The sequence below is a fragment of the Pantoea sp. GM_Pan_3 genome (genome assembly GCF_026541045.1).
GTDB classification, from domain to species: Bacteria; Pseudomonadota; Gammaproteobacteria; order Enterobacterales; family Enterobacteriaceae; genus Pantoea; species Pantoea anthophila.
Genome location: NZ_JALNVA010000009.1, coordinates 57672 through 115342, shown reverse-complemented (window position 1 = coordinate 115342; position 57671 = coordinate 57672). Strand labels below are relative to the sequence as shown.

Below are 57671 nucleotides of genomic sequence, written 5' to 3'. Positions count from 1 at the left end.
CATCCACTTTCAGCGCGATCGCTTTACCGCCCTGCTGAGTAATCTTCTCCGTCACCTGACGGGCGGTGTCCTGATTAAAGTCCGCCACCGCGACCGCCAGTCCATCTTTCGCCAGACGCAGGGCAATCGCTTCACCAATGCCCTGGCCTGCGCCGGTTACAAATGCCACTCTGTTTTTCATCGTGATTTCCTTTTTGCATGAAATTAAAGAAGCTGGCTCAGATGCAGCTGGCCCATCAGCAGCGGGTTATCGGCGTAATCCACCGGGACAGCCACCACCGCAGGTCCCTGAACATCCATCGCTTTACGCAGCGTCGGCTCCAGTTCTGCCGCGCTGGTCACCGCAAAGCCTGCTGCGCCAAACGCTTCGGCATAGGCTTTGAAATCGACCGGGCCAAAGTTAACGCCCGAGACGCGCTGATATTTTTTCTCTTCCTGCATCGCCACCATGTTGTAGGCGTTGTCGACCCAAATGATGTGCAGAATGTTGGCTTTCAGCCGGACGGCGGTCTCCAGCTCCATGCTGGACTGCAGGAAGCCACCATCGCCCGAGACCGAAACGACTTTGCGCTGCGGGTCGACCAGCCAGGCTCCGATTGCCCACGGCAGGGCGACGCCCATGGTCTGCTGACCGTTGGAGATCATGATCTGGCGGGCGCGGAAGCTGTAGAGATAGCGGGCGATCCAGATGTGGAAGCTGCCCATGTCGACCGTGAGGCTGACGTCGCTGTTAATGATGTCCTGCATGGCACGCACGATGCGCAGCGGATGCAGGGCAAACTGATTGAGGCTGGCACCCTGCATCGCCAGCAGTTTCCGCTGCTGCTGACGGTCATCGAGGATGGTGGCGGCTTCCGGCGTCAGCTGCAGCGGCGCGGTGATGCGCGCCGCCAGTTTACGCAGCGTGGCGGCGATATCGCCCACCAGCTCGGCGTCCGGCAGGTAGCGGTTGTCGGTCTCTGCGGGGATCACGTCGATGTGAATTAGGGTGGCGTTGCCGCTGTTCCACATGGCCGGTTCATACTCCACCGGGCTGTAACCGATGGTAATGATCAGATCAGCCTGTTGCAGCAGCCGGTCGCCCGCCTGGTTGTTAAATAACCCGACGCGTCCGGCAAAGCGTGAAAAGTGCTCCTGGCGGATGGCACCGGCGGCCTGATAGGTACTGGTGACCGGGATGTGACTGCGGCTCAGCAGATCGTGGATCGCCTCGCTGTTCTCGTGCTGGCTCGCCATCAGTCCCAGCAGGATGACCGGATTTTTAGCCCTGGCGATAGCCTGGCTCACGGCATCGATCATCGCGTCCGGTGCTGCGCCCAGGACGGGACGGGCTTTGCTGCTCAGTGCTTTGCCGGTAACAGGCTGGTCGACAATATCCTGCGGCAGGCTGACAAACGCGCCGCCGCCCCGGCCATGTTCGGCATGACGAAACGCATTCGACAGGCACTCGGAGAGCGCGGAGGGATCGGTGACCTCAACTGCATATTTGGTGATCGGGCGGAACATCGAGACGGTATCCATGCTCTGGTGCACCTGTTTGGCGCTGTCGGAGCGTTTTACCTGGCCGCCGAGGGCGACCACCGGGTCCCCTTCGCTGGTGGCGGTAGCCATGCCGGTGATCAGGTTAGAACAGCCCGGTCCGGAGGTGACCAGCGCCACTCCCGCATTGCCGGTAAGGCGGCCTACGGCTGCTGCCATGAACGCTGCGTTCGCCTCGTGGCGAACCGGAATCGTCTGGATGGAGGAGTCCAGCAGGGAGTCAAAAACCTTATCAATCTTGGCGCCGGGAATACCAAAGACGTGGCGGACGCCCTGCGCCTCAAGCTGCGCGACCACCAGGTCAGCGCCACAGGTCCAGAGCGTGGTATCGGTTGGAGTTTTCATCGTCATTCCTCTGATTAGCTTTCGACCGCACGGATGGCAGCGTCAAGATTGGCGGGGTTCAGGTCGGCATTGAGAAAGTCACTGTCCTGCGGCAAATCCACGACCAGTTTGCTGATGGCACCGAAGGTCAGGGTTCCCTGTTCCAGCGCATAATCCAGAATGTGGCCACCGCCTTCGCGATCGTCGGTAATAAAATGTTCGTGATAGCCTGCGACGTTAATCCCCTGCATGTACTGGGGTGTGCGGAAGCCGATCAGTTCCCCCGTACGCTGGCGGAACGCAAAGGTCGGCTGATCGCCCAGCACTTCCGGCATGGAGCGATAGGGGCGACACTGGCAGGGCACGGTGCGGGTCTCGACCCGGCTGAAACGGCCACTGATCCGCAGCGCGCAGAACTGGTTGTCGGAGGTGATTTCGCTGTCGATTACCTGATGGATGGCCTCACGCGACATCGGCCGGTCAAACTCAAACAGATATTGCGGTTTGAAAAAGGTCATGACAGCAAACGGGGTTTTCTGCGCCGGATCGGCCGGATGGGCGCTGCCATCGGCGTGCAGCTGGTAAACCTGACTGTCAAAGGCGATCAGCTCGCCATCCAGCCGGTTAAAGGTGCCCAGGCCAAAATCGCCTTTGCGCAGAAGATCGGCAATCCGCGTGTTCCCGTCGTAAACGCCGCTCAGTAGCGCACTCATTAAAGAGGTCTGATAGATAACACTTTCTGGTGCATCCTGGGAAAGCGTTAAGACAGTTCGTTTTAGTTGATCCTCACAGGAACAATCAGTTACACAATTGCTCATTTGATGCCTCGTAAGTTAACCGTTAAGCCGTGTTAACCTAAGGTTGAACCGATTCAGTCGTAAGATCCAATAGCGAAACCTGTTAACTTTGAGACGTTTTTGATATGGAACTGCGCCACCTGCGTTATTTTGTTGCCGTTGCCGAGACGCTTCACTTCACCCGCGCCGCCGAAATGCTGGGGATATCGCAGCCGCCGCTGAGTCAGCAGATATTGCGGCTGGAGCAGGAGATTGGCACGCCCCTGCTGAAGCGGCTGACGCGTGGGGTGGAACTCACCGAGGCCGGCGAGGCTTTTCTGGCGGATGCCGTGCAGATTGTGCAACTTGCCGACCAGGCGCTGGAGAATGCGCGCGGGATCGCCCGTGGGATCAGCGGCCAGCTGTCTCTGGGATTCGCCAGCTCGGTTGCCTTTAATCCTCATATCTTTACCCTGATCCGCCGCTTTACCGGGCGTTATCCGGCGATGGAGCTGCTGACGCGCGAAGAGAACATGTCCCTGCTGATGCAGGATTTGCAGGAGGGATTGCTGGATGCCGCCTTTATCCGGCTGCCCTGCGAAAGCAGCAAGGCGTTTAATCTGCGCGTCATCTCCACCGAAAAGATGCTGATTGCGCTGCCGCGCAGCCACCCTCTCAGCGGCACACCCGTCCTGCCCTTATCGGCCCTGGCCAGTGAAACCCTGGTGATTTTCCCGCGTGACGTTTCGCCCAGCCTGTATGAGCTGATTGTCACCGCCTGTCTGCGGGCGGGGTTTTCGCGCCACACTTTCCAGCAGGCGCCGCAGATCACCACGTCACTCGGTATGGTGGCGGCAGGGTGCGGGATTGCGCTGGTGCCGGAGTCGATGCGCTGCGTTGATAACCCGGACGTCAGCTTCAGCGATATCGAAAACAACACGCTGTTCACCGACGTGGCGTTTGCCTGGCGGCGGCATCACCCCTCGAAAGCGGTGCTGCACCTGCTGTCGCTGCTGGCGGAACAGTCGGCTTCAGGCGAAGCGGGTTGATAAGTGCCAGCTATTGAACTGAAAACAATAACCAGCTGGCGGGCGGTGGGCGGGATATTAATAATCGGGGCATGACTACATACCGCGTAAGAGTCGGGTTTCATAACCCGTCAGCCCTGACATTCAGGCAACTGGATGAAATTCTGGAGCCGCAGCGATTCTGGAGAACAGATTCGGCGGGTGGCCAGTTCCGCTATTTCATGGAGTATGAGTACCAGTCTGACGTGCGCGACCTCTGTTCGGTCTGTTCGCTGGCCTATACCCAGGCCTGTAAAGTCAGAAAGTGCCCGCTGATTCTGGTGGAGGTGATGAACTGAGCATGTCAGGCGATCCCGCGCGATCGCCTGACACCGTTTCAGCGCGACCGGCGCTGCATCAACAGGCTTAACGCGGCGGGCAGCACGGTGAGCGTCACCAGCGTTCCGCTGACCAGCCCCCCGATAATCGCCAGCGCCATCGGTCCCCAGAAAACCTGATGGGCGATGGGGATCATGCCGAGGATCGCGGCGCAGGCGGTCAGCAGGATAGGCCGCGCGCGGTGATGCGCCGCCTGGCGGATGGCCTCAACCGCGGCCAGCCCGGCGCGGGCATTCGCATCCACTTCACTGATCATGATCACCGCATTGCGGATGATGATACCTGCCAGTGCAATAATCCCCAGCAGCGCCACAAATCCCAGCGGGGTGCCGGTCGGCAGCATGGCGGAAACGATGCCGGGCAGGCCGAAGGGGGCCATGCTCAGCGCGAGCAGCATGCCGGAAAAGCGTTGCAGCTGAATCATCAGCAGGACCAGCATGGCGCAGAGCGTCATCGGCAGCAGGGCAAAGACCGAACTGTTGCCCTTGTCCGACTCCGCTACCGTGCCCGCTTCCTCAATCGTGTACCCGGCAGGCAGGGAAGCACGCAGGGCGGCGATAGCCGGTGCCAGCTGTTGAGAGACCGCTTCCGCCCGCTGGCCGGGAGCGATATCCGTCTGCACCGTGATGTAGGGCAGCCGCTGACGTCGCCAGATCACCGGGTCATCCACGCCCCACTTCAGGGTCGCCACCTGGCGCAGCGGGATCTTCTGACCGCTGGCATTAGTGATCATCAAACCCGCCAGCGTCGCCGTATCCTGCCGCTCGGCGTCATTGCCGCGTAACACCACATCAATCAGCCGGTTGCGGTCGCGCAGTGTCGTCACCACGCTGCCGGACATCAGCGTATTCAGGGCACGGGCTATCGTCCCGGAGGAGAGTCCGGCCGCGCGGGCTTCAGTCTGATTGACGGCCAGCGTCATGACGCGCTCCGGTTCTCCGGCAGTCAGATTGACCTCGCGGGTCAGCGGTGAGCGGGCAATCAGCGCCGCCAGCCGGGACGCCGCCAGCCGGACATGACCATAATCCGGTCCGGTAAGGCGATATTTCAGCGGCCAGCCAACCGGTGGTCCCAGCTCCAGCGGCGAGACCCGTGTGGTGATATCACTGAAGTTCTCACCGAGCCTGCTCTCCAGCCTGCGCTGCAGCCGGTCGCGCACCGACAGGTTTCTGGCGACCACCACCAGCTGCGCGATGTTTTCATTCTCCAGCAGCACATCCATCGGCAGATAGAAACGGATGGCGCCCGACCCTGCGTAGCTGCTGAAGCTGGCGACATCGCGGTCATGGCGCAGCACCTCTTCCAGCTGTGCGGTCCGGCGCGTGGTTTCAGCCTGCGTCGCACTGGCGGGAAGCGTGAGGCTGACCAGCAGTTCGGGGCGGTCGGACGCCGGGAAAAATTCACCCTGCATAAACGTGGTGGCGTACAGGCTGACCAGCAGCACCCCCAGCGCCGCGCTGACCGTCACGCCCCGATGACGCAGAATCACTTCCAGCAGCCAGTGATAGCCGCGCATCAGCACGCCCGGTCGCGGGTCGGCATGATTCAGTTTTGCCGACAGCAGCCAGCAGCCGGTAAGCGGAGAGAAGATCACCGCGACGACCCACGAGCAGAGCAGCGCCAGCGCGATCACCACAAACAGCGAGTAGCAGTACTCGCCGGCGCTGGAGGCGGCGAACCCAACCGGAATGAACCCGGCGATCATGACCAGCGTGCCGGTCAGCATCGGAAAGGCGGTGGTTTTAAACGCCCAGGTGGCGGCCTGCCACTTACTGTCACCCGCTTCCAGCCGGGCCACCATCGCCTCGACGGTGATCATGGCGTCATCCACCAGCAGCCCCAGTGCGATAATCAGCGCACCCAGCGAGATGCGCTGCAGCCCGATACCGGCCAGCAACATACCGGTAAAGGTCATCGCCAGCACCAGCGGGATCGCCGCCGCCACCACCAGTCCGGCGCGCAGCCCCAGCGAGATAAACGACACGGCTAACACAATCACCACGGCTTCGCCCAGGATTCGCACAAAACCGCTGACCGCCGTTTTTACCACCGCAGACTGATCGGCAACGCGGGTCATGGTGATGCCGTGTGGTAACTGACCAGCCAGCGTCTGCATGCGCTGATTCAGCTGCTGACCAAAGTCGAGCAGGTTGCCGCTGGCGGCCATGGAGACGGCCAGCCCGATAGCGGGCACGCCATTGACCCGGAACGTCGGGGCGGGCGGTTCGGCGGGTTGCAGGCTGATCGTCGCGAGATCGGTCAGCGGGATAAAGCGATCGCCGATATGCAGTGTCATCGCCTGCAGGCTGTCGACGGAGGTCAGGGTGCCGCTGACCCGCAGCGCAATATTCTCGCGGTCGGTGCGCAGGCTGCCCGCCGGAACGACCTCGTTCTGCGCGTTGATGGCGTCGCTGACCTGCTGCAAATCGAGACCCATGCCATTGAGCTTTTGCGGAGAAAAGGCGATAACCACCTGTTGCTCCTGCACCCCCAGCAGCCGGGTTTTGCCGATGTCGGGCAGGGTCGCCAGAGCGCGCCGCAGGTTATCGACGCGGTCGCGCAGCTCACGGGCACTAAAGCCCTCCGCCGTGAAGCCATAAATCGTGCCGAAGGTGTCATCAAACTCGTCGTTCACCGCCGGACCCTGCACGCCCTGCGGCAGAGAGGTGCTCACATCCTGCATCTTTTTGCGCAGCTGATACCAGATGCCCGCGACCTGAGACGGCGGCGTATCGTCACGCAGATTGACATAAATGACCGTCTGCCCGGCGCGGGTCTCACTCTCCACCGTATCGAGAGAGGGAAGTTCCTGCACCTTCTGCTCCAGCACGTCTGTCACCAGCTGCACCATGGTATTAACGTCGGCGCCCGGCCACTGGGCAGAGACCACCGCGGTTTTGATGGTAAACGCCGGATCTTCATTGCGTGACAGATGTTCATAGCTCATCACGCCCGCGGCCATCACCAGCAGCATGAAAAAGACCACCAGCTGCTGATGCGCCAGCGCCCAGCCAGAGAGGTTAAAGCCAGCCGGTTTTTTCATGGTTCCTCCTGCGCAGGCAACACTTTTTCGCCGGGCTGCAGGGTGGCGACGCCGGCGGTAACGATGCGCTCGCCCGGCTGAATACCGGATGCGACGAAGATCTGCTGAGCGTCAAAGCGGGCCAGCACCACCGGACGAAGCTGCAGACGGGAAGCCGCATCCACAACCAGCAGCGCCGGCTGGTCGGCTAAGCGCGTCAGGGCGCTGGCGGGCAGGGCGATGACCGGCGGTTGCGAGTCGGGCAGGGTAACCATCACGGTGGCACCGGGCGCCATCGCCTCGGGCGGCTGATTCAGCGTGACACGCAGCCGCCAGGTGCGGGTCTGCGGGTCAGCCTGCGGACTGATGTCACGGACCGTGCCGCTGGCCTCGGTGCCGGGGTCGGCAAGCAGCGTCACCTTCAGCGGTGTGCGATCAGCGATCTGCAGCCGCTCGGTGGTGGTCAGATCAAACACCGCATCGCGAGCATCCCCTGCGGCCAGCGTCATTACGCTTTGTCCGGCGCTGACCACCTGACCCGGCTGAACCGTGATAGCGGTGATCCGGCCCGCAGCAGGAGCCGTCAGTTGGGTCCAGCTGAGGCTATCCTGAGCATTTTTCAGCGCCGCTTCGCTACTGAGACGGCGGGACTGCGCGCTCTGCCAGTCCGCCTGGGCACTGTCCAGCTGGCTGCGGGCGATAGCACCGCCGGGCATCAGCAACCGCATCCGATGCAGATTCAGCGCGGCGACCCGCTCCGCAGCCCGGGCGCTGTCGAGATCGGCCCGGGCGCTGCTCAGCTGGTTACGCGTCTGATCGTTTTCCAGCGCCGCCAGCGGTTGCCCGGCACTGACCCGATCGCCCAGTTCAGCCGTGCGGCTGACGACCCGCCCGTCGAGCCGGAAGGCCAGGGTGACTTCGTCATGCGCCCGGATTTCACCGGTCAGCCGCAGAGAGGCCGCACCGCCGGGCGGCGGCGCGGTCACGGCTTTTACCGGGCGGGGCGGAGCTGGCGGCGGGGCCGCACTGTTATCGCGGCAGCCGGTCATAATCAGCACCCCGGACAGCACAAAGACGAACGGCACCACGAGGTGAACAGAGAAGAGGTGACGCCAGATCTGGCGGGCAGCATCAGATAAGAAGTCTGTCATAGCCGGGTTCCTGTAATGAGTTGTGCTCATTGAACCCGGCCCGTGTCCAGAAACGTTCCATGAACCATCAAGAAATGGTCAAGTCAGAACAATTTATCGATCCGGGAGTGTTATCCGAATCAGCAGGCCGCCGTCGGCGGGTAGCGAGGCGGTGATCGTCCCGCCGTGCGCGTCGACAATGGCTTTGGCAATGGACAATCCCAGTCCGCTGCCGCCGGAGTGGCGGGCGCGTGAGGAGTCGGCGCGGGTAAAGCGGTCAAACAGCTGTGGCAGGAAGTCCGGATCCACGCCCTGACCGTAATCACGAAAGGTCAGTATCGTGGCCTGGGCGTCCCGGCTGGCGGAAATGAGCAGCACACCGCCGTCCGCCGCGTAGCGCAGCGCATTTTCGCAGAGGATGGTCACCACCTGCCCCAGCCGGAACGCATCGGCGCAGAGCAGCAGGTTGTCAGGGGCTTTCACGCGGAGGGTCAGGCCTGCCTGCTCTGCCTGCGGCAGCAGCCAGCCAGTGCGCTCACGCAGCAGCTCGGCGGGGTTAAAGCACTCCGGGTTCAGCGTAAGCTGCCCCGCATCCGCCAGTGACAGCAGATGCAGTTCGTCAGTCAGCCGGCTCAGTTGTGTCAGCTGCTTCATGATCATCGCCAGCTGCTGAGGGTCGGCCGGAAAAACGCCATCCAGAATGCCCTGCAGACGGCCCATCGCCGCCGTCAATGGAGAGCGCAGTTCGTGCGCCATCGCGACGTGAGAGGCGCGCAGCTCGCGCTCGTAACGCGCCAGCTGCTGTGTCATCTGATTAAAGTCTTCGGTAAAGCGCACCAGCTCCTGCGGAGCCGCGTCAACGACCGCCGCCGGGCGGCCAAACTCCCCCTGCGACACCGCACGCGCCGCCGTTGCCAGCTGGCTGAACTGTGCGGAGAGCGGACGCGCAAAGCGCAGCGCGATCAGTACCATAAGCGGAATGGTGACCACGACCAGAAGGATGACGGTCAGCCAGTCAGAGGAGGCCAGCGACGGATCGGAAAAATTGATGCCCCAGTATTGATCGACAATCTGATGGAAGCGCGCCGGATCGCTGGCGGGATGCTGGCGCAGCCGGGTGAACTCCTCCACCAGCGCGGGGGGCATCCGGTGGTAGACCCAGACCGCCTGCACCGCAAATCGCAGCCACATACAGAGGGCGATCAGTACTACGCTGCCTATCGCCAGCAACAGAACCCGGATGCAGATCCAGCGCCACAGTGAGGTGTGGGTTGCGTTCTTCATGGCTGTCTGAACCGATAGCCGACGCTGCGCACCGCTGGCAGCACATCAGAGATGCCAGCGGCTTCGAGTTTACGGCGCAGGTTGTAGACATGGGTATCGACTACCCGCTCCAGCGCATCACTTTCCGGCAGGCAGTGCTCCAGCAGAAACAGGCGGGTAAAGGGACGCGTCGGGGCGCGCATCAGCGTGACCAGCAGGGAAAATTCGGTGGGCGTCAGATCGAGCCGGTGTGGGGCGGCGCTGTCACCCTCCACGATCGCGGTGAGCGCCTCGGGATCGACCGTTAAACCAGCCCAGCGCAGGACCCCGGCCGCGGCCGCGGGCGGCTGGCTGCGGCGCAGAACGGCCTGCACGCGCGCCACCACTTCACCGGGATGATAGGGTTTTACCACATAGTCATCGGCCCCATAGCGCAGCGCACCGATGCGATCGGGCGCGTCACCCATCGCCGTGACCATGATCACCGGGGTATCGTCACGCCGCCGCAGCGCCGCCAGCACCTCGGTGCCGTTCATGCCGGGCAGCATGATATCGAGCAGGATCAGATCCGGCTGCCAGCGTCTGGCCGCCTCCAGCCCGCCCGGTCCGTCACCGGCTATCGTAACCGCATAGTTTTCACGTTTCAGGTAAGCCTCAAGGACGCCCGCTGCATCCGCGTCATCTTCAATAATCAGTACACGTTTTTCCTGCATTTCCGGACCACCTTGACTGTTTCTTCATAAATCCCTGGCCGTTCATTGATACGCGCCTCGCATACTCACCTCCGGTGACGCGGTACTGACTCCCCAGCTCCGCACCAAATGTGATAATGAGGAAACGTGATGATAACCGGAAAAATAACGCTTCACATGGTCTGTTTTTCGCTGGGTTTCAGTGCCGCCGCCGCGATGGCCGAAGAGAGTACAACGCCGCCACCCAGCATGACGCTGGGCATTGCGGGCATCAACGCACCGCGCTACAGCGGCGCAAAGAGGAATCACTGGCAGGTGATGCCGGTGATTCAGGCGCGCGACGGGGCGTTTTTTCTCGATTCGCAAAAAGGTATCGGCTATGACCTGCAGGCGGATAACGGACTTTACCTTGAGCATACGCTGGGCTACGGGCTGGGCCGCTCAGACCGGAACTCCTCCTGGCGTGACGGGGATGACCGGCTGCGGGGAATGGGAAATATCGACGCGACGGTCAATACCGCGCTGGCGCTGGGCTGGTCTGTAACGCCGTGGCTGGTGCTGGAGGGGAAAGCGACGCTGCCATTGAGTGACAGTCAGGGCGTGCAGTACCGGACGTCCGTCACCCTGATCCCCTGGCAGACCGCGGATGATACCGTGGCGCTGCAGGTGGCCGGTCTGTTCGGTGATGGACGCTACATGAACACCTGGTACGGCGTGAACAGCCAGCAGAGCGCGCGCAGCGGGTTTGCACGGTATAACGCTTCAGGGGGATTCTACGGGACGGACGCCAGCCTGACCTGGAGTCATCAGCTGACCCCTGCCTGGGCAGCCAGCGTCACGGGTGACTACAGCTGGCTCGATAAATCTGCCTCCGACAGTCCCCTTGTCGCACGGCACGACGGTGCCGGGGTCACGCTGGCCCTCAGCTACACCTTCTGAGCCACATGGGAATAAGCGGGATGCGCAGTCACCGTGCTCTGCTTGTCGCGCTCATTCTGTTATATCTGCTGGTCTTTACCCTGACCGGTGCTGCACTGAGCCTGTTTGATGCGCCGGAGCCGGGCCGGCGCGACAGGGAGGCGACAGAGAGGGTTGGGCGTCTCCTTTATCCTGACGCTGTCTGTGACCGGTCAGCTAATTTTTCTGTGGCTGGCGCTGGAGGAAATTCCATGTTGCACCCAGCATGCCGGAGTCGTTGCCGTAGGTGGCCGCATCAATGCGAATATCAATCTGATACTTTTCCAGCTGCTCAGCGAGTTCTTCAAGGAAAGGTTCCCGCGCCGTAATGCCGCCGCCGATAAATATCATCTGCGGATCAAAGACGCTGAAGAGGTTATATAAACAGGCCGCGAGATCCTGGTAGAATTTTTCCACCACCTGCTGCGCCATTTTTTCCTGGCGGTCGCAGGCGTCAAACACATCTTTGCCACTGACGTCGTCGACAGGCCGATCGGTGAGCTGACTGTAATTCTCCCGCAGCGCGGTCATGGTACAGCTCTGGCTCATGGTGTGGCGTTCAATGTCGCTGCTGGTGGGACGTGAGGTCAGCAGACAGCCAAACTCACCGGCCCGGTTCCGGCCACCGCGAATCAGCGCACCGTTGCAGAAAGCGGCTCCGCCCAGCCCGGTTCCGATGGTCAGCATCAGGAAGTCGTTCAGTTTTTTCGCTTTGCCCAGCCAGTATTCCGCCAGCAGGGCACAGTGCGCGTCGTTTTCCACCGTGGCAGGCAGGGATGTTTTCTCCGTCAGCCACTGGCTCAGATGAAACTGGTCAAAATCACGGATGGTGCCGCCCATCTCAATAAAGCCTTTATCGGGGTCGATATAGCCTGGCGTACTCACGGCGATACCTTCACAGCCGGGATTCTTCTCCAGCCAGCCCACTATTTCTTCCAGAATTTTGTCCCGCGCGTTGTGGGAAATGTCGGCGCTCTCCTGCGTCAGAATGTTTCCCCGATCGTCCACCACGCCCATTTTTAAAGAGGTACCGCCAATATCAAAAGCTGCAATATTCATCAACGTTCTCTGAAATGATGTTGGTGCGATTAATTGTAGTGTTGAAATAAAATCGCAGGCGGCCGGGCAGCCGCAATTTTGTCAGGAAAGGTACAGATTTATAAAGCTGCCGGAACAGGGCGCCATGAGCGAAGCGTTAATAATGGAAGGTGCTGCTATTAAGTAAGCGGTGCGGAGAATAGTGAACATTCCGGCGGCGATGTTTCTGTTAAGCGAATGTTTTCGGTATTGATTTACCGGATTAACCCTGCCTGGTGCTTCTTCAATCCAGCTGAATTATACTGTCGGCAATGAGCGCAAATTCAGTGATTTCTTAATGATTTACATTATCGATGACCAGATTACGTATAATTCAGATGACTGTACGCTGAGCCATATACCTACTCAGGAGTCGCTGAGCCTGAGTATCTCTTCCGGCCGGTTGTTTGAGCAGCTGCTGAATTCTGGCGGAGAAATCCTGTCGCGTGACACCTTACTGACAGAGGTGTGGGACCGGTATGGCCTGCGCGGATCTAACAGTAATCTGAATCAGTATCTGAGTATTCTGCGCAGGGCGCTTGCGGCCTATGGTTGCCAGAATCTGATAATGACCCTGCCGAAGATTGGCATCCGACTGAATCCGGAGATCAGGATTGTCCGGCAAACGGCTCAGCCGGTGGCGGTGTCTGATATCGCGCCGGAGCCGGTAGCGGGCACAGACTCCGAGGTGCCGCCGGATAACGTCACCGCGCCGGAACCCTCTCTGGCTCCGGTAGCAAAGCCGATGCGCAGGACCCGACAACTGAGTGTGGCCCTGATTCTTCTGGCGATATTCATCGTTGCCTTCAGCTTTTACATCTTCATCCATCCTGCGCAGAAGAATAGCGGGCTGACCACTGTGCCACTGGCGGGCGGCTGTGAAGCGGTACTGCTGAAAGGCCTGGATGTGGTAGAGCGCGAGTCTATTGATCAACAGATTCTGCAGATGCTCCGGGAAAATAATCAATCCTGCAGCGCCGGACGACGGATCTATTTCGATAAAAACACGGCGTTCACCACCACGAACTACGGCAGAACGATGCTGTCAGCCTGTAATCTTGATGAGCGTGGGCACATCATTTCCTGTGACAACGTTTATTATCTCGACTGGAGAATGAATTGAAACGCAGCGCCACTCTTACGCTGACGGCAACGCTGGCCATATTGCTGCTGGTTACCTTTGCAGCCATCAATTTTTATCGTCATCAGGAAACTGATTTACCGTTCCGATGCTCGGCGTTCAGCCGCTACGATCTCAGTCGTCAGGAAGGGAAGAAAGTCGAGTTTGCGGTGTCGCAGGATTTGCGTTTTATTGATGCGCACTCCGGTTATCTGTTACTCAACGGGCAGGTCACGCTGGGAGATAAGGTCACCACGCTCAATCGCCGTATTGCACTGAGCGAGGGGGGAAAAATAGAGAGCGATACTTATCGCTATAAAATTAAATCGATTATCACCTCGACCAACGATACCACCCCGGATGCGGTATTCAATCTGCTGCTGGCGGAGATCACGCTGGATCCGACCTACCTGCAGGTGGATGTGCGCCAGGTGGATCAGCAGGCCTACCTGATTAGCGGGCCGCTCTCCTATCTGTTTACCTGCAAGCGTTACTGAATGACGGCAGGCCTCTGCAGGGGCCTGTTAAGCGTTGAAACCGGACGTTAGGCTTTATGCCATTTTGAGTGTATCCGCTCTTCCCTGCATCGGACTAAGAGGCTGTTAACCTGATATCGAATTGCAGATATAGGTCGGGATAAAATTGACCATAAAAAGAAAGTTTTTGTTCTTCTGCCTGATGATTCGCATATAAACTTCCTTCTCAGAGGCGATGAAAAACCGCGAGAGATACTGGCTGATCTCGTCATCACTGAGATTGTCATCCGGTAGCCTGATATTTTTTTCAGTGGTCATATAATAGATATCGCCATTGCGCTGCAGGCTGAAGGAGACTTTACGATTAAACACCTTTCCAGGGTTCATTTCTGAATAGCCGGTGATATGAGCTAACGCAAAGTTATCGCGAATCATATAGTTGAGTGACAGATGATAAATGTCGTCACTGTAATGTTCTACTAAGTTTGCAACACAGTTAAAACTTTCTGTGGGACGGCGCTGCAGATAGGGGTAGGCCAGAAAAGCCGCCTCCATTAAAATTACGATACCCGTTAGTACGATAAGCGTTTTTTTAATCACCCGGATTCAATCCTCTGAAATGATATTCTGAAATGCACTGATTTTTCTGGCTCATCGGTTTATTGCAGCGAATGACTGAGGTTCTGGGCAGGAGCGCATAATGCGTCACATAGACCCAGGGATAATGACTGCAGCTGCTTTTCAATTTTTCAACCAGAGAAAGCGTTTTCTTTTTCTCCTCTGAACGGGCATCTTTGTCGGCAATATAAACCCGGCATCCATTGATATCTGCCAGAAAAGGGTACTCATCAAAATGGACGCGGGGCGCATCTGATGCGTTGTTAGTTTTCAGAATTACCATCAGCAAAATCAGTGCGACCAGGCTCATGGTCCAGAGTAAAACCGCTGGCAGGAAAGATTTCAGCGGTGCTCCCGATTCCTGCCGGGCAGCGTGCGCCACCAGCGGCTCGCCCTGTTCAGTATCCGCTGAGGATGGCAGGCTCATTTCATCATAAGGTTCTTCCGCAAAAGTATCTTCATCTCTGGAGTGCGTGTTTTCCTGACTGCCATCAACGTGCGTTTCACTACTGCGTTTCTTTATATCTGTTCCACTGGCCAGTGTCAGACCGACGCGTGGGATTGTTACGACAGGATCTTCCGCAAGCCCGACCTTTTTTAAACCCTTCCGCAGAATAGAAATATTCTGATAAAAGGTATTGGGAGAAACCAGCATCCCATTTCTCTCCCACACAATCTCCATAAACTCCTGCTGCGTAATAATCGTGTCATTTCGTGTGATTAATAATAAGAGGCAGCGGCCTGCCGGAGAATTGAGGACTACACATTTTTCTGGATCGTTCAGATTACGCAATGTACTGGCCGCAGGATGAAACTCAATAAATCCATTAATGATGTAGTGATTATGCATCAGGCTAAACTCAGCAGAAAAATCTGAGTCTAGCTTTTTTACCCCCTTATTGTTACCTCCAATCTGTGCGACATTTTAAGATTCCATTTTCATTTGGGAATTTTTATAGGGTCAGCGTCACAACGCAGCCCGCTTTTACCGGACATAAAAAAAGGTGCAGAATGTTCTGCACCTTGTCAACGCCAGTCATATAAGCATCAGATCAAGCGGCTTGCCGCATTATCCTGGAAGGTGCCGTTGAAAGCGTTAGTGATAAACTGATTGACCAGTGCATATACTGACTCTGAATCATTCCAGCCCATAATTGCACCGGCGACAGCACCCGCCGCGGCACCGATCATGCCTGCACCCAACATACCCACCAGCTGGCCAATGGCACCAATGCCGAGGATACCGCCACCGTCGCCACCGTGCATGCCGCCGATGGTGGCACCCGCAGCGTAGCCTGCCGCTGCCAGCAGAACGCTGCTGGTGAGTGATTCCCATAAGCCCGCACCCGATACGGCATCAATTTCCATCATGCTTAAATCGCGCATTATTATTTCCTCAGATTAATTTTAAAGTTAAGCCATGTCTTATCTTCTCATTTGAGAAGTTAAAATATGACTTTTCATAGGCTGTTTCAAAATGACGGCAGTGACATGCTGTCTTGTTTCAAAACAGGTAAAGCAGGCATTTTTTATTACAGCATGCCTTTCTGAATTATTATCCTGTGCTACATGGATAACCTATCAGGATTACACATTCAATATTCTGACGATAAAGTGAATGGCTTGGCGCTTCTCTTTTTATCTCTTGTCCGATTAATTTTGCTGCGGCGTTATGCCGTTATGCTTCAGTCAGGAAATGAGCTGGCACGGGTTCGTCAGCGACTTTACGCCCGTTGAGTGATTCCCGATGATGACGACGACCGCAACATCCCTTGCAGATATCAGCAGAACGCGGTTGAAGCATTCCTCCTGAATATTCAGCGGTGCAAACGTCAGCTTCCGTGATACTGAAATCACGCACGGTCACTTCCTGACCCTGTCACTGATGGCAGGTGGTGTTATTAATGTTAATTTTCGGCGTTAATTATGCATTTAACCTGAAGCCTCTTAAATAGAATTACTTCTATTTTTAATTTCTTTCAGCTTTTGTGTTTGTATCTGGTATGGCCATTTTAAAATCCGTGTTAATACCTCAGGTGTTGTTAAGCGTAAATGACTTTACGCAATGTACCAGCCTGTGCATCTCATTCTTCATGGATACTTCATCAGGGTAAATTGACGTGAAGTTGATCGTAACATTATCAGCCAGCAGACAGGCATAGGTTACCTGCCAGACTCGCTGACTGCCGCCCTGGCCGGTTATAAAGCTGTAAATCACCTGGAAAGTCTTCGTAAATGCATGGCCATCATTGACCTCTTCCATTTTTACCAGGTTGAACTGATTAAATATTTTTTCGGCATTACTGACCTGTAAGGCAATATTCTCGCCAAGGGTTTGTCCTTCAGCAAGCCGGTCGCGGTTGATGGTGATCTGCTGGCCGGTTCTGAATGCCACAACATTAATTGTCTGAGTTCTGACTTCTTCGTCAAATTTAAGCGTGCCTTCCAGGCAGATTAGACTGTTTTTCATATTCACTCCTTGGTTTCAGGGCTGGGCAGCACTTAACAGTGCCCTCTGTTAATTTATTTCCAGCGTCACCTGTGAGGCGTTCACTAAAGCTGCAAACTCTGCTTTGGTGATTTCGGTCACGCCATGGCGGTTGATTTGGATAATGCGGTCTGCGCTCATGATCGTTTCTGGCCGGTGTGCGATGATGACGCGGGTGATGCTCATGTGCTTTATCGCATCATTGATGGCACTCTCTCTGGCCACATCCAGATGACTGGTGGCCTCATCAAGGATAAGCAGGCGCGGCTGGCGGTAAAGTGCGCGGGCGAGGATGACCCGCTGCACCTGCCCTCCGGAGAGAGACGAACCCATATCGCCCACCATGCTGTTGTAGCCCATAGGCATTGCCATAATGTCGCCATGTATCTGGGCGATACGTGCTGCCCACTCGACCCTGGCTTTATCCAGGCTGGCATCAAAGAAACTGATGTTGTCCATGATGGAGCCGGCAAACATCATATCGTTTTGCATCACGCTTCCGATTAGATCGCGGTAATGCGTCATTCCCAGTTTTGTATGGTCGATACCGTTAATGCTGATCATACCGGCGTTCGGTTTGAGCAGTCCGAGCAGCAATTTTGCCAGCGTCGTTTTACCCTGGCCGGAGGGGCCGATGATGGCGACAGATTCACCGGCCGCAATGCTCAGGCTGAAGTCAGAGAAGATTTCTTCGTCAGTGGCTGAATAACGGAAGGTCATGTCGCTGATATCCAGACGTACCGGCCCTGTTTCTTCCGCCAGCGCGATGTGGCTTTCCATATTCTGCTCTTTCTCCGTCAGGACAATATCGGAGAGACGTTCACCGTGTAAGCGAAGCATTTTGAATTCGATCAGCGCGTTGATCAGGCCCGCAGAGCGAGAGATAAACTGATCGGAGAACGAGATGAACGCCACCAGCATCCCGCTGGTAAAGTTACCGTCCAGCACCTGGGCCGCAGCCAGCCAGATCAGAACAATTTTGCCAACGCCGGAAATTGTCCCCTGCAGCGTGTTGAATCCAATCGAGAGTTTCTGCGTCGTAATTCCTTTGTTTGTCGACTCCACGGTTTCATTGGTATAGGTCGAAACGCGCAGATCCTGCTTATTGTTGAGCTTGATCGCCTGCACGCCACGGATCGATTCAAGCAGCTGTGACTGCACTACGGCGGAGGCCATCAGCTGATTCTCATTCGCCTGGCGAAAGGGTTCGAATGAGATCCAGCGAATCAGTGCATAAAGCAGGAACAGGCCAACGACCACACAGGTCAGGGTGGCGTTATAGGTGAAAATTACGCCGAGGGTAACCAGCGCCATTACCCCGTCGAAAACAGACGAGATAAAGCGGCCGGTTAGCGTGCTCTGAATATTGCCGATGGATCCGAAGCGCGAAAGAATGTCGCCGACATGACGTTCTTCAAAGTAACTGAGCGGTAATCCCAGCAGATGGGCGCACAGATTAGAAGACCACTGAACGCTCAGCATGCTGGAGAACCAGGTCGTAACCCAGCTTCGCAGTGCTGAAATCAGGTTCTGAAACAGGGTGATGCAGATAAAGGCGACACCGAGCAGCGTCAGCAAATCACGGTCCGCAGAGACCAGCACCTGATCCATCACCCACTGCATGTAAAATGGCGTGATGATGCCAAAAAATTCCAGTGCCAGTGACAGTAAGGCCACCTGCACGAACGCAGAGCCAATTCCGGACACGTTACGGATCAGGCTCAGCATGGAAATCGATTTTTTCTCGTTCTTCTTCTCAAAGGTGGCGCCGGGATAAAGCTCCAGCGCGACGCCAGTGAATGAGGCGGAGACTTCATCCATCGGCACTTTGCGTATGCCACGCGCCGGGTCATGAATAATGAGCCTGTTTTTAGCGATGCCTTTCAGCACGACAAAGTGGTTCATCTCCCAGTGCAGAACGCAGGGCAGATTCAGTTTGTCCAGTTCATCCAGTTCGAGGCGAACCGCACGACAGCCCATGCCCATGCTCTGTGCGAATGACATCACATTCGCCAGCGTGCTGCCTTTAAGGGAGGTCGGGAAGCGCTGGCGCAGCGAGACCATATCGGTGTGATGACCATAGTAGCCGGCAATCATGCCAATACAGGTCAGGCCACATTCAGCCGCCTGGGTCTGACGTAAAACGGGCAGTTTCTGGCGAAATGACAAATTCAGTTTGTGAAATAAATCCATAGGTAACCTGATAAGATAATGAAATTATAAGGACGTCATTTTGCCCAATGCGTTTAATGGCTCCAGAACCCACTCGTAGAGGCGTCGTTTATCGACGATAAAGTCTGCCTCCAGCGCACTGCCCGCGTGCAGGCTGCTCTGCCTGCCGTAGGCCTGCACCGTCTGCTTATCCAGCGCCACTTTCACCTGATACATCGACTCTTTCACCTGACCATCGCCGGTCAGGCTGGCGACTTCCTGCGGTGACAGGGCCGACTTTGAAATTTCCAGCACGGTGCCGTATTGCTGGCCGAACTTCTGCCATGGGAAAGGTTGATAGCGCAGCACGACACGCTGGCCTGGCCGGATAAAGCCGATGGCGCGGCTGCTGAGCATAATCCTTGCCTGCAAACGCGCGTTATCCGGCAGCATCATCGCCACGGTCTGACCCGACGTGACGATCTGTCCCGGTTTGACCAGCACGGCACTGACGGTGCCGTTTTCCGGCGCATGCAGCTCAATCGAACGACGGGATTCGTTTTCCATGATCGACTGCGTGATCCCGGAAAGCTTTTGCTGTAACTCGTTTTTCTGCTGGTTATAAGAGAGGGGTTGCTCACGCAGCTGCTGCCGCGCCTGAGCCAGTTGCTGGCGGATATCAATACGCTGACGTGCGACATCCTGTAAACGCACGCTGGCATCAAGCAACTCATTCTGCTGCTGTTCTACCTGCGTATTGGAGGCGTAGCCCTCTTTGCGCATGGCGCTCATTTTATTGAGTTGTGTTCTGGACAGCTGAATCTGCTGGGTGCGCTGGCGAAAAATGGTCTCCAGTTCAGCCGATTGCTGGCCGAGTAAACTGACCTTTTCCTCAAGAGATTTCAGCGTTTCGGTGTGCAGTTGCTCAAGATTGGTCAGCTGATTTTTCAGCCCTGCTTGCTGAAACTCCAGCTGGGCCGCAATCGCCTCGCGTGTCTGGCCATAGCGTGTTGAAATTTCCGATGAGACGGTGGCGATCAGGCTGCCCTTTTGCAGGCTCTCACCTTCACGGGCGGGCAGAGCGATAACCGTGCCGGTGCTCATCGCGGTAATCGTCATCATGCCGTTTTCCGGTACCAGTACACCCTGCGCACTTTCACGTTTGGTATAAGTGCCAAAGATGCAAAAGGCGATCATGACGGCAACCAGCAGTCCGATCAGCGTGATGACAACCCAGCGGAAAGGGGGGCAATACAACGCAACAGAGCCCAGGACTTTAGTTTTCTTAGCATCCAGCGCTTCCTGGCGAAATAAGTCGTTATTCATCTATTCGATTCCCGTTATGCCGCGCCACAGCTGAAACTTTTCATCGCGGCGTAGTCGAGCGAGCCAGTGGCCGCTTTTAATTTGACGATTGACTGGATGAGCGCGTTCTGCGCCTGTGCCAAATCCTGCACGGCCTGGAAATAATCCTTTTCTGCATTGAATTCATCGATCAGGGTGCGCTGACCGATTTCCCGGCCATAACGGGTGGCACTCAGGCGTTTGTCTGCTGAGGCGATTGCGCGTTGACAGGCTTTAATCCGGGACTGGCTGTTATGCACACCGGACGCCGCCTGAATGGCCTGCTGTTCCGCTTTGCGTCTGGCATCGGTGATCAGCTCTTTGCTCTGTTCGAAGCGGTGCGCCGCTTCCAGACTTTGTGAGACAGGGCCACCCCCGCCAAACAGGGGGATCGAAACATTAACGCTAATCTGGGTGTTATCAGTTTTAGAGGTGGTGCCAAAAAGCGTGTCAAGATAGTTGCCGTTTTCTGCCCGACTCCAGTTCTTGCCGTACCCAGCCTGCAGGGTGACGACCGGCATATGACTGGAGGTGGCGGACAGAATGTCTGTCTCACTGGCTTTGTGCGTCTGAATAGCGGCAAGTACGTCGAGGTTGTTAGCAGCGGCCTCGCGTTTCAGTTGTTCAGGAACGAGCCTGTCGGGAAAGCGCACACAGCGCATGCTGCTGTCTGGGATGCTCCGGGGATCCCTGCCAGTAAGCTGACGGAAAGCAAGACTGGCATCGTTCAGATCGTTTTCTGCCACCAGTTCGTCTGCCACGGCTTTATCATAGTTGGCCTGTGCTTCAGCTAAATCGAGCCGGGTGCCGTCGCCTATTTCCAGCGCTTTTTGTGTCTGTTTAAGCCGCGCACTGAAGGCAGCAAGAATGCGATGACTGGTTTCCAGCACGCTGCGTTGATAAAGCACGTCGTAATAAGCCGTGGTGACACTGGCGATCATTTTCTGCTGTGCAATAAGCAGATTGACATCGGCCAGATTGCTAATCACCACGCTTCTGCGCCAGGTGGCATACTTTGCCATATCAAAAACGGGCTGTGTCAGATTGACGCTATAATTGTGGCGGGTGACACCGGCAGAATAGGCCGCATCCGGCTGATCCGTTTTAACCCAGGTACCGTCAATGGAGATTGCCGGCAGTAATCCCGCAAAGCCCTGATATTTTTTCTGCCCGTCGGCATCATGTTCACTGCGGGCAGCGTTCATTTCTGCATTATAACTGTTTGCAGCCATCAGCGACTCCTGAAGTGACAGCGCACCGGCCTGACCGGACAGCAATAATCCTCCCGCCAGCGGGAATAAAATTTTTTTCAGCATGAGATTCCGAAATTAATACGAATTAAAAAAATGCGTTCTGGTGCAGAAAGCGCAATAGCTCTGTTTCATTTCTCAGATGTAGCTTATTCATGGCGTTTCTTTTTTGTGTTGAAATAGTACTCATTGCGCGACATTTTTTAGACGCTATTTCTGACAGCGAATAACCCTCCTGAATCAGATTGATGACCTCCCACTCCTTGGGTGTTAAATCCGTGCACTCCTCCTGAAAATGTTCATGCACAGAGCGGGAAATATAGGTTTCTGCAGACGATGCAGGCATCATGCTTCTGAGTGCGTTAACCAGCTCCTGCGGGGTATCCTGCAGACTGAGCATGATGTTTACACCCGCATCAAGCATCTTTTTCAGCAGCACAGACCGCATGTTCTGAGTAAAACAAACAGTAATGATTTTTTCATTGCCATACAGTACGCTGAGCACCTTTTTGATTTCTGTCTCCCGGAACGATCCATCAAACAGACAGGCGGAATTGATAATAATCACGTCGATGCGATTTTCTTCTGCGGCCTTCAGTAAACTTTTTACATCAGGAAAATGGTGCAGATTAAATTGCGTGTTATTCATTTCCTGCCGGAGGAACGAGGTAATTAAATCGTATGACATATGATACTTATGAAAATAGGTCATATTTATTGTTTTGTGTGTAGTGTCTTTCACTGGCTGCTCAACTCTCTTTTATAAGGTATATGCTTGCCGTAATCATCGATTACTGTCCAGTTCAGGGTGTGATCGGCACTTATCTCTTTTACCGCAAGGGTGAGAGACGAAAAGGGTGCAATCATCTCTGCTTTCAGTGGTGTTCTCCCGAGCGTGATACTCCCTAATGTCATGTAATAGGGTGTTGGATTTTTCACGGTCAGTTGTGCATGTTTAGTTTGTGTCTGGCCGAGGATAAACCGTAATTTTTCACCGACATCTTCTTCCGGCTCCTTTAAACCGGTCGGGCGGATAAATACTTTTAAACGGATGCGTAGCGGCAAAATTACTTTCTTCTCCAGCACCGACTTCTGGGCAGTATTTGGTGGAATCTGATAAATGTTCAGCCAGTACAGACGCTCGCGGTCTGCAGGCATCCCTTTGCGGGAAATGAGCATGACACGCAGGTTGCGCGATTCACCGGGGGCCAGTTTAAATAGTGGCGGCACGACGACAAGGGGTGTACTGATGCGATCGGGCGGACTGAGAGGATCGTCATCATCGCTCCAGACCTGTACCAGTGCCGGGGATCTGACAGAATTCACCACGGTAAGTGACTCCGCCACGCTCTTTTCATTGAACACCAGCCGGCTCTGGGTGCTGTTAACTACCGCGCCGGCCGGGCCAGCACTAAGAGTCAGCGCGCTGGCTAATAGCAGGCTACTGCAGACTGACAAGAATCTGTGCCTGCGCATTGACCGATCCTCCCTGTGCGGTTTGTCCCGGAAGTTGCTCAAGGGACGCCGTGAAAACACCGGCATAGGATTTATCGCCTTTAAGCGATAACCCGGTTTTACTCAGCAGTTCCGTAAATCCGTACCAGCCCGCTTCTGAACCTGTGCCCGTTATTGCATTACTGGACAACAGGTTTAACGCCCTGCTTCCAGCATAGATGCGGATGCCAACACCCTCTGCAACGCCTTTTGTGCCGTAGTTATTGTCGAGTAAATGGCTGATGCCCTTGGCACTCGTTTCCAGCCCGAGGGCTTCCGCTTGGTTCCGTGCCGTCGGTTGTGTCACCAGAAAACCCATCGCGACTGGCGGTTTTGAATCGCTGGATTCAGTACCTGAAACGGCCCCTTTTTCGCAATTAATCTCCACGCTGAAGGTATTGCTACTGGTCATGCCATTACGCAAGTCATTGGCGCTGATGGTCGGCAGGGTTACAACCTGGTCAAAATCCCCAACGAGACAATTCTTTCCCTGTATGACGGTGGTGTTACCGCCGCGCATACTCCAGACTGCTGAGACATACCCAGAGCTGGGCGGATAGGCAACTTCACCTGTTTTAATGTTGTTGTTTATCGTGGGTGTTCTGATCGCTATATATCCCTGCGGAACGGTTATTTGCTTGAAAATATTTCGCGAAGGGAGGCCGAAATCGTCGTCACTTTTGATCAGTTCGAAAGTCGCGCTACTAAACGATGATGCCGGGATATAAATATGTGAACCTACAGTAATGTAATCATCAGCGGTCAGTTTTCGCTCCTGCCATTCACTCTTGTAATAGAGTCCGGTTTTCAGGTTAGTTATGCGATAGGCGATATGCTGTGCCGGTGTCCGGTATCCCCCCTCAACATCACTCACGGCTGTACCACCATACTCTGCCCCATATGAGGCAGCCAGGGCATAAATTTCATACAAGCTGTCCGCGTCGGACAGTGCACATTTATAGACAATCTGATTGGCTTCATAGGGGACATTCAATCCTTTCGTCAGAAATGGCATGTCAGCAGAGGCCAGCACGGTTCCGGCTGGCGCAAGTGAGTCCGCGCCAGTTCCGATACTGATTGCCCCAAAGTCAAGCTTCGCACTTATGGCATCCCCTGTGCCCGTACCCCATGACTTTGCGCTATAGCCCCGATTCACCACTTCCTGCGGCAGTTCGTTAAACCGATCACCTACCTCAAGTATCTTGTAACAAAACGCCTGTGCCGCGGGCGTACACACTATGAAAGCGGATGCGAGCAGCCAGATTTTGAGGCGGCTATGTGCTGTTTTCATCTTCTTCCTCACTGAATACAGGTGCCGTTTAAATGAACAAAGCTGGCATCCTCAATTTTTTTAGAGGGCAGCTGATAGTTGATCCGGCAGGTGTTACTGCTCCCCCAACTGACAAACAACGTGCCAGAGGCGTTGGGAAGACGGGCGTAAATCTGCCCGTTCTGGCCTGCCATCCCAAGGCTGTTGCCCTGGCTGTCTTTAACTTCTGCACCCATCGGAACAGGTGTGCCGTCAGCCTGCGAGGCGAGAATCAGTGCCGGCGTACCCGTCAGGGTCTTAAAAGCTATTTTGGGTACGCCACCATGCACCGGCACCACGCGCACGTTACCGCCTTCGAGTTCAACATCCTGAGAGATTGAGCTGCCGTCGAGGCTGATGGTGTTATAACGGTAGGGAGCCAGCGATGGCATGATGGCGTAGCCAAAGGTATCGATCCTGGCACCCTGACCGTTGTTGATGCGCGCGCCGCTGGCACCTTTGGCTTCAATCAGTGCAAAGGTGTCGCTGGTGTAAGGACCATAGGTGATACCGCCCCCGTGGATGGCCAGCGTGCCCGATGTGCCCAGCCCAAGCTGGTGATAATCATCACTGCGGGCATAAGAGGCGCGAACGGCACCCAGGCGCGTCCGTTCCTGTACGTTCGTTCCCCAGCGCATCGCATGGCTTTTTCCCTGAGATACATCACGGTATTTGTCGTAACTGGAATAGAGGGCGTAAGTAAAATCGCTCTCCTGGCCCGCGGAACCCGACAGGGTGGTCATTGCCGATGAAGTCGTTTTATCTCTGGTCATATCCAGAGAGACGGTGGAACGGCTATCACGCCAGTCCAGCGGAAGGGAAAAACCCAATGAGATGACGTTTTCTGTGTATTTCTGATAGCGGTTAGCATCGTAATCGCTGTCGTAAACGCTATAGACGTCTTTGCTGTTCCAGCTGGAGCGTTGCCGGCTGAGGTTAAGGTTGTAACTTACTTTCTTCCACATATTGTTGTATGAAAGCTGCATCTCTGAGATACGTGAGCGATTGTGATAGTAGTCAGTGCTGCTGCCGCTCAAAGACAGGGTACCGTAGTCACCCATGTACTGACTTACCGTCGCAGAGAAGCGATTCCGCTGTCTGAGCGTATCGGAGTAGTAGTCTGCCCCACCATTCTGCTGACGACGAACGCCCAGTACATCTTCCAGATCGCGATAACCGGAAGTCGAGTAACGGTAGGCTGCCAGCACCAGGTTCGTTCTGGTGGGGAAACTCTTGCTGTACGATGCCTCTGCACGCCAGCCGCTTCTGGTAATGTCGTTTTCTACCCTCGCATGTGACCAGGTGGTGTTGAGTGACAGCGCGCCAACTGGAGAGGCGTAGACGCCACCGGCCAGTAAAGCCTGATATCCATTTGCGAAGCGCGCCCCGGTATTGGTGGTAAGACTGTTACTGAGACCATACTGTAAAACGGCCTCAGTAAAGGTGTTCTGGACGGAGTAAAAGTTCCTCACCTTCCCGGCGGCAAACTGATAACTCAGATTACCCGGCCGCATTGAGCTCGGCACCGCAGCATAAGGCACAGTGAAAAAGGATGATTTGCCGTCAGCCTCGACGATCTGTACTTTCAGGTCGCCCTGACTCTTGGTGTTATATAAGTCGTCAATAATAAATGGGCCTGGCAGTACCTGAGTTTCATAGATTACGTTACCGGCCTGGCTTATCAGCACACGGGCGTTGCTGGTAGCGACGCCCCGGACTTCCGGCGCATATCCGCGACGTGCCTGAGGCCACATACGCTGGTCGGTCGCGATCTTCACGCCGTTGAAGGACATTGAACCAAACATCGTGCTGTCAGTGTAGGCATCACCGACCACCAGTTCGCTGGAAAGAGAGGGCAGGGGACGCTGTACCCAGGTGCGTACAGCATTCCATTTGTACTGATCGGTACTGACGCTGCTGTTCATATAGCGGAGGTTGGCCTGATGACGTAACTGCCACATGCCCAGGTTACCCCCTGCGTTGATCATGCTCCAGAGATAGCTGGAGTGCGTGTCGCGCAAAATATTGCGGGTAAAGCTGGAGCTATGACGCAAAAAAAGCAATGGAGCTCCCGCATTCCATTCAGAGGTCGGGATGTAATCGCGTGGCTGGCGGTTCAGCAGAATCTGTGGGATCAGAAAATCAAGTGTCAGCGTGGACTGGCGGATATTCCAGTTACCCTGACTGCTGATCTCTGACAGAAACAGACACTGCGATTCAGCCGCTTCTTTCAGGCCGGTCTTGAGCTGCAACAGTTTGACCATGTCGGCATCAATACAGGGTTGCGCACTTTTATCGGCGGCATCCTTCCTGCGAAAATTCACCGCCACCTGACTTTTTATTATTATGCCATTCAGGCTGATATCCAGAAGCTGTTGACCTTCAGGAATAGTGATCTGTTTTTCGTTAAATTGCTTAAGGTCTACGCCTTCCTCAAAACCGGATCCTGCCAGCAAACGACTATCAAAATGGTATTCTTCGGCATGAGCAGTCTGTGTCAATAAAGCCGCTTTTACAACGCAACTGATTATAGCCAGACGAGGATCTGTTTTTTTATTTTTGAATTGGAAACTCATATGTCACCGTTGCCCCATAATCATTCACTAAGCCTATTTCTATTCCCTGGGCGCTTTTTGTTAATTTCTGTTCTGTTAATGGCACATCAACAGACGAAAACGGCGCGATCATCGGTGCAGTCTCTTTTGCGACTCTGTTTCTGACAACGACTTTGGTTAATGAAACGTAATAGGGTGAACTATTGGTGATGCGTACGCTGGGCGACGATACGTTACTGAATGTTAAATGTTCAGAAATGTGATGAGCGCTGATTTTAAGGCCTTTTGGGCGGTAAAACAGTTTCAGTCTGTTCTTTAATAACAACATCATCTGATTACCTGTGTCACCAGAAACATTGCCTGGTGGGACCTGAAGAAAATTAAAATAAAAAACGGATTCACGATCCTGGGGTAATGAATTTGCACCCGTGAAGAAAATGCGCAGCACCTGACCATCTTTAGCGGCAATTCTGAATGTCGGTGGGGTGACGATGAACGGCGCTTTGCCGGTGGCTGGCGTAGATTCTTCGTCACCATTGTCCAACCATGCCTGGATTACGTACGGGAAAGCATCATTATTTTTCAGTTTTACATCGACCGATTTTTCGTCAGAGGGATAAATAATGCGAGATCCCGTCATAACAACGCTGGCGAATGCTGGCGGGTAAATAACAAGAGACAGAAGGAGTAATAGAATGGTACGCAATGATGAGTGAGTGATAAGCAATCGAGGCATAATAACCATCCGTTGAAATTTTACTACCAGACCCTGGATAAAGTAAGTCAGGCCATCCATGGCCTGATTAAATCCACTTATAGATTAAAAATATTTCGCATCCATGCTGATTTTTTATTTGTAGATGATGGCGTATTGCATTGTGGCTTCCACCGCACCGGCAACTGCGTCCTTTTCAACGGCGACATATTGCGCAGTATAGGTTGCAGAGGCATTTTTTACTCCGGCAGCAAGAGTCAGATGACCCTGACCGGTAAAAGTACCCTCACCAAATGGAATAATTTTATTATCGTCTTTATTACTCACAATCTGAATTTCTACATTTTCCGCAGCACCTTCGGTTGCCAGGTTACCCAGATTACCCGCCTTAGTGACATTATTACCGCTAAGCTGGGTAGAGATTGTAGTGGCATCAGTATCACTTCCTGTACAGCCAGTAACACCAATTTCAAAAGTTGTCTTACCCGCGACATTACCATTTGATAACGCAGAGGTGCTGACAGTTGGCAGGAGCACCAGAGGTTTAGCGGTGTTACCATTGACTGTCACGGTACAGGTTTCTCCTGTGACCAATCCCTGGAACGTAATAGTATTGTTGGAGACCGCAAATGCCTGAGAAGCTAACAGTGCAGATACTACAGATGCGGTTAAAAAGGCGATTTTTTTCATGTTCAAATTCCCTATTGAAAGTTGGACTGCGTTGACGTGCTACAGACAGGACAAATAATCTTGTCCGACCACTTAAAGGTTAAGCCCGGAGGCAATCTGTTGCTTCTGAAGTAATCTTAATAAAGCTTAATTTAACTTCAGCGTGGCTGTATCATTCCCAAATGAGAAGGATGCTGACATTCAGGGTTAATATTTTTGCCTTTTGTTATTAGGTGAAGATAATGTTAATTTGTATACATTTATACAGAGACGGCCTATTAAGCCATGTTTTCTGTGACCAGGGTGCGATAAAAATCTTCTGTAACAACATTTACCCTCTCAGGTACGTTAGCGCATCGGGACTTTCAGCCCGATGGGATGCTTTAACGCCTTTCCACACTATTTTTTAATCTGTCACGCTGTAGGTTTTATTTTTTACAGAGTTAACTATCAGTCACCTTCCCGGTCCTTCTGAATTCGTTGCAGAGGCCAGTTAATGGAGAATCTTCATTATTCGGCAGCACGTTGCGTACTGCATGCTGAATCAATCTGCTCATCGCCTTTTCGTATAATAAAGCGGTGGTATCAGATGTGAAGTGAGAAAATTAAGGCGAGTAATGTTAAACGTCATCTCATAAGAGCACTGCTCAGAAGTCACAAGAGATTAACTTTTAACGCGAAACAGTGATGCCGATAGGCAGTCTATTGTGTCAGGGATTCACTTTCTTTCCCTGCAGGGACGCCTGTTAATATCCCGTTCAGGGCAATGAGACTAGCGGCACCAGCTCTGCTTTAAAGGTGCTGGCTTCTGAGATCGCTGCTGGAATCAGGCCCCTGGAATCAGCCAAAACATTATCATTTGTGCTGAGAAGTGAAACGCACCGAAAAGAGGTTCTGAGTGCATTGGATTTTAAAACTGAAAATCAAATATAAATCAGAACATAAATCTAAATGCATGGCGTTTTTTAATTTAAATCTCCTGATTGACATCGTTATGGTTTAATCATTTCCAGGGAGTGATGTTGAGTATTTTTAATTTTCCAGGAGAATTAACAATGATGCCAATGTGATTCTGACCTTTTCATTTATCGGCTTTCTTTATTGAAGTGCATACATTCATGTTAATACTGTATCTGTTTCATAACATGAAACTTCAAATGAATATGTTGGGTTCTCTTTTATAGAAAAAAGTTATAACAGTTTCAGTAAGTCACGGCATGATGGGTTAATATGCTAATTGAGTGACTTTAAAGCGGTGTAATGTATGGTTGCTGCGCCACTGTTTGGCGATGTACTCTCCCTTTTCGCATGTTTATGGTGTTGAGTTTCACAGTTCCTGTTTTACTATAGTCAAGCCAATTACGTATTTTATCCGATATCAGAAGTGTGAACTGGAAGATTGTCGTACACCAGGCGAAAAAGAAGATTATAAAAACCAGCTTTACTAATTTTGCTACTAATCACTAACCTGTGTTAGTTAGATTGAGTTGATTATTATGTATAGAGTGACTGAAAATCATGAACGAATCATTGATGCACTAGCAGGATATACGCAGGTGGCTAATCCGGATGAGATCTCGCGCGGAAAACGCCGTTACCACCTGACGAAAGATAATGTGCGTCGGGTTATGTTTATTCTTGATGGCGATTTTTTGCTCAAGCTCAAAAGTGAAAATAAAGTGCTTAACATTGTCTCTGCTCCTTTTGTTGTTGGTGTCACACCGGCACTGGATGAGCCACCGGTTTATCTGGAGAGAATAGATTACGGCAAAGTCAGTTTCATTGATTATGATGTGTTCTGGCGGCTGATTTTTGAGAAAGATCTTTTCAACGATGCCATGTCCGTTCTTTCAGGACAGTATTCAGATCTGATGGACTACATTCAGCTGCCTAAGAGCAACTCTTACGATGAGGTTATTTCTTTAATCGGACGCTGGGAAAAACTACCGGCTCATCTTAAGAAACGTTTCTCTGCCCTGTATCTGATTGAAAATAGTTCGCACCTTTCCAAAAGTTCAATTTGCAGAGTACTTAAAGAGCTTAAAGAGAAAGGCGAGCTTGTGCTGGTTAACGGGAAGTTTACCTGAATTTATGGAGGTTTTTGAGATGCCTGAGGAGAAAAATGGATCTTAAAGTCATTTGTACAGAAGAGAATTATTTCTTCAGGATAGGCATCTCAAAAGTGATTGAGGGCGCATTGTTAACTGAAGCTAATGTGGAGTTTTTGTCGGGTTTTGACAGCCACAATCTCAGGCAGGCTGATTTTATCCTGATCAATGTTTCGCAATGGCGTTTATATATGTGTCAACCTGCGTACCGGGATCGGAAGCCCGGTAGCATTATCATGGTTTTTGTTAATCAGACTGACGATATTATGACAGAGCAGCTTCCGGTCTGTTATCGCTCTCTGGTTGTTATTTCACGACTTGATTCTGTTCGTACGATATCTCAGAAAGTCATCTGTTCCTGGCTGGCCTTTCAGGACAGGGTGCACGCTTTTTTGCCAGCGGATTGTCTGCATTGTGAGTTCGCTCGCATAACAGTGGTGCAGTTACAGGTGCTCAGCCTTTTAAAAAAAGGTTACAGCGTCAGACAGACGGCGAAACGTCTGGATCTGTCAGAAAAAACCATCTATGCGCACAAATATAATGTGATGCGAAAATTCGCCTTGCGGGGTGATATGGAATTTAACGCGTTTATTAACGATCTCTCTCTACTGGAGCTTTATAGAGGAGTCATAAACTCTGTTGAGGTTTAATTGTTCCGGATCGATTGACGGGTAGCAGGGCAGACGATTCTCTGCTGCCGCAGGGTCACAGTAAACGACTGACGACAGGGCAGCTGTCGATCAGAGTGGTACCCTTTCAATCCCTATTTTGAATACGTTATTCCCGAGGCTTTCATTATGCGTATAAAACAGATGTCCGGCATTTCAGTGATGCTGCTGGCTTTGCAACTTACAGCCTGTACTCCACACGCTCAGCAACCGCAGCGTATGATAATGCGTAATCCTGCCAGCGTCTGGTGCCTTCAGCGTGGCGGCCAGGAAGTAAAGGGAATATCTCCGGCAGACAGTACCCTTTACTGTCTGCTGCCGTCTGGCGAGCGTATTGAGCAATGGGCACTGTATCACCGCGACCACCCGCAGTAATTTCAGACCTCGCCTGAATAGAGTTAACTTTTCGATTCAGGCGAAGGCTTCCCGAGCTAATATTTTATGTTTCCCCCCACTGTCACAAAAAGGTATTTCTTTTTACCTTACATAAAACAGGTCTGTCTTCAGACAGCATCTGGTTTTTTTTCTTATCCATATGTGTCTGTTTGCTTTTATTTTTAGTCAGCTATTCAATCTAAAGCCTTTCAGGTCTATGTTGATTTAATATTAAATTAATAACCATTCCATTCTGGTATTTATTTTATTGTTATTCTGTTCAATAGCTTATCGATGTCCTGCTGGTGTATAGCCTGTTTTTTTTGATGCTGGTCAATATCAGTACCTGTTGTGGATTCAGGGAAGGATTTGTCAGGTGATACTATTTGTCAGAATAAAACCTTCTCGCAAATAATAATGGCCGCATGAGGATATTCTATTGAGATATTTCGGGCGCGCGGCGCTATGCTGCACCTTTTTTAACTGCACTGCTTCGTATGCTGGTATTATGCTTAATGATATCGACGTGCAGACCTATCGGGACTTTGCCGAAAACCTGGGTAACTATAATGCCGGTGCAATGAATGTTCCGGTTTATAAAAAAGAGGGATCACTTTCTGACTATCTTCGTTTTCCTGTTCCCGATTTTGGCGGAGTCTCTTCGTCAGGTTATGCGACGCTCGTCTCGCCTTCCTATGTGCTGAGTGTTAAGCACAATACCGGTTATAAAACGGTGGAGTTTGGCAACGGGGCCGGATACGCCACCGCTTACCGTCTTATCAATCGCAATGATCTCAGCACGCAGGATTTCCATGCGCCACGCCTTGATAAGGTCGTCACTGAAGCCGCCCCCTATTCTTATGTCTCCAAAGCGGACTTTCTGTCTGACTATAAATCACGTTATGCCTGGTATACGCGGGCAGGAACAGGAACACAGGAGCAAATTAATGATGAGCAGACGAAGCGGGTACGCCTGACGGGTGCTTACAACTGGAAATCGGGTGGCACTATCAGTGCGGCGAATGTGCGCGACATTTCCAATAATAGCTATCTGCGCTACTACAACCTTGGGCCTGACGATGCAGATACCACACCCCTGTCAATCGGAGCTAATGCCGGAGACAGCGGCAGTCCGGTTTTTGCCTGGGACGACATCGGGCAGCAATGGAAACTGGTTGCGGTGCACGTCGGCTATGACGCTGACAGCGGTCTCTACCGCAAGCGCGCCGTCGCAGGTTACATCCCCGGTGATTTTGTCGCTTCAGTACAGGCAGCCAATACCTCGCCGGACGTTGTTGATCGCGCCGGAAATGGCACGGTTTTATGGAACGACGATGCAATAAAACAGGATGGCGTTTCATGGTCCTGGTCGGGGCTGACCTCAGCCGATGCGTCCGTCGCCCCTGCTAAAGCCTCCACATCTGAACTGGATGCCACGAAAGATCTTCGTTTTAACGGAGATGGTGGGCTGATCACATTAAGCACACCGATCAACATGGGCGCGGGAAAACTCCAGTTTTCCAGTGATTACACCCTGACTTCAGCCAGCGGCGTGAACGCAACCTGGGCAGGGGGCGGGGTTGAGATAGACGCCGGCAAAAAAGTTGTCTGGCAGGTTAACGGGTTAGCCAGCGATGCGCTGCATAAAATTGGCGCGGGCACGCTCCACGTGAAGGCTGAAGGCGTGAATGCGGGCTCACTGAATGTGGGCGACGGCAGCGTTATATTGGATCAGCAGGCTGATACTTCAGGTAACAAACAGGCCTTTTCCGCCGTGACGTTAGTCAGTGGCCGGCCAACTGTCGTGTTAAACGATGAGTATCAGGTCGCGACTGACCAGATTTTCTTTGGCTATCGCGGTGGTCGTTTAGATTTAAATGGCAATGCGTTGACCTTCAAAAAAATTAATCATACGGATGGTGGGGCTAAACTGGTCAACCACAGTGGTACCACGGCGACGCTCAACATTACGGGCAGTACCGCCGCCGACGTCCCTTTCTACACCTTCAGCAGCAGGACTCCTGAAGGAACGCCAGGTAACATTTATGTTTATAACAATCCCTATACGAAGGAGACCGAATATTTTCAGTTAAATACTGCCTCATACTGGTACTTCCCTACCGATAAATCGTCGACGAAAACCTGGACTTATCTTGGTACCGACGCAAATGAAGCTATCAATCACCGTCTGACGCAACTTAACGTTCAGGCTTTTCGCGGTTTTCTTGGTGAGACACGGGAAAATATCCTGAATGGCGCGATGAACGTTAACATCCAGCCGCGCAACGCGACGGCCATTACTGCCCTGACCGGTGGAATGAATCTGAATGGCGATCTGAATGTGGATAATGGCACGCTGATTCTGTCGGGACAGCCCGTGGCGCATGCTGGAGGAGTGGTGATTGATGACGACTGGCGCACCTCACTTTTCAGCGCCAGGCAGATTAATGTGGGTGCCGGGGCTTTTTTCCAGGCGGGAGAGTACGCTGGCGTCAAAGCGAATTTTGTTGCTGCTGAGTCAGCCACGCTCTCATTTGGCTACAATGACAGCCCGCTGACAGGGGAGAAGAGCTGGCGTTGTTATGCTCCCATTTACGCCGATGAGACTCGCTGCAGTCAGCCTGTACGAAGCGCAGAGACGCTGGCGCGGCTGCCTGCCAGTGAGGTTGAAGGTGATGTCCGGCTGGCAGACCATGCGTCGCTCTATCTGGGTAAAGTAGATTATCAGGGTGCGGTGACATCATCCGGCAGCAGCCAGATGACCCTGGCGTCAGACGCAAACTGGAGTATGACCAGCCACAGTAACGTCACATCGCTCCGGGCACAGCGTGGCGCTTCGCTTTCGATGGTGCCAGCGGGTAGCTGGCTTCCCAAAACGCTAAGCGTTGATACCCTGGACGCAACCGGGCTGAAGCTGCTGCTGGGCGCTAAACCCTCAACAAGTGAAAACGATCGGCTGATGGTTAAAAACGCTGTCAGCGGAGGCGATAATCTGCTGGACGTGAGCCTGTTACTGGGCAACGAAGGGCAGGCCACCTTATCTCAGGATCTGGTGATGGTGGATGCCCCTGCAGGCACCTCACACAGCTACTTCTCGTTTGCTGACAGTTACAGCGGATTCAGTGTTTACACGCCGAATTATGAGGTGAAAGACAATAACAATCGCGTGCTATGGGTGCTTGAAAGCCGTAAAACGGCAGAACCAGAACCAGAACCCGATGCCACGCCGGAGCCGCCCCCTGTACCGGATATCGCGCCAGAGCCCGCGCCGGTGACAGATGTCACGCCGGCACCAGAGCCGACGCCTCTGCCGGATGCCACCCCGGTTCCGGAACCCGCACCTGTATCAGACGTCGTCCCTGTTGCAGACGTAACGCCAGAGCCCACCCCGGTAACGGATGTGACGTCTGAGCCCAAGGCTCCAGCAGAGCAGCCAGCCGCTGCTGAAAAAGAGAAAGCAAAGCCTGAAGCGCAAGCAGAGGCGCAGGCTACAGCAGAAGCCGAAAAGGACACCCAAAAAACCGCGTTCAATCCGGATGAGTGGTTCACGGTTTATGACAACCAGCCACTGATTCAGCAAACCCGCGCTTTGATGGCCGCGCGGCAATATATTGTCAGTGAGGCTGTCAGCCAGCTGCACAACCGGACAGAGAGTCTGCGGACTTCACCCGATCGTAGCGGAACCTGGGCCGCAATTGAGCAATCACAAGGGCATTTTCTGGGCCTGACGAGTGACCAGCAGACGCTGAATGTCGGCTGGGACAGGCGCGGCGGTGCGCACACGGCAGGCGTCAGTGCCAGCTATACCCTGGGTGAGGTGAAAGGAGGGGGACAGGAGAAACACCGTCTGGCCACATTAGGTGCCTATTATGCCTGGCAGCGTGATGGCGGATGGTTCGCGGATGCCGCCAGCCGCTATATGTTTCTGACTCAGGAAATAAGCCTCGATCCTGCATTACGCATCCCGGGGGTGAAAAAGAAGAGTCACATAGTGGCGGGGAGTCTGCGCACCGGCTATCAGTTTCGTCTGGCCGACGACACGATCTCTGTTGCGCCTTTTGTTGGCGTCAGCGCCGGTATCCTGTCCGGCTATAGCCTTAAGGGGGAAGATGCGACAGTCTCATTAAGTTCAGCCACGCCCTGCTTCACCACCAGTGGGGTGATGGTGCAGAAACGCGGCCTGGGGACTTTACTGCCAAAGGTTAATCTTAATGCCAGCCTCTCTTATCACGCTTCACCGGGCAGGAGAGGATCCACGACCACGCTCTCCGATCGCCAGTCTGACCGGCGCTACAGCGCCTGGTCTGATGACCGCTATCGCAGCAGTATCGGGCTGGAGGGCGAAATTCTCCCTGACCTTTCTGTGAATGCAAAAGTCGATAGCAGTTTTGGGGGCGTCTTTAATACGGATTACAGCGGGCTGATCGGGTTGTCATACCATTTCTGATCGCGCACTGTTTCCTGCTCGCCGGGCATCACGTCATTACCGGATGACGTGATGCCCGGTCTGCAGATTATCTGACCTGATCAGCAGACCAGTCGCCAGACATCTGCAGGTACTTCAGTGAAGGTCTCATTCATTATCAGCTCGGCTTTGCGATGATCGTAGGCACCTTCAAAGGAAGAGAGATCGTCATAAGGCAGTTTTTTACGCATATAGCTTGTCACGATATCCAGGATATCCCTGGAGGGGCAGTTTCTTAACTTTTCCAGATAATAGACTTTATTCATAATGTTTTTGCAATTCTCTTCCATAATCCCATAGCAGATTGAACAGACAGGTATAAACCAGAAAGAACAGCACCAGACCGCATTCAAGCTTCAACGCTGAAAGCAGCGAGATATCCAGCCACCATGCGGCAAAGGGGATTAATACCACTAACAACCCCGCTTCAAATAACAGGGCGTGAAGGCATCTTATCCGCCAGCTTTTTTTCATGCCTTTTCGCAACAGGAACTGGTCAAACAACAGGTTAAACAGATAGTTCCATCCCATCGCCAGTGCTGATGAAGCTACCGTCAACAGTGCCGACTGCGCAGGCGCCGCGGAGGCGCAGATCATCAGAATGATGAACACCAGACAATTGGCGACCACCTCAAAGACGATGGCATGCAGCACTCTTTCTGTTGTCGTGCGCATCGGGGATAAAGCGTGTTCCAAACCAGATTCTCATAATGTCGTCAGTACGCAGATCTGCCCTGGCGTGCCGTAATATCCGTCGGGCCCGCCCCGTTGCGATCTTTCTGCCTGCCTGTTAATTGACTGATGCAGGCTGTCCGGTTCTCACTGAACACGCAGTTCATAAACGTTAAGCCGCACCAGAAGCAATATTAACGCCACCCCGAAGTCATAAAAGATTAAAGCTGCGAAAACCGCATATATAGTTTTTTATTTTAGTATTCAGGCTGGCTATAGTTTTTTAGCCTGACCTGAGCGTTTATCTTGCGAGTCAGGTTAAGGGACAACCCTTATCGGGACGAGGTTAACGGTGAGGACAGCGGCCGCTTCACTTCCGCCGCAATGGTCAGTGCAACGTTGACGCGATCATCCACCACGCCGACCAGCCGATCCACCCGGAATGCCGTGCGGGAAATCGCGGTCGAGGCATGCAGGGCCAGCGAATCTGAGGCGGGGTCAAAGGCCTGTCCGCTGTCGAGCGTGGCCAGCATCACCACTGGCCGGCTGACATCTTTGACCGTTAACAACCCGAAAATCCGGTAATCAGCGCCCCCCATCGAGGCAACGCGGCTGCTGACGAAGTGAATCTGCGGATAATGCTCTGCATCGAAAAACAGATCGCTTTTCAGTTGCCAGGTTAACAGCCTGTTTGAGGCCACCAGCGTCGCGACCGGAATGGTGACGTCAATATGGTCATCACGCTCTTCATCGCGATTAAGCGTCACCGTGCCGGTCACGCCCTGCAGTGTGGCCTGAGAAAAGTCATGACCAAAGGCACGCCATGAAAGGCCGATCGACGTTTTCTCAGGCGCGATGGTATAGGTGACGGGGGCGGCGTAAAGCGCCGGACTGAACAAGGCGAGCAGAGCGTATAAGCAGGCGACACGGTTCATCACTATTTTCTCATTCTGAGCGGGCTCAAACGCTGACGCCTGAAACCGCGATTTTATTGACTTTGTAACACTGTTTTACCTTTCTGTCGTGACGTATGTGACAAATATTAACGTGCTGTCATCTGAGGTTCACGAAACGTTAACGGTGGCCGCCGTCTCAGCGCAAAAATAACGGGAAATATTAAGAATACATTAAGGCGGGAATATGGAATCTGACGTTTACCGGGATTGTAAGAGGGCGGTGATTAATCATCTGCGTTCTTCAGTAAGTTATTTTTATCTGAGAGGCTCCCTGACCGGACATAATGGAAAGCCGATCATTCAGCGGCAGATTTCGTTGTTTTATAAACAAATCATCAATCAATCAAAAAGAAGTCTGCCCGGAGGCGATATTAATGCATATCAGTGAACTTTTTCAGAAATGACCAAATGAACCCTGCATTAATTTATTGTTATTCATTCCCTTCATTTAATGTTCAGTTAACTTTCGTGCGCTAGTTTGTATTACCCGTCCGGCAACCCCTATTCCAGAAATGGACGCCAGGGGTAAATAACATCCCTGCCGGCGGATGATAAATCGCTATTTAAGTTCTGTTTCCGGCGTTGTGCCTGATTAATTTCGCGCGATCGCTTATGAGTTTGATCTGCAGGAGTTTTAGCATGGATTTTTTGCCTTTTTCCCGTCCCTCATTGGGTGATGAAGAGCTGTCAGCCGTGAAAGCGGTCTTTGACTCGGGCTGGATCACAACCGGCGCTCAGTGCGCCGGTCTGGAGCAGGCCTTTGTCCGGCTGACCGGCAACCTGCACGCGATTGCCGTCAGCTCTGCCACCGCCGGAATGCACGTCACGCTGATGGCAATGGGAATTGGGCCCGGTGATGAGGTGATTACGCCCTCCATGACCTGGGTTTCCACGCTGAATCTGATCACGCTGCTGGGCGCCACGCCGGTCATGATCGATGTCGACCCTGATACCCTGATGGTGACGCCGGAACTGATTGCACAGGCGATTACGCCCCGGACCCGCGCCATTATTCCGGTCCATTACGCTGGCGCACCGGTCGATCTTAACCCGATCTACCAGCTGGCTGAGCAGCATAGCATTGCCATCATTGAAGATGCGGCACATGCGGCAGGCACGACCTATCACGGAAAGCCGATCGGGCACCGCGGCACGGCAATTTTTTCGTTTCACGCCATTAAAAATATCACCTGTGCGGAAGGTGGCCTGGTGGTGACCGATGACGCCGCGCTGGCCGATCGCATACGCAGCCTGAAGTTTCATGGTCTGGCCGTTGATGCTTTTGATCGCCAGACGCAGGGCCGTCTGCCGCAGGCAGAAGTGATGATGCCCGGCTTTAAATACAACCTGCCCGACATCAGCGCAGCCATTGCGCTGGTGCAGTTACAGAAACTGTCCGGTTTCATTGCACGCCGCCGCGAGATTGCCGAACGCTATCTTGCCGCGCTGCGCGCACTGCCGTTCACGCCGCTGTCACTGCCCGCCTGGCCTCATCAGCATGCGTGGCATCTGTTTATTATCCGTATTGATGAACGCCGGTGTGGTTTTTCGCGTGATGCGTTTATGCAGGCGCTGAAGGCGCGCAATATCGGCAGCGGCCTGCATTTCCGGGCCGCCCACACCCACAGATATTATCGCGAGCGCTATCCCGATTTACGTCTGCCCGCCAGTGAACGCAACAGCCAGCAGATGTGTTCGATTCCCCTGTTTCCCTCAATGACGGACCAGGATGTCGAGCGCGTCATTCAGGCGCTGCATGATATTGCCGGAGTCTGATATGGGCGAGAATAAACCGATCAACAGACTCTCCGTGGTTATCCCGGTCTACAACGAGCAGGAGAGCCTGCCGGAGCTGCTTCAGCGCACCGCTGCCGCCTGCGACACACTGCAGATGGACTATGAAATCCTGCTGGTCGATGACGGCAGCAGTGACCAATCCGCCGGGCTGATTGAACAGGCGGCTTCCGCACCCGGCAGCCGGGTCATCGGTGTGCTGCTTAACCGCAATTACGGCCAGCACTCCGCCATCATGGCCGGTTTCAGTAAGGTGCGTGGCGATCTGATTATCACGCTCGATGCCGATCTGCAGAACCCGCCGGAGGAGATCCCGCGGCTGGTTGAGGCGGCGCGTCAGGGCTATGACGTGGTCGGCACGGTCCGGCAGCAGCGCCAGGACACCTGGTTCCGGCGTAAAGCCTCGCGCACGCTCAACCGGCTGATCCAGCGGGTGACCGGCAAAGCGATGGGGGATTACGGCTGCATGCTGCGCGCCTATCGTCGCCACATCGTTGAGGCGATGCTCAACTGCCACGAGCGCAGCACCTTTATTCCGATTCTGGCGAACACCTTTGCCCGTCACACCATCGAACTGCCGGTGATCCACGCTGAGCGGGCATTTGGCGACTCGAAATACAGCTTTATGCGCCTGATCAACCTGATGTACGACCTGGTGACCTGCCTGACCACCACCCCCCTGCGACTGCTCAGCGTTATCGGCAGCTTGATTGCACTCGCTGGCTTCGCTTTCTCGCTGGTGCTGATTGTTCTGCGCCTCTTCTTTGGTGCGGCCTGGGCGGGGGATGGCGTTTTTGTTCTGTTTGCCGTGCTGTTCATGTTTACGGGTGCCCAGTTTGTGGGCATGGGACTGCTCGGGGAGTACATCGGGCGCATTTATAACGACGTTCGGGCGCGTCCGCGCTATTTCGTTCAACGCATTGTTCAGGCTCCAGAAGAGCCATCAGTACAGGATACTCAATCATGAAGACCCTCGTTTTCGCCTATCACGATATGGGCTGTGTCGGCATCAATGCGCTGCTGAAGGCAGGCTATGAGATCACCGCCATTTTCACCCACAACGACGTGGCGACCGAAAATCCTTTTTTCGGCTCGGTTGCGCGTCTGGCGGCAGAGCATGGCATCCCGGTCTATGCGCCCGACGAGGCGAATCACCCGATCTGGCTGGATCGTATCCGCAGCATGGCGCCAGAGATGATTTTCTCCTTCTATTATCGCCATCTGCTCAGCGATGAGATCCTGCAATGCGCGCAAAAAGGGGCCTTTAACCTGCATGGCTCGCTGCTGCCAAAATACCGGGGGCGGGCACCCCTCAACTGGGCGCTGGTGAATGGTGAACGCGAAACGGGTGTCACACTGCATCGCATGGTAAAGCGTGCTGATGCCGGTCATATTCTGGCGCAGCAGGCGGTGGCTATCGAGGACCAGGACAATGCGCTGACCCTGCACCGTAAACTCATCAGTGTCGCAGAGCAGCTGCTGGGCGACGTTTTACCTCGTCTGCGTCAGGGTGAGGTCAGTGAGTGGCCCCAGGATGAGAGTCAGGCGACCCGTGTCGGCCGTCGCACCGCCGAAGATGGACGGATTGACTGGAACCAGCCTGCTCAGACGATTCACAATCTGGTCAGAGCGGTCACCGATCCCTGGCCTGGCGCCTTTGCCTTCGCCGGGTCGGTCCGCTTCATTGTCTGGAAGAGCCGGGTTCATCACGAGCCGCATCAGGCCAGACCGGGCACGGTAATCTCTAAGCAGCCGTTCCTGATTGCCTGTGGTGAAGGGGCGCTTGAAATCCAGACCGGGCAGTCCGAGCATGGTGTCTATATGAACGGCAGTCAGCTGGCGCAGAGTCTGGGCATGGTGCCAGGCGCGCTGCTCTATTCGCAGCCGCAGTCGGCGCTCCAGCGCCGCACCCGGGTGCTGATCCTCGGCGTTAACGGCTTTATCGGTAACCATCTTACCGAACGGCTGCTGGAGGATGCGCATTTCGAGGTGTATGGCCTGGATATCAGTTCCGATGCCATCAGCCGCTTCCTCGACCATCCGCGTTTCCACTTCGTCGAAGGGGACATCGCTATCCACTCCGAATGGATTGAGTATCACATCAAGAAATGTGACGTCATCCTGCCGCTGGTGGCGATCGCCACGCCGATTGAGTACACCCGCAATCCGCTGCGCGTGTTTGAGCTCGATTTTGAAGAAAACCTGAAAATCATTCGCGACTGTGTGAAGTATCAGAAGCGCATCATTTTCCCGTCCACCTCTGAGGTGTACGGCATGTGTACCGATGACAGTTTCGATGAAGATTGTTCCAATCTGGTGGTCGGGCCGATCAACAAACAGCGCTGGATCTATTCGGTCTCCAAACAGCTGCTGGATCGGGTGATCTGGGCCTATGGCGAAAAAGAGGGACTGCGCTTTACCCTGTTCCGGCCGTTCAACTGGATGGGGCCGCGTCTGGACAACCTCAATGCCGCGCGTATCGGCAGCTCCCGCGCCATTACCCAGCTGATCCTCAACCTGGTGGAAGGTTCGCCCATCAAGCTGATTGACGGCGGCAAACAGAAGCGCTGCTTTACCGATATCAAAGATGGCGTGGAGGCGCTGTTCCGCATCATCGAGAACAAACAGCAGAATTGTGATGGGCAGATCATCAATATCGGTAACCCGGACAACGAAGCCAGTATCAAAGAGCTGGCCGAGCAGCTGCTGGAGAGCTTTGAGCGTCATCCACTGCGCAGCCAGTTCCCGCCGTTTGCCGGTTTCCGCGAAGTGGAGAGCAGCAGCTACTACGGAAAAGGGTATCAGGATGTGGAGCACCGTAAACCTGCTATCCGCAATGCGCGCCGCTTACTCGGCTGGACCCCAACCGTGACGATGGATGTCACCATCGACAACACGCTCGACTTCTTCCTGCGCACCATTGAGCAACAGGCTGATAAGTGATGAAGAAGATCGGTCTGCGGATTGACGTAGATACCTGGCGCGGCACGCAGCAGGGCGTGCCGGCGCTGCTGACGCTGTTCCGGCGTCATGCTGTACGGGCCAGCTTTTTCTTCAGTGTGGGGCCGGACAACATGGGCCGCCATCTCTGGCGACTGGTGAAGCCGGCCTTTCTCCTGAAAATGGTGCGTTCCCGGGCCGCGTCGCTCTATGGCTGGGATATCCTGCTGGCCGGAACGGCGTGGCCAGGCAAGCAGATGGGGCGCCGTCTGCGGCACATTATTCAGGACGCCACCCGTCAGCATGAGGTGGGACTGCACGCCTGGGACCACTTTGCGTGGCAGACCTGGGCGGGCGTCTGGCCGCAGGAAAAGCTGGCAGAGCAGATAGCGCGCGGCACCGACCTGCTGAGTGAGATCCTCGGCCATCCGGTCAGCTGCTCGGCCGTGGCCGGATGGCGCGCGGATGGCCGGGTGGTCGCCGCTAAACAGCCGTTCGGATTCACTTACAACAGCGACTGTCGCGGCAGCGGCCCGTTCCGGCCGGTGCTGCCAGACGGGCAGATCGGGACGGTGCAGATCCCGGTAACGCTGCCGACCTGGGATGAGGTGGTGGGGCGCGAGGTCAGCGCAGAGGGGTACAACGACTTCATTCTGACCCGAATGCTCGCTGCGGAAGAGGGGGCGGTTTACACCGTTCATTCCGAAGTGGAGGGGATCATCGGCTACCCGGACTTTGATCGCCTCCTGACCCTGGCCGCCGATAACGGCATTCAGTTCTGTCCGCTCAGTGAACTGCTGCCCGCTGATCTGACGACGCTGCCATTAGGCCGGGTGGTCAGAGGCGAAATTGCCGGACGGGAAGGGTGGCTGGGCTGCCAGAAACGGATGGAAGAGGCGAACTAGTGCGGATACGTAACCAGACAATATGGCTGCTGTTTTTCAGCTTTTTTATCCTCTATTACCTTGTCCCGCCGGTGTTCCGCGATCTCTGGCAGCCGGATGAAACCCGCTATGCGGAGATCAGCCGGGAGATGCTGGCAACCGGCAACGGGATCACGCCGCACTTTTTCGGCCTGCGCTATTTTGAAAAACCGATTGCGGGTTACTGGATTAACTCGCTGGGTCAGTGGCTGTTTGGCCACAATAATTTTGGCGTGCGGGCCGGCTCGATATTCTCCACTGCCCTGACCGCTGCCCTGATTTTCTGGCTCGGCAGGCGGATGTTTGCCTCCTCGCGAACCGCGATCGCCGGCGCGATCATTTTCCTCAGCTCGCTGCTGGTCTATGGGGTCGGCACCTATGCGGTGCTCGATCCGATGCTGATGCTCTGGCTGGCGGCCGCCATGTGCAGCTTCTGGCTGGCGACAGAGGCCAGTGGACGCGCCGGGCGCGTGGGCGGCTATCTGCTGCTGGGGCTCGCCTGCGGCATGGGATTCATGACCAAAGGCTTTCTGGCACTGGCGCTGCCGGTACTGACGATCCTGCCGTGGGCGATCTGGCGCAGGAGAGTGCCGGAGTTGCTCTGCTTCGGGCCACTGGCGCTGCTCTCTGCTGCGGCAATCAGCGCGCCATGGGTGCTGGCCATTTATCATCAGGCTCCCGATTTCTGGCACTACTTTTTCTGGGTCGAGCATATCCAGCGCTTCGCAGAAGCGAATGCGCAGCACAAAGCCCCATTCTGGTATTACCTGCCGATTCTGTTGCTGGGCACGCTGCCGTGGCTGGCACTGTTGCCGGGGGCTCTGCTTACGGGCTGGCGTGAGCGTCATCAGCACCCCGGTGCGCTCTATCTGCTGAGCTGGACGGTGATGCCGCTGCTGTTTTTCAGTCTGGCCAAGGGCAAACTCCCGACCTATATCCTGCCCTGTTTTGTTCCGCTGTCACTGCTGATGGCCCATTATGGCCTGAACGCTGCGCAGCGGGTAGGGCGCGCCCTGACGCTGAATGGCTGGCTGAACCTGATATTCGGTATCCTGACGCTGACCGCAGTACTGCTGGTGCTGGCCCCCTGGAGTCTGACGCATCATCCGCTGTTCGCCACGCATGAGATGCTGAAGCTGGTGCTGGCGGCAGTGGCATTCCTCTGCTGGGGGCTGGTGGGGGCGTACAGCTGCCGTTCTTCCTCGCGTCGCTGGCTGGCGGCAGCACTTTGCCCGCTGGGCCTTGCGCTGGTTATCGGTGCGGCCATCCCCGATAAGATCCGCGATGCCAAACAGCCGCAGCGCTTTGTGGCGGTTATCAGTAAGCAACTGGCCACCAGCCGCTTTATCCTGGCTGACAACCCCGGCATCGCCTCTGCGGCCGCCTGGCACCTGCAGCGCAGCGATATCGGTTTCTATGACAGTAAGGGGGAACTGGAATATGGGCTCGGCTACCCGGATGCACAGTCCCGTTTTGTTTCACGGGCAGATTTCGCCGGCTGGCTTGCCCCACATCGTCGCGAGGGGAGCGTGTCGCTGCTGTTGCTGATGGACTCGGTTCACAGCGATATCGATGAGGATGTGCCGGTGCCGGACGCCGTCTATCGTCAGGGCAGGCTGGTCTGCCTCTACTACAGCCAGACGAAGTAATGCTGCTGCTGATTATTCTGGTCAGTCTGCTCAGCTGCAGCGCACAGCTTTGCCAGAAGCAGGCGACGAGGGCGGTATCCCGCCGGACGCGCCTGAGCTGGATTGGCGTGAGCGTGCTGCTGCTGGGCGTTGCGATGCTCCTCTGGCTATTGGTGCTGCAGCGGGTGCCGGTCAGCCAGGCCTACCCGATGCTGAGCCTTAACTTTATTTTTGTGGCGCTGGCCGGACGTCTCCTGTGGCGTGAACGGTTAACGCCGCGCCAGATAACCGGCACGCTGCTGGTGGTCACCGGCGTGGCGCTGATGGCGAGTCAGATATGAAAGGGTATGGATGGGTTGCCTGCAGCGTACTGCTGGTCTCGGCGGCGCAGCTGATGATGCGCTGGGCGATGCCGCAGTTGCCCGATGTCAGCAGCCTGACGTCACTGCCTGCTATCGGCATTCTGCCCGCCCTGCTGCTGGTGGCGGGGCTGGGCGCCTATGGCCTCTCCATGATCTGCTGGATCCGGGCGCTGGGTCATTTCCCCCTGAACCGGGTCTATCCGCTGCTCAGCCTGAGTTATGTGCTGGTCTGGCTGGCTGCAGTTTCTCTGCCGGTATTTCATGAGGCGTTCAGCTGGCATAGCCTGGCGGGCGTGGTGATGATTGTCATCGGGCTTTTGTGCATCGTGGTTAAGCCCTGAATAGGGTCTGCATTACTGTTTTCGCATCAACTCTCTTTTTTATTCACGTTTTCGGGCAAAGATTAGCCGGGTTGGCGTAGCGAAATTATCGTTTTCGTGATAGAAATCCTTTCTGTTAGCGTTTTTGCGTGAAAAATAAAGGATTCAGTATGCTGGTCGGCTTTAGCGCATTGCGCGAACGTTATGCAATCAGACTGGCGCAGCCACTGCGTGTGAAATCAGCGATTGGAACGGTACGTTCTCATCATGACAGTCAGGGGCAGGTGGAAAATTACTATCCTCCTGGCTATCAGCCGGAAGATAATTTTGCCGGGCATTTTGCCTTTGGTCTCAAATATGAGGAGATCCACCTGGAGTTTTTTGCCCGCCTGTTTACGGTAATCGGGCCGGAACCTCTGGAGGCGTGGTGTCGTCAGGAGCCGTTCGGACAATATGCGCGTCGGGCAGGGTTTTTCTATGAGTGGCTGACCGGTAACCTGCTGCAGGTGCCCGATGTCACTAATGGCGGCTATATTGACGCGATTTCATCGAAAGCGTATCTGACCCGAACCACCGTGAAACGCAGCAGACGCTGGCGCATTAACGATAACCTGCCGGGATCGATCGATTTCTGCCCCCTGGTGCGCAGAACAGCTGCCGTTGAACAGGCGCTGGCGTTCGATCTCAATGCTGCTTTTTCAGATCTGGATAAGGCCTTTGGCGCAGATATTCTGATGCGCACCGCCAGCTGGCTGACATTTAAAGAGTCACGCGCCAGTTTTCTGATCGAGAAAGAGTCGGACCAGGGCGATCGCATTCAGCGGTTTGCCCACGTTATCGCGCAGTATTGCGGTCAGCTGGACGATCCGCTCAACGATGTCAGCCTGCACACGATACAGCAGGGCATTCTGGGACAGGATGCACTGGGATTGGGTCTGCGACGCTCGCCGGTATTTGTCGGGCAGTCGACAATGCGTGAAGATATCGTCCACTATATTGCGCCGCACTATGATGATGTTCCTCGTTTCATGCAGGGGCTGAAAGCCTTTGAACAGGCGACGCACGGAGCCGCGCCGCTGGCCCGTGCCGCTGTTATTGCGTTTGGATTTGTCTATATCCATCCCATGCGCGATGGCAATGGCCGGATCCATCGCTTTTTAATTAATGACACGCTGATTCGTGACGGAGCGATACCGGATGGGGTCATTCTGCCCGTCTCGGCCACCATCACCAGTTCGATGGACTTTCGCGTCGGTTACGATCGCACGCTGGACGTGTTTTCTAAACGGCTTATGCGGCGTTATGCAGGCTGCTATCGGTTTGGTGAACTCAAAACCTATGAAGATGGCACGCAAAGTAACTTCATTTTCAGCGACTATGAAGATGCCCGCTTCGCCTGGCGTTATCCCGACCTAACCGAGCATGTGCTCTATACGTGCAGAGTGATAGAGCACACCGTTCGAACAGAAATGGCAGATGAAGCGCGCGTGTTAGTCATATTTCAGCGTGCGCAGCAGCGTCTGAAAGAGGTTGTGGAAATGCCCGATCAGGATGCGAGTCGCATTATTCGTTCGCTGAAGGAAAATGGCTGGCAGATCTCCGGCAAGCTTAAAAAAACGTTCCCGATGCTGGACGACGCGACGCTGTCCGGACGCATCGTGGAAGCGGTCAGATCGGCATTTGAGACACAGGCAGGCTGAATGCCCGGATTTGATCTGCCGTTCATTGCGTCAAGCTGAGCCGTTTAAGCTGTGCGGCCAGCTCACCTGTATCGCTGACGATCAAATCCGGTGCAGGCGCCAGTGGATAAGGTGACTGGCCTTTGCGGGTGATAAATGCGGTCTTCATCCCTGCCCGTTTTGCGCCACCGACATCCCAGCCATGCGCCGCCACCATCATGCACTCTGCGGCAGGCTTGCCCATCTCTTTCATTGCCCACTGATAAACTCTCAGATCGGGCTTATAAACCTTAACCTGCTCCACGCTGAGAATGCGGGCGAATAGCGGTGCCAGCCCGGCTGAACTGAGTTGTTGTTCAGCCAGCGCGGCAGAGGAGTTGGTCAGCGCAACCAGCGTAAAACCCTGCTGCTGCAGGGCAGTCAGCCCTGCGGCGACATCAGGATGCGGCGGCATCGCGGCGATAATGTCAGCCAGTGGCGTTGCTTCTTCAGGCAGGGTTACACCGTAACGCGAAGCCGTCATCTTCAGCACCGCTTCGGCGATATCACCAAAGCTATGCCAGCTGCCGGTCACGGATGCGACCAGAGAGTGGTGCAGCACCGAGGTAAACCAGGCTTCGGCACGTTCCGGCCGGTCACCGAGTCGCTGTGCGACCACCTGATTCAGTTCGGTCGTGTCCAGCAGGGTCTCATTGACATCGAAAAAGAGGGTGTCACTGCAGGAATGGGGGTTGAGATTGTTAGTCATCTTGACTCCGGTTGGCTTAATGAGAGGCGTTAAGGGCGCTGATTGAAGGTAGGACACCGGGAAGGATTGCTCAAGAACGGGGGCTGCGTGTCGTTGTAATTCAGGCTGTGAAACCGCTAAAGCGAATTGTGCCATAGTGCAACTGCCGGGCTATAATGCAACGCGGTCCTGCAGATTGGTCACGATTACTGCGTAAAATAACGTCCTGCGTTGTTAAAGCAGATATCCTGCACCATGCTTCCGGGCCGCTTCTCATCATCCGGTAATATGCCATTCCTGACCCACTAACCGAGCAGGTTACACAGAATACGCCGCAAGTATTCATGACGCGGACACTGCGTGAACCGGTCAACATACCGATCAACTGGCTCAGAAGTCCTGTCTGTGCGACCCGTTCCGGCTGTCGCAGCACCCCGTACTGTTGATCGTTGAACCACCAGGCCGAGCCAAACTGGACCTTACCCGCGATGCCCGCCGTCTGAAAGTTCCCAGCCCTATCTCGCTCAGATTGGCAAACCGGGGATCTTCAGCCATTTCTCGTGGATTCAAATGGCTGTGATAATCATAAATTGGCTCATCAGTAAGTCCCGGTTTGATGGCTCCGCTGCAGTGTGGTTAAAGCTTCGATTTCAATTCGCGACTAATCGCCGTATCGCTGCTGGTTTTCGTGCGCGCTGTTCCCCAGACTTCGTCATAGGCATAACCGGTGAGTTCTTTAATCACGGCCCGGGTTGCTTCATCGCACTGCGCCGGCGTGCCGCCGAGTTTACGGCGTGCCACCTCTTTAACTAATAACTTGTGGCTGCGCTGGGTTAGTTTGAACCTGAAAGTCAGCCAGAAACTAACGGCCAGAAGACCAGCAGTGACAAACACCATCAATCCAACGATCGCCTGCACGGCACTCTCCGGTTGTGAACCGTTGCCTTTTACAAAACCACTCTCCTGCAGCACCACACCAATCATAAATATGGCGACCGCTACCGAGCTTTTTCGCGTTAATACCATGACGCCGGCAAAGATCCCTTCGCGCCGTTTACAGGTCACCATTTCATCAATATCGGGAATGAAGCTGTAAATATTCCACGGAATATAAATGAGGCCAGCACGCATAATCCCCAGGAACAGAAATACCGCGCTAAAGGCCAGCGTAGGCACCTGCCATTGCCATTGATAAATGGCATACAGAAAAATAAATACAGCCATAATACCCAGGTAAGCGATACGTAAGGCATTAGACGGCGTCATATTGAAACGGCCGAGTAACATCATAAAAATAAACGTGCCCGGAATGGACATAAACATCATATTGCTCAGTAGCAACGACGCCAGGGATGCATCCTGTTTCAGACCATAAATGACAAAGTAGGTAAATACCGCCACAAACGCGTCGATCGCGGTAAAGGAAAACAGGTAAATCAACAGATGCTGACGGAAAGCTTTAATCCGGAATGAAGAGGCCAGGTCGAGAAAAAGGTATTTAAAATGTGCCGTAAAACCACCTTTTCGCGCGGGATGCTGTGCAATATCCTGCTCAGGTTGAATATCTTTCGCTTCCCAGGTTGTCAGCCAGGTAATAAATACCGAGATGCAATAGATCACCGAGAAGATTACCCCGGTCAGGGTATAGGTGATGGCGTTATCTTTGCCGGTGTATTGCATGATTAGACCAGGCACGGAAACCGCCAGGAAACTTCCGAGCGCCGAGAACATCAGGCGGACACCTGAGAGACGTGTGCGTTCACTAAAGCGATTAGTCATTTCTGACGACAGTGTTTCCCACGGTACCAGCACCATTGCCGACAGTAATTCGATGGTGAGATAGGTACCCAGGTAATACCAGTAGCCCATATCCGTTACCCACAATGCACCGTATAACAACATTAAAGGCGAGGAGATAAGCAGAAAGAAACGGCGGCGGCCAAATTGACGCCCCAGTCGGGTATTACCGAAATTATCCGTAATGTACCCCATAATCGGGCTTAATATTGCGTCGATCACGCGGGCGATGGCAAATATCGATCCCGCTTCAAATACGGATAATCCGCAGTAGGTGGTATAGAAGAACAGCAGCCAGGTGCCGATAACGGCAAAAGCACCGCCGCCAAATAAATCTGTTAAGCCGTAGCCAATGGCTACGCCATAGCCCACACGACGTTCTGTAGGTTTAACCATCGATCCGATTCCTGTTCTGGTAGGGGTGTATTAACGGCAAGGTGCAATGCCCTGCCGCTATTGTTATCAACAGAATTGGAACTCAACGTATTAAACAGATGCGTTATGACGCGTTAGCTAACATCTGCGCTTTGACGCAAAGTTCAGCGGCTTTAAACGCATGCGCCTGCGTCATGGCATGTTCCGTACGATTGATACAATCTTTAATTAACTGGCCGAAAAAGGGGTAACCGACTTCGCCAGAAACGGTATAGCGAAACTCTCCCTCTTTATTAACCAGATAGACCACATCCTGCTCACCACGCGTTAAATCGGTGTATTTACGGATTTCGATATAACCATCAGTACCGAGCAGTGTCATGCGTCCATCACCCCATGTGGATAAGCCATCAGGCGTGAACCAGTCACAGCGAAAATAGCCTGTAGCGCCATTTTCGCCAGCCAGCATGGCATCACCGAAGTCTTCAAATTGTGGATGCTGCGGATGATGGAAATTCCTCACCTGACTGGCAACAACAGTGGCATCACTATTGCCGGTGTAATAGAGGAACTGTTCAATCTGGTGGCTGCCGATATCACACAGAATGCCGCCAAAATAGCGGCGCTGATAGAACCACTCTGGGCGACCGATACCTTCCCGATGCGGGCCGGTACCGAGGGTTTGCACTACCCGCCCAATGCTCCCTTTTTCTACTAACTGCCCGGCAAATACTGCGCTTTCCACATGCAAGCGTTCACTGTAGTAAACCGCATATTTGCGTCCGGTTTGGGCGCACATTGCTTTAGCATCTTCAAGCTGTTCGAGAGTGGTGAGAGGCGCTTTGTCGGTGAAATAATCCTTACCCGCAGCCATCACTTTCAGGCCTAACGCACAGCGTTGTGACGGAATTGCCGCTGCGGCAATCAGTTGAACCTGCGGGTCAGTCAGAAGAGTCTCCAGTGAGTCTGCCACCTTAACCTGAGGGAATTGCTGTACAAACTTATCCACTCTGGCCGGATCGATATCATAGACCCACTTCAGCGTCGCGCCGGCCTCCGTTAAGCCATTGCACATGGCGTAAATATGGCCATGATCAAGACCGGTTGCCGCTATAACAAATTCGCCAGGCTGTACCACCGGCAGTGGTTTACCTTTCGGTGCGTAGTTCATGCCATTCTGTTTGTTCATGGTTATTTTCTCACGCAAAGTTTTTACCCAGAGGGATATCATCGACGTCGGCAAAGTTTTCTACCGAACACTGTTTTTCATAGAAGTGTGGGGCGCTGGCGATTAATCCTCCGGTACGGTAGAAGGTGTCATCACGTGCAATCGGCAGTGAGACCGTGCTTCTGACGATGGCGGATTTATAGATCGCGGTGATCAGTTCCAGTGAGCGTTTACCCTGCTCGCCGTCAACCAACGGTGTGCGCTGATGCTCGATGGCGGAGAAGAAGTCATCAACCTGTCCGGCGTGCAGAGTCCAGGCGAGTGGCTGCATATCCGTCTGAAAACGTTCAAGCTCGCTTTCAAGTGATAGGTTGTTCTCTTTTTCCGGGAAACCATTTTCCGCCGCCTGCATAGCGACGACTTTCCACGGTGCTGAGAGACGCGCTTTTTCTCCCTGCAACACGATCTTCTGTTCTTCACCGTGATGGACTACGGAGGCTGTCAGCTGTGCCAGGGCACCATTGGGATAGCGGAATATGGCGGCGCTGAGATCTTCGACTTCCGCGTTATCGTGTGACACGTTGCTGATCATGGCGACGACTTCAGTCGGCGCACCCAGTATCCATTGCATGGCATCGATATGGTGTACCGCATGGTTAAGGGTGCAGCCGCCGCCTTCTTTCTCCCACGTACCGCGCCACCACAAGTCATAGTAGGAGTGGCCACGCCACCAAAACGAATCCACCTGCGCATGGCAAATTTTGCCAGCCAGCCCGGAGTCAACGGCGGCTTTCAGACGCCAGAAGGCGTCGGTAAAGCGATTCTGGGCCACTACCGACAATATTTTCCCGCTCGCTTTTTGAGCCGCGATCATTGCATCGCACTCTTCAAGCGAGGCGGCCATCGGTTTTTCGCACAGCACGTGCTTACCTGCCTGCAATGCTGTAATGGTGTTTTCTGCGTGCACATAAGGCGGAGTGCAGACATCCACCACATCAATATCATCACCCCCGGCCAGCATCTCCCCGAGATCGCTATAAACACGAACATCATGCAAACCATAACGCTGTATTTTTTCGCGCGCTTTTTCCGGATAGACATCGGCAACTGCGACAATTTTGCCTCGCTCAGGAAATTGTAAAAACGCCTGGATATGTGAATGGGTAATATTGCCCATGCCGACTATCGCAACTTTTAACATCGGGATTCTCCACCTGTTACCGTTATTAAGATGCCTGGGGCGAACATAAAAAAAGGGCAGTGAGAGGAGCAAACTCTTTTTGTGAGAATGTTCGCAGAGCAGGGCGAATATTTGGGAACCCGATGTAAAATAGTTGTAATGTCATAGCATTACGTTTGCAAAAATTTGCAAAAACTGATTGGGATAGAGATCACATTATGGCTGGCAAGCTCCGGATGGATGAAATTTCAACCCTGACCGGTTACTCAGTAAGTACAGTTTCACGCGTGTTGAGCGGCAAATCCTATACCAGCGATAAAGCACGTGAAGCGATTGTTAATTGCGCGCGTCGACTCGGCGTATTGCAGGACATGGTAAGTGGTCGCCTTCTGATTAATGACATCGTCGTCTTTGCTCCGGGACGCACATTCACTCCGCGCGGTGATCACTTCTACCTCGAAGTTACCCGTGGTATTGCTGCGGCCTGTGCATCTCACGATGTCCATATCAGTTATTGTCCTCTGGAAGAGCAACGGGCCGATGTGAAACTGTTTCTGGAAAAAGCAGGGGCGAAAAATATAAGCGCGATCATCATTATTGGCACCGACGATCAAGCTATTTTCAATCTGGCCTCGTCACTGGGTAAACCCTGCGTGCTAATCAACTCGCGTGATAAAGACATGATGCTGGATGCAGTATCACCGGATCATCGGGCAATTGGTTTTGCCGCAATGCAATATCTGTTTGAACAGGGGCATCGACGCGTGTTAACCGTGACCTGCCTGCGACGCGAAACGCTATTTTTGCGTCTGGAGGGGATCAAGCATGCTTATCGCCACTTTCATATGCCGTTTAATGCACAGCATGACTTGATTGTGATTGAAGCTTACTCATCACGAGACACGGAGACTGCCTTGAATCGCTGGCTGGATGATCACCCACGGGACCAGTGGCCGGATGTGATTCTGCCGGGTGGCAAGGGCATTGTCACTGGTGTTCAGAATGTGCTGCTGGCACGAGGTCTCCGGGTGCCCGAAGATATTTCGATAATGACCACTGACCTGGCGAGTCGGCTGGAAGGCTCACCTGAGATGCCTGTTACCGGCTTTGCCGTTCCTTGCCGTGAGTTAGGTTACGAAGCGATTCAACTTATTCAGAACCGCCTTAATCGCCCACATTCGCCAATTTATAATCTGTTGTTACAGGGGAAACTGGTAGATCGCGGAACCGTAGCGAATGCGACACGCCATGCTGCCCGTGAAGAAATCAATAACCAATTTGATTGAGGATGTGGTTAAAATTTATGGAATTAAAGAGGGTGTTGTTTTATGCGACTGATCTGAATATCTGCCATTTTAATATCAGTAATGAATGACGATTACTATTTATAGTTTTAACTTATGAAGCGTTATTAATAATGTAAATATGCTACGCCCGCTGGCTTGTCTGATCCTGAACCGTCATCTCTGGACAGCTTTTGTATTTTGAGTTAACGATGCCCGCTGCCGCCGGTATAATTTTTTCACTACCATTCCGTCTCAATTATAATGCTGTTGCTTAAATCTTCATCGCGAGCGGTTCGGATGTTCTGTCATAGTTTTCACGTACCGTTATATTGGTTCGCATAATGTAATTTATGTTAAATGAAGGGGCCGATGATCGCTATGGATCTCTGATCTCATTGCCTGCCGTGCTGTTTTCCTCTTCTCTCATATCCCAGGATATGATTGCACTAAACATCCCCAGCCACAGACAGGCAGTTTGCGTTCTCCCTCTTCCCACCGCCTGAATGTGTCTTATCTCTTCTGAGTGACCTGTCAGGGTTTCAGAATGACTTTCGTCCAGCCATTATCACGAGCATCAAAATGCTTATAGCCTTCGGCTGCGTCTGCCAGCGCGAGTCGGTGCGAAATGATCTGCGCCGGATTGGCTCTGCCCTGATGGATAAGCCTGGCGAGCTGGCGGTTGTACGCTTTGACATTACACTGGCCGGTCTTGATCGACTGACCCTTGAACCAGAAATTACCAAAATCGAAAGGCACTTTACCCTCTTTGGCCAGATCGGTCGCACCACCGGGGTCCTGCGGAACAAAAACCCCTACCGCACCGATGCCGCCTGTGGCCTTGGTTGAGGCGACCAGGCTGTTCAGCGTGGCAGAGTTATCCTCGTGGCCATGTTTATTGCAGCACTGATAGCCCACGCACTCGCAACCGCAATCCGTGCCGCGCCCATCGGTTAACTCGAGAATTTTATTGACGGCCTCATCACCCACTCCGTTGATGGCCACTGCGCCCATCTGTTCGGCCAGCGCCAGTCTGTCCGGATGGGTATCCACCACAAACACCTGCGAGGCGCCCTTAATCAGGGCCGAGTGCGCAGCCATCAGGCCGACCGGTCCGGCACCGTAAATGGCAACACTCTCTCCGGGGCGCAAGCCTGCCAGTTCAGTGGCGTGCCAGCCGGTGGGGAAGATGTCGGACAGTAGAACGTAGTCTTCCTCTTTTTCTACCGCATCAGGCGGCAGCACCAGGCAGTTAAAGTCAGCATAGGGAACGCGCAGTAGCTCCGCCTGTCCGCCATCCCATTCGCCCATTTCAGCAAAGCCATAGGCGGCACCGGCCGTACCCGGGTTTGCCGTGAGACAGTAACCGGTTAACCCTTTCTCGCAATTTTCACAGAATCCGCAGCCAACGTTAAAGGGCAGGCAGACATAATCGCCGACTTTGACCCGCTCAACCGCGCCGCCGATTTCGATGACCTGGCCCAGGTTTTCATGGCCAAAGATGCGACCCTGTTCGAAGCTGGTGCGCCCTTCATACATATGCAGGTCGGAACCGCAGATATTGGTGGTGGTAATACGGACAATGACATCGGTAGGACGAACGATTCTGGGATCCGGCACCTCTTTGACTGAAACGTCAAAAGGTCCGTTATAGACAACTGCTTTCATGGTGTTCTCCTCACGTGCATGATCAGTTATGAAGGCTGCGGCTGCGTGAATATTTGCGGTCGCCACCCTCTTCGTGATGCTGCTTTTTCAATCAAATGGCGTGATTGAATGTGTAAGTGTAGAACAGCGCATGACGCAGTCTGAGGATATTAATATTATGTAACCCTATGAAATGTAAGCACCGCTTCGCTAAAGCCCTCCTGTTTCTCGCCTTATCAACGCCTTTGCATCCTGCTGCCGTTTGCCTTACGGCAGGTTGATTTTTGCTCTGAAGCCGGTGGCGGAGATTGCCCCACACCTCCGCCCGGCTCTCACCTACTTTTTATCCTGCGACCAGGTGGCGCTGCGGATATCGACCTTAACCGGCAGCAGACCAATCCGGGTAAAGGTATCCGCCAGCGCCTGCTGCTGGGTGAAGACCTCTGGCGTCATCCGCTCTGCGCCAAACGGCATTCTCGCCAGCGCGCGCTGCCAGACAGGCTGGGGCAGCCCGGTTGAGGTGGACATGATTCTGGCTGCCTCTTCCTGATGCTGATTGGCCCAGGTACTAAGCGTGCCGAGTTCATCCACGACCCTGCTGGCGATCTGCGGGTACCCTTCCGCAAACTTACGGCTGGCGAGGTAGAAGGTGTAATGGGGCACCAGTCCTTCTGCATTTTTGATCAGCCGCGCGTGAGCATTGGTTTCCACTTCTGCATAGTAAGGATCCCAGATGACCCAGGCGTCCACTGCGCCGCGCTGGAAAGCGGCACGCGCATCGGCAGGAGGCAGATAAACCGGCGTAATGTCTTTGTAGCTCAGCCCCGCCTGCTCCAGCGCGGTGACCAGCAGATAGTTCACGTCAGAGCCTTTGTTCAGCGCGACGCGCTTCCCCTTCAGATCCGCAACGCTTTTGATCGGCGAGTCGGCCGGAACCACAATCGCCTCGGTTTTCGGGTTGGCGGGCGAGTGTGCCAGATAGACCAGATCGGCCTGAGCGGCCTGCGCAAAGGTGGGCGGCGCGTCGCCGGTCGCCGCGAGATCGATGCTGCCGATGTTCAACCCTTCAAGCATCTGCGGCCCGGCCGGGAACTCAATCCAGTGAACCGCGATCCCCTGCTTTTTAAATTCCTGATCCAGCGTGCCGCGATATTTCAGCAGCGCGAAGATATTGGCCTTCTGGAAACCGATATTGATCGTTTCGGGCTTCTCTGCTGCCTGGATGCTGAACGCTAAGCCCGCCTGAGCGGCAATAATGAGTGCGCTGAGTAGTACTTTTTTCATTTCTCATTCCTGAGTCTGTTGTAGTCAGCGCAACATATCAAACGCGGGTTGCCGCGCTTAGCGAGGAAAAGTTCGATGCTTAGCTGAAAAAACGCTATGGATGCCAGACGGACTCGCGAACCCGGATAGCGCGATTAAACAGCCCCAGCGCATAGAAGCGGTCTGCGATGGTCTGCTGTTCCCGGATGATGGCTAAATTCATGCGCTGGGTCTGATGACTGCGCCGGGCCAGGGCATGCATCAGAGAGGAAGTAGAGATGCCGAGTTCGGTGGAGAGCAGTCCGGCCGCTTCCGCACGGTGCGCATCAATGTAACGTCCCGTCTGCTCCAGCGCGCCAAGCAGAACCTGCAGCAGATCGCCCGAATGGGCGGCAAATCCGCGTTCGGCGAGATAGAACTGATGGTTGTTGACCCGCCCGGTGCCGTCAGCAATCACCCTGAACTGACCGCTGTTCTCGGCATCGCTGAGCAGGGGATCCCACATCATCCAGGCATCCACCGCATTGAGATCGCTGGGCGTTAAGGGATATCGGGGCGGCGCGTAGACGATACGCACATCATCCAGGGCTAACCCCGCCTCATCCAGAATCTGCAGCAGCAGATAGTGAACGTTGGAGCCGCGGTTGACGGCGATACGCTTCCCTCTGAGATCGCTTATCTGCTGAATCGGGCTGCTGTCCGGCACCAGCAGCGCGACACTCTGCGGCGCCGCTGGCTCCCAGGCGACATAAATCATCGGGCTGTTGCTGGCCTGGGCAAACAGCGGCGGCACTTCGCCGGTGGTGCCGAAATCGATCTCCTTATTACTCAGCGCATGCAGAAGCTGCGGACCCGCCGGAAACTCGCTCCATAATACGCTGACGCCACGATCCGCCAGCTGCTGTTCCAGCGACTGACGCGCTTTCAGAATACCGAGGTTGCCGAACTTCTGATAACCGATGCGCA

At 54.1% G+C, this 57671-nt stretch carries 50 protein-coding genes and 1 pseudogene (2 of these 51 cut by a window edge); 19 read left to right on the top strand and 32 right to left on the bottom strand.

Features of this window, described 5'->3' with window-relative positions:
• The 3 genes in view from OXR04_RS20575 to budA are tightly spaced (at most 23 nt apart) and all read right to left on the bottom strand, a layout consistent with a single transcriptional unit that may run on beyond the window.
• Positions 1-181, bottom strand: partial view of a (S)-acetoin forming diacetyl reductase gene (locus tag OXR04_RS20575; protein WP_267372751.1) — the 5' portion only. Its footprint begins 593 nt before the window's first position; 181 of the gene's 774 nt are visible here — the first part of the coding sequence; it begins with the start codon at positions 179-181; the stop codon falls past the left edge of the window.
• 23 nt (positions 182-204) lie between these two features.
• Positions 205-1884, bottom strand: coding sequence for an acetolactate synthase AlsS (alsS, locus tag OXR04_RS20570; protein WP_267372750.1), 1680 nt, complete (start codon positions 1882-1884; stop codon positions 205-207).
• A gap of 14 nt (positions 1885-1898) precedes the next feature.
• Entirely contained in the window at positions 1899-2681 is a 783-nt protein-coding gene (budA, locus tag OXR04_RS20565; RefSeq protein WP_267372749.1) for an acetolactate decarboxylase, read from the bottom strand.
• A gap of 104 nt (positions 2682-2785) precedes the next feature.
• On the opposite strand from budA, the gene OXR04_RS20560 reads away from it, so the two are divergent.
• Both OXR04_RS20560 and OXR04_RS20555 read left to right on the top strand, forming a co-directional pair.
• On the top strand, positions 2786-3688 hold the full coding sequence (locus tag OXR04_RS20560; RefSeq protein WP_267372748.1) for a LysR family transcriptional regulator: 903 nt from the start codon (positions 2786-2788) through the stop codon (positions 3686-3688).
• Between the two features lie 71 nt (positions 3689-3759).
• Positions 3760-4005: a hypothetical protein gene (locus OXR04_RS20555; RefSeq protein ID WP_033736884.1), complete on the top strand. Its 246-nt coding sequence runs from the start codon at positions 3760-3762 to the stop codon at positions 4003-4005.
• Positions 4006-4043: 38 nt separating this feature from the next.
• Here OXR04_RS20555 and OXR04_RS20550 read toward each other — a convergent pair whose 3' ends face one another.
• From OXR04_RS20550 to OXR04_RS20535, 4 genes are all read right to left on the bottom strand, one after another.
• Complete coding sequence (locus OXR04_RS20550; RefSeq protein WP_267372747.1) at positions 4044-7088, bottom strand: efflux RND transporter permease subunit; 3045 nt, start codon at positions 7086-7088, stop codon at positions 4044-4046.
• A complete protein-coding gene (locus OXR04_RS20545) occupies positions 7085-8218 on the bottom strand; it encodes an efflux RND transporter periplasmic adaptor subunit (RefSeq protein WP_267372746.1) in 1134 nt (377 codons plus the stop codon). Before OXR04_RS20545 ends, OXR04_RS20550 begins: the two co-directional genes overlap by 4 nt.
• 93 nt (positions 8219-8311) lie before the next feature.
• Positions 8312-9481, bottom strand: coding sequence for an ATP-binding protein (locus tag OXR04_RS20540; protein WP_058957542.1), 1170 nt, complete (start codon positions 9479-9481; stop codon positions 8312-8314).
• A complete protein-coding gene (locus tag OXR04_RS20535; RefSeq protein ID WP_267372745.1) occupies positions 9478-10173 on the bottom strand; it encodes a response regulator in 696 nt (231 codons plus the stop codon). The genes OXR04_RS20540 and OXR04_RS20535 overlap by 4 nt, the downstream gene beginning before the upstream one ends.
• Positions 10174-10302: 129 nt before the next feature.
• Between OXR04_RS20535 and OXR04_RS20530 the strand changes: the two genes are divergently transcribed.
• Positions 10303-11091 carry a MipA/OmpV family protein gene (locus OXR04_RS20530; RefSeq protein WP_267372744.1) on the top strand — a complete coding sequence of 263 codons (789 nt, stop codon included), beginning with the start codon at positions 10303-10305 and terminating at the stop codon, positions 11089-11091.
• A 195-nt stretch (positions 11092-11286) separates the two neighbouring features.
• On the opposite strand, the gene OXR04_RS20525 is transcribed toward OXR04_RS20530, so the two are convergent.
• Positions 11287-12168, bottom strand: coding sequence for an ROK family protein (locus OXR04_RS20525; protein ID WP_154929191.1), 882 nt, complete (start codon positions 12166-12168; stop codon positions 11287-11289).
• 316 nt (positions 12169-12484) lie between these two features.
• On the opposite strand from OXR04_RS20525, the gene OXR04_RS20520 reads away from it, so the two are divergent.
• Together OXR04_RS20520 and OXR04_RS20515 are read left to right on the top strand one after the other, a co-directional pair.
• Positions 12485-13309 (top strand): winged helix-turn-helix domain-containing protein, encoded by an 825-nt coding sequence (locus OXR04_RS20520; protein WP_140923740.1) that lies wholly within the window; start codon positions 12485-12487, stop codon positions 13307-13309.
• Positions 13306-13803, top strand: a complete 498-nt coding sequence (locus OXR04_RS20515) for a FidL-like protein (protein WP_267372743.1) — start codon at positions 13306-13308, stop codon at positions 13801-13803. The genes OXR04_RS20520 and OXR04_RS20515 overlap by 4 nt, the downstream gene beginning before the upstream one ends.
• 105 nt (positions 13804-13908) lie before the next feature.
• Here OXR04_RS20515 and OXR04_RS20510 read toward each other — a convergent pair whose 3' ends face one another.
• The 13 genes from OXR04_RS20510 to OXR04_RS20450 all read right to left on the bottom strand — a co-directional run bounded on the left by OXR04_RS20510 (position 13909) and on the right by OXR04_RS20450 (position 28402).
• On the bottom strand, positions 13909-14382 hold the full coding sequence (locus OXR04_RS20510; RefSeq protein WP_058957536.1) for a hypothetical protein: 474 nt from the start codon (positions 14380-14382) through the stop codon (positions 13909-13911).
• Positions 14375-15250 carry a winged helix-turn-helix domain-containing protein gene (locus OXR04_RS20505; protein ID WP_267372742.1) on the bottom strand — a complete coding sequence of 292 codons (876 nt, stop codon included), beginning with the start codon at positions 15248-15250 and terminating at the stop codon, positions 14375-14377. Before OXR04_RS20505 ends, OXR04_RS20510 begins: the two co-directional genes overlap by 8 nt.
• A 197-nt stretch (positions 15251-15447) precedes the next feature.
• Entirely contained in the window at positions 15448-15786 is a 339-nt protein-coding gene (locus OXR04_RS20500; RefSeq protein WP_009093197.1) for a hypothetical protein, read from the bottom strand.
• A gap of 646 nt (positions 15787-16432) precedes the next feature.
• A complete protein-coding gene (locus OXR04_RS20495; RefSeq protein ID WP_267372741.1) occupies positions 16433-16870 on the bottom strand; it encodes a DcrB-related protein in 438 nt (145 codons plus the stop codon).
• A gap of 48 nt (positions 16871-16918) precedes the next feature.
• Positions 16919-19081 carry a peptidase domain-containing ABC transporter gene (locus tag OXR04_RS20490; RefSeq protein ID WP_009093194.1) on the bottom strand — a complete coding sequence of 721 codons (2163 nt, stop codon included), beginning with the start codon at positions 19079-19081 and terminating at the stop codon, positions 16919-16921.
• Between the two features lie 24 nt (positions 19082-19105).
• Positions 19106-20365, bottom strand: coding sequence for an HlyD family efflux transporter periplasmic adaptor subunit (locus OXR04_RS20485; RefSeq protein ID WP_267372740.1), 1260 nt, complete (start codon positions 20363-20365; stop codon positions 19106-19108).
• A 14-nt stretch (positions 20366-20379) separates the two neighbouring features.
• Entirely contained in the window at positions 20380-21699 is a 1320-nt protein-coding gene (locus OXR04_RS20480; RefSeq protein ID WP_267372739.1) for a TolC family outer membrane protein, read from the bottom strand.
• A gap of 22 nt (positions 21700-21721) precedes the next feature.
• Positions 21722-22321 (bottom strand): LuxR C-terminal-related transcriptional regulator, encoded by a 600-nt coding sequence (locus OXR04_RS20475; RefSeq protein ID WP_267372738.1) that lies wholly within the window; start codon positions 22319-22321, stop codon positions 21722-21724.
• A gap of 50 nt (positions 22322-22371) precedes the next feature.
• Positions 22372-23109: a fimbria/pilus periplasmic chaperone gene (locus OXR04_RS20470; protein WP_267372737.1), complete on the bottom strand. Its 738-nt coding sequence runs from the start codon at positions 23107-23109 to the stop codon at positions 22372-22374.
• Positions 23075-24418 carry a fimbrial protein gene (locus OXR04_RS20465; protein WP_267372736.1) on the bottom strand — a complete coding sequence of 448 codons (1344 nt, stop codon included), beginning with the start codon at positions 24416-24418 and terminating at the stop codon, positions 23075-23077. Before OXR04_RS20465 ends, OXR04_RS20470 begins: the two co-directional genes overlap by 35 nt.
• Positions 24419-24426: 8 nt before the next feature.
• Positions 24427-27012: a fimbrial outer membrane usher protein gene (locus OXR04_RS20460; RefSeq protein ID WP_267372735.1), complete on the bottom strand. Its 2586-nt coding sequence runs from the start codon at positions 27010-27012 to the stop codon at positions 24427-24429.
• Positions 26990-27787 (bottom strand): fimbria/pilus periplasmic chaperone, encoded by a 798-nt coding sequence (locus OXR04_RS20455; RefSeq protein WP_058957526.1) that lies wholly within the window; start codon positions 27785-27787, stop codon positions 26990-26992. Before OXR04_RS20455 ends, OXR04_RS20460 begins: the two co-directional genes overlap by 23 nt.
• A 54-nt stretch (positions 27788-27841) precedes the next feature.
• Positions 27842-28402, bottom strand: a complete 561-nt coding sequence (locus OXR04_RS20450; protein WP_267372734.1) for a fimbrial protein — start codon at positions 28400-28402, stop codon at positions 27842-27844.
• 1529 nt (positions 28403-29931) lie between these two features.
• On the opposite strand from OXR04_RS20450, the gene OXR04_RS20445 reads away from it, so the two are divergent.
• From OXR04_RS20445 to OXR04_RS20430, 4 genes are all read left to right on the top strand, one after another.
• Positions 29932-30462 (top strand): helix-turn-helix domain-containing protein, encoded by a 531-nt coding sequence (locus OXR04_RS20445; protein WP_009093185.1) that lies wholly within the window; start codon positions 29932-29934, stop codon positions 30460-30462.
• A gap of 35 nt (positions 30463-30497) precedes the next feature.
• Positions 30498-31133 carry a LuxR family transcriptional regulator gene (locus tag OXR04_RS20440; RefSeq protein WP_058957524.1) on the top strand — a complete coding sequence of 212 codons (636 nt, stop codon included), beginning with the start codon at positions 30498-30500 and terminating at the stop codon, positions 31131-31133.
• A 162-nt stretch (positions 31134-31295) separates the two neighbouring features.
• Complete coding sequence (locus tag OXR04_RS20435; protein WP_140923878.1) at positions 31296-31526, top strand: DUF333 domain-containing protein; 231 nt, start codon at positions 31296-31298, stop codon at positions 31524-31526.
• 439 nt (positions 31527-31965) lie between these two features.
• Entirely contained in the window at positions 31966-35973 is a 4008-nt protein-coding gene (locus OXR04_RS20430) for a S6 family peptidase (protein WP_267372733.1), read from the top strand.
• 80 nt (positions 35974-36053) lie between these two features.
• Here OXR04_RS20430 and OXR04_RS20425 read toward each other — a convergent pair whose 3' ends face one another.
• The 3 genes from OXR04_RS20425 to OXR04_RS20415 form a co-directional block, all read right to left on the bottom strand.
• A complete protein-coding gene (locus tag OXR04_RS20425; RefSeq protein WP_009093180.1) occupies positions 36054-36257 on the bottom strand; it encodes an Hha/YmoA family nucleoid-associated regulatory protein in 204 nt (67 codons plus the stop codon).
• On the bottom strand, positions 36250-36687 hold the full coding sequence (locus OXR04_RS20420; RefSeq protein WP_058957522.1) for a PACE efflux transporter: 438 nt from the start codon (positions 36685-36687) through the stop codon (positions 36250-36252). Before OXR04_RS20420 ends, OXR04_RS20425 begins: the two co-directional genes overlap by 8 nt.
• A 308-nt stretch (positions 36688-36995) precedes the next feature.
• Positions 36996-37598 (bottom strand): YceI family protein, encoded by a 603-nt coding sequence (locus tag OXR04_RS20415; RefSeq protein WP_267372771.1) that lies wholly within the window; start codon positions 37596-37598, stop codon positions 36996-36998.
• A 205-nt stretch (positions 37599-37803) separates the two neighbouring features.
• On the opposite strand from OXR04_RS20415, the gene OXR04_RS20410 reads away from it, so the two are divergent.
• The 9 genes from OXR04_RS20410 (at position 37804) to OXR04_RS20370 (ending at position 47286) form a co-directional block, all read left to right on the top strand.
• Complete coding sequence (locus OXR04_RS20410) at positions 37804-38007, top strand: hypothetical protein (RefSeq protein ID WP_267372732.1); 204 nt, start codon at positions 37804-37806, stop codon at positions 38005-38007.
• Between the two features lie 251 nt (positions 38008-38258).
• Positions 38259-39395: a UDP-4-amino-4-deoxy-L-arabinose aminotransferase gene (gene arnB, locus OXR04_RS20405; protein ID WP_009093175.1), complete on the top strand. Its 1137-nt coding sequence runs from the start codon at positions 38259-38261 to the stop codon at positions 39393-39395.
• 1 nt (position 39396) lies between these two features.
• On the top strand, positions 39397-40380 hold the full coding sequence (gene arnC, locus OXR04_RS20400; protein ID WP_267372731.1) for an undecaprenyl-phosphate 4-deoxy-4-formamido-L-arabinose transferase: 984 nt from the start codon (positions 39397-39399) through the stop codon (positions 40378-40380).
• Positions 40377-42356: a bifunctional UDP-4-amino-4-deoxy-L-arabinose formyltransferase/UDP-glucuronic acid oxidase ArnA gene (gene arnA, locus OXR04_RS20395; protein WP_267372730.1), complete on the top strand. Its 1980-nt coding sequence runs from the start codon at positions 40377-40379 to the stop codon at positions 42354-42356. The genes arnC and arnA overlap by 4 nt, the downstream gene beginning before the upstream one ends.
• Entirely contained in the window at positions 42356-43258 is a 903-nt protein-coding gene (gene arnD, locus OXR04_RS20390) for a 4-deoxy-4-formamido-L-arabinose-phosphoundecaprenol deformylase (RefSeq protein WP_267372729.1), read from the top strand. Before arnA ends, arnD begins: the two co-directional genes overlap by 1 nt.
• A complete protein-coding gene (gene arnT / locus OXR04_RS20385; protein WP_267372728.1) occupies positions 43258-44925 on the top strand; it encodes a lipid IV(A) 4-amino-4-deoxy-L-arabinosyltransferase in 1668 nt (555 codons plus the stop codon). The genes arnD and arnT overlap by 1 nt, the downstream gene beginning before the upstream one ends.
• Positions 44925-45245, top strand: coding sequence for a 4-amino-4-deoxy-L-arabinose-phosphoundecaprenol flippase subunit ArnE (arnE, locus tag OXR04_RS20380; RefSeq protein ID WP_009093166.1), 321 nt, complete (start codon positions 44925-44927; stop codon positions 45243-45245). The genes arnT and arnE overlap by 1 nt, the downstream gene beginning before the upstream one ends.
• Entirely contained in the window at positions 45242-45607 is a 366-nt protein-coding gene (gene arnF / locus OXR04_RS20375) for a 4-amino-4-deoxy-L-arabinose-phosphoundecaprenol flippase subunit ArnF (RefSeq protein ID WP_267372727.1), read from the top strand. Before arnE ends, arnF begins: the two co-directional genes overlap by 4 nt.
• A 149-nt stretch (positions 45608-45756) precedes the next feature.
• Positions 45757-47286, top strand: a complete 1530-nt coding sequence (locus OXR04_RS20370; protein WP_267372726.1) for a Fic family protein — start codon at positions 45757-45759, stop codon at positions 47284-47286.
• A 22-nt stretch (positions 47287-47308) separates the two neighbouring features.
• Here the strand turns inward: OXR04_RS20370 and OXR04_RS20365 are convergent, their stop codons facing one another.
• The 5 genes and pseudogenes from OXR04_RS20365 to OXR04_RS20345 all read right to left on the bottom strand — a co-directional run bounded on the left by OXR04_RS20365 (position 47309) and on the right by OXR04_RS20345 (position 52533).
• Positions 47309-48013 (bottom strand): haloacid dehalogenase type II, encoded by a 705-nt coding sequence (locus OXR04_RS20365; protein WP_267372725.1) that lies wholly within the window; start codon positions 48011-48013, stop codon positions 47309-47311.
• Between the two features lie 185 nt (positions 48014-48198).
• Positions 48199-48503, bottom strand: a pseudogene (locus OXR04_RS20360) (glucuronate isomerase); the annotation flags it as partial.
• Positions 48504-48628: 125 nt separating this feature from the next.
• A complete protein-coding gene (locus OXR04_RS20355; protein WP_267372724.1) occupies positions 48629-50185 on the bottom strand; it encodes an MFS transporter in 1557 nt (518 codons plus the stop codon).
• A 103-nt stretch (positions 50186-50288) separates the two neighbouring features.
• On the bottom strand, positions 50289-51353 hold the full coding sequence (locus OXR04_RS20350) for a Gfo/Idh/MocA family oxidoreductase (protein ID WP_267372723.1): 1065 nt from the start codon (positions 51351-51353) through the stop codon (positions 50289-50291).
• Between the two features lie 10 nt (positions 51354-51363).
• A complete protein-coding gene (locus tag OXR04_RS20345) occupies positions 51364-52533 on the bottom strand; it encodes a Gfo/Idh/MocA family oxidoreductase (RefSeq protein ID WP_267372722.1) in 1170 nt (389 codons plus the stop codon).
• A gap of 197 nt (positions 52534-52730) precedes the next feature.
• On the opposite strand from OXR04_RS20345, the gene OXR04_RS20340 reads away from it, so the two are divergent.
• On the top strand, positions 52731-53798 hold the full coding sequence (locus OXR04_RS20340) for a LacI family DNA-binding transcriptional regulator (RefSeq protein ID WP_267372721.1): 1068 nt from the start codon (positions 52731-52733) through the stop codon (positions 53796-53798).
• Between the two features lie 531 nt (positions 53799-54329).
• Here the strand turns inward: OXR04_RS20340 and OXR04_RS20335 are convergent.
• The 3 genes from OXR04_RS20335 to OXR04_RS20325 form a co-directional block, all read right to left on the bottom strand.
• A complete protein-coding gene (locus OXR04_RS20335) occupies positions 54330-55463 on the bottom strand; it encodes a glutathione-independent formaldehyde dehydrogenase (RefSeq protein WP_267372720.1) in 1134 nt (377 codons plus the stop codon).
• Positions 55464-55778: 315 nt separating this feature from the next.
• A complete protein-coding gene (locus tag OXR04_RS20330; RefSeq protein WP_267372719.1) occupies positions 55779-56726 on the bottom strand; it encodes a sulfonate ABC transporter substrate-binding protein in 948 nt (315 codons plus the stop codon).
• Positions 56727-56820: 94 nt separating this feature from the next.
• On the bottom strand, positions 56821-57671 hold the 3' end of the coding sequence (locus OXR04_RS20325) for a sigma-54-dependent Fis family transcriptional regulator (RefSeq protein WP_267372718.1). It continues 1039 nt past the right edge of the window; the window shows 851 of its 1890 coding nt (coding positions 1040-1890); the start codon falls outside the window, past its right edge; the stop codon is at positions 56821-56823.

What these genes read in the sequence shown, in the direction of transcription:
- alsS (WP_267372750.1), bottom strand. Translation starts at nt 1,884, where the DNA reads ATGAAAACTCCAACCGATACCACGCTCTGGACCTGTGGCGCTGACCTG.
- budA (WP_267372749.1), bottom strand. Translation starts at nt 2,681, where the DNA reads ATGAGCAATTGTGTAACTGATTGTTCCTGTGAGGATCAACTAAAACGA.
- OXR04_RS20560 (WP_267372748.1), top strand. Translation starts at nt 2,786, where the DNA reads ATGGAACTGCGCCACCTGCGTTATTTTGTTGCCGTTGCCGAGACGCTT.
- OXR04_RS20555 (WP_033736884.1), top strand. Translation starts at nt 3,760, where the DNA reads ATGACTACATACCGCGTAAGAGTCGGGTTTCATAACCCGTCAGCCCTG.
- OXR04_RS20550 (WP_267372747.1), bottom strand. Translation starts at nt 7,088, where the DNA reads ATGAAAAAACCGGCTGGCTTTAACCTCTCTGGCTGGGCGCTGGCGCAT.
- OXR04_RS20545 (WP_267372746.1), bottom strand. Translation starts at nt 8,218, where the DNA reads ATGACAGACTTCTTATCTGATGCTGCCCGCCAGATCTGGCGTCACCTC.
- OXR04_RS20540 (WP_058957542.1), bottom strand. Translation starts at nt 9,481, where the DNA reads ATGAAGAACGCAACCCACACCTCACTGTGGCGCTGGATCTGCATCCGG.
- OXR04_RS20535 (WP_267372745.1), bottom strand. Translation starts at nt 10,173, where the DNA reads ATGCAGGAAAAACGTGTACTGATTATTGAAGATGACGCGGATGCAGCG.
- OXR04_RS20530 (WP_267372744.1), top strand. Translation starts at nt 10,303, where the DNA reads ATGATAACCGGAAAAATAACGCTTCACATGGTCTGTTTTTCGCTGGGT.
- OXR04_RS20525 (WP_154929191.1), bottom strand. Translation starts at nt 12,168, where the DNA reads ATGAATATTGCAGCTTTTGATATTGGCGGTACCTCTTTAAAAATGGGC.
- OXR04_RS20520 (WP_140923740.1), top strand. Translation starts at nt 12,485, where the DNA reads ATGATTTACATTATCGATGACCAGATTACGTATAATTCAGATGACTGT.
- OXR04_RS20505 (WP_267372742.1), bottom strand. Translation starts at nt 15,250, where the DNA reads ATGCATAATCACTACATCATTAATGGATTTATTGAGTTTCATCCTGCG.
- OXR04_RS20500 (WP_009093197.1), bottom strand. Translation starts at nt 15,786, where the DNA reads ATGCGCGATTTAAGCATGATGGAAATTGATGCCGTATCGGGTGCGGGC.
- OXR04_RS20495 (WP_267372741.1), bottom strand. Translation starts at nt 16,870, where the DNA reads ATGAAAAACAGTCTAATCTGCCTGGAAGGCACGCTTAAATTTGACGAA.
- OXR04_RS20490 (WP_009093194.1), bottom strand. Translation starts at nt 19,081, where the DNA reads ATGGATTTATTTCACAAACTGAATTTGTCATTTCGCCAGAAACTGCCC.
- OXR04_RS20485 (WP_267372740.1), bottom strand. Translation starts at nt 20,365, where the DNA reads ATGAATAACGACTTATTTCGCCAGGAAGCGCTGGATGCTAAGAAAACT.
- OXR04_RS20480 (WP_267372739.1), bottom strand. Translation starts at nt 21,699, where the DNA reads ATGCTGAAAAAAATTTTATTCCCGCTGGCGGGAGGATTATTGCTGTCC.
- OXR04_RS20475 (WP_267372738.1), bottom strand. Translation starts at nt 22,321, where the DNA reads ATGTCATACGATTTAATTACCTCGTTCCTCCGGCAGGAAATGAATAAC.
- OXR04_RS20470 (WP_267372737.1), bottom strand. Translation starts at nt 23,109, where the DNA reads ATGCGCAGGCACAGATTCTTGTCAGTCTGCAGTAGCCTGCTATTAGCC.
- OXR04_RS20465 (WP_267372736.1), bottom strand. Translation starts at nt 24,418, where the DNA reads ATGAAAACAGCACATAGCCGCCTCAAAATCTGGCTGCTCGCATCCGCT.
- OXR04_RS20460 (WP_267372735.1), bottom strand. Translation starts at nt 27,012, where the DNA reads ATGAGTTTCCAATTCAAAAATAAAAAAACAGATCCTCGTCTGGCTATA.
- OXR04_RS20455 (WP_058957526.1), bottom strand. Translation starts at nt 27,787, where the DNA reads ATGGATGGCCTGACTTACTTTATCCAGGGTCTGGTAGTAAAATTTCAA.
- OXR04_RS20440 (WP_058957524.1), top strand. Translation starts at nt 30,498, where the DNA reads ATGGATCTTAAAGTCATTTGTACAGAAGAGAATTATTTCTTCAGGATA.
- OXR04_RS20435 (WP_140923878.1), top strand. Translation starts at nt 31,296, where the DNA reads ATGTCCGGCATTTCAGTGATGCTGCTGGCTTTGCAACTTACAGCCTGT.
- OXR04_RS20425 (WP_009093180.1), bottom strand. Translation starts at nt 36,257, where the DNA reads ATGAATAAAGTCTATTATCTGGAAAAGTTAAGAAACTGCCCCTCCAGG.
- OXR04_RS20415 (WP_267372771.1), bottom strand. Translation starts at nt 37,598, where the DNA reads ATGAACCGTGTCGCCTGCTTATACGCTCTGCTCGCCTTGTTCAGTCCG.
- OXR04_RS20410 (WP_267372732.1), top strand. Translation starts at nt 37,804, where the DNA reads ATGGAATCTGACGTTTACCGGGATTGTAAGAGGGCGGTGATTAATCAT.
- arnB (WP_009093175.1), top strand. Translation starts at nt 38,259, where the DNA reads ATGGATTTTTTGCCTTTTTCCCGTCCCTCATTGGGTGATGAAGAGCTG.
- arnC (WP_267372731.1), top strand. Translation starts at nt 39,397, where the DNA reads ATGGGCGAGAATAAACCGATCAACAGACTCTCCGTGGTTATCCCGGTC.
- arnA (WP_267372730.1), top strand. Translation starts at nt 40,377, where the DNA reads ATGAAGACCCTCGTTTTCGCCTATCACGATATGGGCTGTGTCGGCATC.
- arnD (WP_267372729.1), top strand. Translation starts at nt 42,356, where the DNA reads ATGAAGAAGATCGGTCTGCGGATTGACGTAGATACCTGGCGCGGCACG.
- arnE (WP_009093166.1), top strand. Translation starts at nt 44,925, where the DNA reads ATGCTGCTGCTGATTATTCTGGTCAGTCTGCTCAGCTGCAGCGCACAG.
- arnF (WP_267372727.1), top strand. Translation starts at nt 45,242, where the DNA reads ATGAAAGGGTATGGATGGGTTGCCTGCAGCGTACTGCTGGTCTCGGCG.
- OXR04_RS20370 (WP_267372726.1), top strand. Translation starts at nt 45,757, where the DNA reads ATGCTGGTCGGCTTTAGCGCATTGCGCGAACGTTATGCAATCAGACTG.
- OXR04_RS20365 (WP_267372725.1), bottom strand. Translation starts at nt 48,013, where the DNA reads ATGACTAACAATCTCAACCCCCATTCCTGCAGTGACACCCTCTTTTTC.
- OXR04_RS20355 (WP_267372724.1), bottom strand. Translation starts at nt 50,185, where the DNA reads ATGGTTAAACCTACAGAACGTCGTGTGGGCTATGGCGTAGCCATTGGC.
- OXR04_RS20350 (WP_267372723.1), bottom strand. Translation starts at nt 51,353, where the DNA reads ATGAACAAACAGAATGGCATGAACTACGCACCGAAAGGTAAACCACTG.
- OXR04_RS20345 (WP_267372722.1), bottom strand. Translation starts at nt 52,533, where the DNA reads ATGTTAAAAGTTGCGATAGTCGGCATGGGCAATATTACCCATTCACAT.
- OXR04_RS20340 (WP_267372721.1), top strand. Translation starts at nt 52,731, where the DNA reads ATGGCTGGCAAGCTCCGGATGGATGAAATTTCAACCCTGACCGGTTAC.
- OXR04_RS20335 (WP_267372720.1), bottom strand. Translation starts at nt 55,463, where the DNA reads ATGAAAGCAGTTGTCTATAACGGACCTTTTGACGTTTCAGTCAAAGAG.
- OXR04_RS20330 (WP_267372719.1), bottom strand. Translation starts at nt 56,726, where the DNA reads ATGAAAAAAGTACTACTCAGCGCACTCATTATTGCCGCTCAGGCGGGC.